The sequence below is a fragment of the Kitasatospora sp. NPDC043949 genome (assembly GCF_056435365.1).
On sequence record NZ_JBWKEQ010000056.1, the window covers coordinates 776 to 51,312 of the forward strand.

Genomic DNA, 50,537 nt, shown 5'->3' on the forward strand with positions numbered 1-50,537 from the left:
GGGGTGGGAGGCACAGCGGGAGTCGGCGAGGAGCCGTCCCCCCGCCCCCCCCCCCCCCACCCCGCCCCCCCCCCCCCCCCCCCCCCCCCCCCCCCCCCCCCCCCCCCCCACCCCAGTCAGGACGGATCGTCCTCCGTGGCCGTGGTGATGACGGTGGGCGGGATGCTGTCGGGCAGTGGTGTCCGTTCGCCTCCGTCCTCCTCGGTGAAGGCGCGCACGCCGGCCCCGCCGGGGAACTCGCCGGTCACGTAGTGGTCGGTGCGGAAGCCGAGCGAGGCCCGGGGGCCGAGTTCGGTGCCGTCCGCGCGGACCGGGACGAGTTGGTGGTGCTCCATCCACAGGCAACCGGAACTGCGCGGCGGCACGGCCAGCCCGTACGTCCTGGTCACCTCGTTCATCACGGTCACGCTCCGGCGCCTCTCGTAGCCCAGTTCGACGGTCGCCGACACCGAGTACGTGGTGGTTCCGGAGACGCCCATGCCGAAGGGCTTCGCGGACACCTCGATGCCGACCGCCACGCCAACGCTGATGCCGGTGGTGACGTTGAAGGCGGTGCTGTCCTCCCGGCTGACACCGGTGGTGACGGCCTCCGACTGCTCCTGCTGCACCGTCCCGTTGCGGTTGTCGCGGAACAGGGCGACGTCGAAGCGCCGGAGGCGGCGGATCCGGTAGAACGGCGAGTTGCGGATCTGCCAGTGCGCGTCGCGGACCGGGTCCTCGACCATGAAGTACGGCACGGTGACCGTGCGGTCGGTCACCGTCGTCTGCGCGGGCGGCCGGTCGAACGAGGTCAGGCGTGGCACACCCGGCCCGGGACGCCTCTCCACGACCGCCGGCAGGTCCAGCACCCAACCGGTCGGCGTCGACGACGGCCGGTCGGCCGTGAACACCGCCGTGAATCCCCCAGGCGGCACCAACAGCCGCTCCTCGGTGTCCTGGTTCGACTGCTGTGGCGCCACGACCGACCACAGCCGCATGTTCCCGCTCTCCAGCAACCTGTCGCCGAACTCGCCCCGTCGGACGTACAAGCGCCCGTTGTGCTCCCGTTTGACGCACACCACCGGGAAAGAACCAAAATCGGGATGTGGAGCGTTGGTGGCGACGATGTCGCCGAGGGCGATGTAGCCGTCCGGGGGGACGGGCCGCCAGATCCCGACGGAGACATCCTGGGGCAGGTCGCCGATCCGGTCGTAGCGCACGGGTGGCCGGAGCATGCTCCGGTCCGCCGAAAGGTCCCGCAGGAGCAGTGCGGCACCGTCCCGGGGGAGGCCGCCGGCGGTGAGGGGCGGCCCGAAGTGGTGCGCAGCGCGACCCCAGCCGTCGCGCATGGGCTCGTTCGCGGCGTAGATCGCGGAGTCGTGCCGGACGCCAGGCATGACGTTGGGCCAGACCCGGCGGATGTCCGGAGTGAAGCGCAGTTCTAGATCACCGTAGCGTTGGGTGGTCACACGGACCTCTCTCCTCGCTCAGAACCGTCACCTGACCCTAGGCCCTCCCTCCCGCCCTTCAGGAAGGGAAGAACAGGCCATGTGCGAGTCGGCCACCGGCCGTCTCCCGGCCCGCCGCCGCTGGGGGCGGCGTACCCAGGAACCCGACGCGGTACTTGCGCTGCAACGCGCGGCCGGACAGGCCCGCGCGAGCATCACGGCGGATCGCCGCGTACAGATCGACCTTGGACTTCGGCAGCACCAGGGACCCCTCGTCGTGCAGAGCACAACCATGGCCCCGAGGCAAGCACCCGAGTGCTCTCAAAACTCGGTACTCACGTACAAAGCCACAGAACACGTCTGCACAACCCGAATCAGCTTCCGAACCTCATCCGTATCCATCCGACGATGGTCGCGCAGCAGCAGATCTCTGGCAATCGGCTTCAGGCCGCCGCCACAGGCGCCCCAAGCAGCAGCCAGAGCACGCCATCAATGATCGGCCGGACAGCTCCTAGAGGGCGGGCTGTCACTCGCCAGTGTCGTACGGGTCGCGCAGAGGCCGTCGGGCGTTGAACAGCACAAGGGCGTGGAGGATCAGGCCCAGGGCCCCGATCTGGTCCTCCACGCCGTCTCAAGTCCACCGTGGTGGACTTGAGACGGAAGCCGACGAAGCGGGTGGAGGGCCTGGCCAGCTACCGGGGCAGCTTCGCGGTGCGCTCCGGGTAAGCGGTTCCGACGTAGCGCATGGCGGTGTCTTCGGTGATGCCGAAGAGCCGCATGAGCTTGAGCGGGTCGCCGGTGGCGAAGGCTTCGTCGAGGATCCGGTCCTGCCGGAGCCTGTCGAGGGTCTGCCCCTTGGGCAGGACCCCCTGCATGGTGATCCGGTGCACGGCCGGGTGGTCCGGATCGAGGGCGGTCTTCTGGGTGACCAGCAGGTGGGGATTGACGCTGGTGGGCCAGCGCTGGTGGCGGTAGGTCAGCCAGTCGGCGGCAAGGCGGTGGTGAGCCCCTCCAGGTAGAGGGTGTGCCGCCGCAGGCCGCGGCGCAGTTCGAGGGTGCTGCGGGCGAGGTTGAGGTCGGCGGTGAGTGCGGTGCGGATCTCTGAGGCGGGGACTGCGTGGATGGCGGCCAGGGCGATGGCGAGGCGTGCGAACGGGGTGGCGGCCTGGTCGAGCACGCCAGCCAGCAGGTCGGAGGGGACCGGACGTGGAAGGCCGGTCACGTCGCCCACGGGCAGGTGGCGGGCCAGGTCGCGGAAGACCAATCGCTCGCACTTGAGCGCCCGGAACAGGCTGCGCAGTGCGATGGCGAGCTGGCGTCGGGCGGTACCGCCGAGGCTGTCCAGCGCGTCCTGGAGGTGGTCCGCGGTGACTTCCCGAAGGGTCGTCATGCCGCCCGCCGTCCACGCGGTGAGGACCGGCCGCAGGTAGCCCAGGTAGCTGCGGATGCTCTCCCAGCTACGCGGTTCGTTCTCCCGGGGACCCCGGCCGCGCAGCACCTGCGCCCATGCGCCGACCTCCTCAGCGACGGGTCGCGGCAGTGTGGCCAGCACCCTCTCGATCCAGACCAGGTCGCGGTCGCGGTGCATCCCGGGATCGTCGACGAGCAGGCCGCGAGCGCGCAGGAACTGGCAGACGGGCTTGGCCGCGAGGTGCTCGTCCAGGCGGGCCAGGTCGTGGACGTCCCGCTCGTGGAAGGCGTTCTCGACTCCGAGCCAGTAGGCCAGGATCGTGAGGGTGCGGATGTTCTTGCGGAAGCCCGACTCCTTCTGGTCGCGGCGAAGCTCGGCGAAGTCCTCCACCAGCGCGGTGGCCGCACCGGTCAGCGGCAGTTCGCCCCAGGGCCGACTGCGCAGCCGGGCCAGCACCGGGGACCAGTCGCGGCGCATCGTGAACAGGGCCTCCTGCCCCCGGCAGAGCGTCGTCGCGGGCGTCGCGTCCACGGGCACCGGCCAGTGCTCGCCGGCCTTCGGCTGCGGGCCCGGTCCGCCCGGGCCGGTAGGCAGGTGGATCACCAACTGCGTGGCGGCAGGCACGCTCAGGTCGTCGCGGTGAGGGTGGCAGGCGCGGCAGTGGCCGGCGCCCAGCGCAAGCCCTTCTCGGCGGCAGCGCGCGCACTGTCCCGGCTGCCGGTGGCGGCGTCTGCTCCAGTTCCGGCACGGGTCGCAGCGAAATGCCGCGTGCTCGCCCCCGGGCATCCAGGTGTTGCAGTCGCGGCACGAGCGCGGTGCGAGCCGCGGGTCGGGAAGGGACTCGTCGGCCAGCAGGCCGGCGCCCAGGAGGACCAGGCAGACCACGTCGGCGAACTTCGGCAGCTCCCTCAGCAGCCGCCCTGAGGTGGGCTTGGCGCCTTCGGCCTCGCGCACCGCCAGGGCGAGCCGGACCATCTCGGCGACCTGGCAGCGCCAGGCGTTGCTCATGCGGCGCTCGGCCACCAACGCCAGCAGCGCCGGTTCGGCCCGGTCCCAGCCGGACAACTGCCGGACGGCGATGGCGCGGGCCGTATCGCGAGTGAGGGTGCGCGCCATGGTGAACAGGGGAATCTGGCCCCACGCCTGCGGCTCCAGCACGGCCGACTGGTCGGGCCCGACCGTGCGCTGCCTGTTCAGCTTGCGCTTCCACCCGGAGTTCACCCAGCGCCCGCCGCCCTCAAAGCGCACGATCTTGCGGGCCTGGGCCGCGTAGCGGTGTGTGCCGACGATGAGCTGGAGCGGGCGCGGCCGGGCACCCGGGACGCCCAGGGCCCAGGGATGAGAGCTGCCATGGCACCGTGCCGTAGTACTCGCAGACCTCGATCACCGGCTTGATCAGCCCGTCCAGGGTCTTCGGCTCCAGGCCGGCCGCGTCGCGTGCCCACTGGTACTCGGACAGGGTGTCGAGGAAGAAGCTCTCCTCGTCCTGCACCGAGATCCGGGCCTGGCGCCGCCGCTGGAGCGTGACAACGTCCGCCAGGCCGGACTCGACCGAGACCGCCGCCGGGTCGACCGGGACGGCCGAGTCCGGGGCGGGCCGCACGAGCGTCAGCACGCGAGTTTCGGAATCTGCCACGAGCCAGCAAATTACGGGACACACTGACAGATTCTGCGAGTTACCGCTGGAATCTCACACGATCGAGCGACGCCCCGGTAACCCCGCTCCTACCTGCTGAGATGCCGCGATGGTGCTCGCGAGCAGCCAGCGGGAACCCGCTCGTACTCCACTAGGCCTGCACCTCGGCGGTCGCTTCTCCCTAGACGGCGACGACTCCCCAATCCCGGACTACTACCGCGGCTCCAGCACGAGCGTCCTCAAGCAGCTCGCCACCCTCCTCGGCACCGGCGGGCCCGGCCTTTCCGACGAGGCCCTGCCGCGCGTGCAGGCGTGGTGGACCTGGCGTCTGGCCGCCGTGACGAGCGCGACCGAGCCGGACGGGCGCACCGAGCTGATCGACACCCTCCCGGCCCTAGCCGCCAGCGGCCGCTTCCCAGACGAGTGGATCCTCCAGCAGTTCCACGTCCTGCTGGACGCCAGCGGCTAAGAAGTCATCTCATTTGGGGATCCTCCGGAGGCAAATGAGGGCTGCGGCGATGCTGGCGAAGGCGGCGAAGTGGTCGGCCTTGCGTTCGTAGCGGCGGTGCAGTCGACGGAAGCCGCCGAGCCAGGCGACGGTGCGCTCGATGACCCAACGGTGGCGGCCGAGGCTTTGGGAGGACTCGACGCCTCGGCGGGCGATGCGGGCGGGGATCTGGCGTCGTCGCAGGTAGGAGCGGATGAAGCGGTGGTCATAGGCTTTGTCGCCGTGCGGCTTGCCGGGCCTGCGTCGCCTCGGTCCGCGCCGCGAGCGGATCGGCGGGATCGCATCGACGAGCGGGATCAGGGCCTGGCTGTCATGGACGTTGGCTCCGGAGATCGCCAGCGACAGAGGCAAACCGGTACGTTCCGTCAGCAAGTGGATCTTCGACCCGTACTTGCCCCGATCGACAGGATTCGGACCCGTCAACTCCCCTTTTTCAGAGCCCGCATGTTCACCGAGTCGATGGCGCACCGCGACCAGTCCAAGTCGCCCCGCGCGCCGAGCTCGTCCAGGGCGACCCGGTGGAGCTTGGCCCACACTCGAGCCCTGCTCCACTCGGTGAAGCGGCGATGGGCGGTGGGCCCGGACGGACCGAAGCAGGGCGGCAGTTGCGCCCAGGTGCATCCCGAGGTGGCCACGAACACGATCGCCGCCAGCACTTCGCGGTCCCCGTATCGGCGTCGGCCACCGCCCTGCGGCCGACTCGGCGCCGCCGGCACCACCAACTGGAACAGCTCCCACAGCTCATCCGGCACCAAGCGCTCCACGATCGTCACGCGAGCAGCCTACAAGGCCAAATGAGATCACTTCTAACTGCGCACCGACTCCACGACGTTCACCTACCTCACTCGCGCCGCCGACGCCCACACCGAGCAGGTCCTGCTCCTCCTCAAAGACTGGATCATGACCCTCGGCCCCTACGACCAGACGCCCCGCTACCGGGAAGCCGACATCCGCACTCTGCTGCGCACCGGTCTGGCCGATCCGAAGTGGGCCCAGTTGGCGGAAGAGATCATCAACCGCGCAGCGACCCGAGGGCACAGCCAGTTCCGCGGGCTCCTCCAGGCATCTGGAGACGCCAGCGAGTAGGCCGCTGAACCTGAGCGGGAGGACGGTTGAGACCGGCGGTCGGGCCAAGCCAGTACCCACGGCGGTGCGAGCGTGGTCTCGACGTCGACCTGGATGTCGCCTGGGAGCACACGCTCACCGTGATCCCGTAAGGACCGAGTTCCCGCCCCGGATCTGGCTGAACGGTCGGGGCTGCGAGCCCCGGGCGTACCGCGTCTGGGCGCGCAGGACGCCGGGCGGCCTACGCGGCATCGCCCTTTCTGAGGGAGGTCATGGGCTCACCCTGCCACGCCGCGTGCCGACGCGCTCCCGGGTTTCCCGGCCGGGAAACCCGGGAGCGTGGACTGCGGACTACTGGCTACGGGCTACGGGTTGGGGATGCTGCAGTTGCTGTCCTGTGGGCCCGCCAGGGAGGCGCCGTTGGAGTAGTCGTGCTGGGTGCTGTAGGCGGGGCAGATCTGGTCGAGCGACGCGATGGCCGTCCAGATGTCCGGGGAAGTGGCGTGGATGTTGACGTAGCCGTAGACGTCCTTGCTGCTCTGGTCCCCGATGGTCGCCTGACCGGTGTAGCCGTTGCTCGCCATCAGGTACACCTTGACCTGGGAGCCGTTTCCCTGGAAGCCGCCGGACCACTGAAAGTGGGCGATCGCCGTCCGGCTACAGCTGTCGTACTGCTGCTCGACCTGGCCGACGTAGACGCCATTGTTGTAGATGTTGCCCGGGAGGCCTTGGTCGCTCACCCCGCAGGCGAGACGCGGAGCCGGGGCGGCCGAGGCGTCGGTGCTCATCGTGAGCGCGACGGTCGTCGCGAGGGTGACCGTGGCGACGGCGTGGCGAATACGCATTGGGTGTTCCCCCTGGAGTCGGTCCCACGGCCGGAGCGGCCGGGGTTCGAGGGGAGCGTAGGCAGGCGCCGAGGAGGCGACGTAGGCACGTTCAGGCCAAAGCCCTTAATTGGGCCGCTAGTTGAGAGGGATTTACCACTCCGCTGGCGGACGGATGACGGGAGTTGGGATCCCGGCCACCCGCCCGTCGTGTAGCCCTACGCCCCGGCGGGGCGGGTGAAGCCGTAGGAGCGCTCGACCTTGGCAACGCGGAGGGAGCAGGCGGGCCCGGACGGCCTGGGCCTGGCGTGGGAGCGGCGCTGGCGATCGTTCCCGCAGCTGCTGGTGGTCCTGGCCGGCGTGGCGGCGGCCGGGGTTCGCGGCGCGGTGGCGGACCTGTGGCTGACCGCCGAGGAGAACCCGGCCACCGCCGAGCTGCTCACCGCCGAGCCGCCGCAGCGCGCGAGGTCGAGGTGGGAGCCGCAGCAGGGACTGCTGCGGTCCGGTCAAGGTCGTAGCGCACGGCGCGGGTGCGCAGAGCGGGCCTGGTGATGCCGCGCAGGGCGTCATGGTAGGCGTGCTCGATGAAATGCCAGCCGCGGAGGACGAGGCGGTGGTCAAGTTCGCGGTGGCGCTGGAGGAACTACTGGTAGAAGACACTGTTCCGGGAAGAGACGGTCATGGTGACCTGTTGTCCGTCGACGACACGCAGGCCGCCGTAGACCCGGGTCTTCTCCGGGCCGCGGCTGCAGTCCAGCTCAGCCTTACGGGACCTTCGTCACCGCGACGCCGTTGACGAACACCGTGACGTCCTGCGGCGCCCGGCGCAGGATCTGCAGGACGTCGGGGGGCATCGGCCCGGACCAGGTGACGGAGACGACTTGGTGCTCCTCGTCGACGGTGACAGACGGAGCCGGGCCGGTCTGGTGGTGCTCGTGGGCGAGTTGCCGGACGAAGTCGCCGAAAGGCACAACGGGGGGCGGGTCGGGCAGGGTGAGCGGCTGGTGGGTGTTGTGGACGACGATCTGGCCAGGGAAGGCCTCCTCGAAGGCATGCTGGGCCCTGGCCTGGTCGCCGATGACGCCCGCGCGCACCCGGTGGTCGGGCATCTGGTCGACCATGTAGACGGCGAAACCGTCGCCCCGGACGGTGCGGGCGTAGCGGTCGGCTCCGGGGTGCGCACGGTTGCCTTGTTCGATGCCGGGATCGAGGTGACAGGTGTGGAGGGTGACGTGGCGTCCGGTGGCTTTCTGGAGTTCGCGGCTGGCCTTCTGGTGGTCGCCGATGATGTCCGCGTCCAGGCCTTCGGCGGTGAGGCCGATGTTGCAGACGTGGTAAGTGTTGCCGCCCATGCGGGAGGCCAGGGTGAGGATTTCGTCGTCGCCGGGGTGGGTGGTGGCGGCGGCGAGCATGGTGATGGTGGCGCCGATGCCGACGGCGACCGCGGTGGCGGTGGCGGTGAACAGGGTTCTGGTGGTACGCCTCATGCGAGTGAGATCCCGAACTTGTTGGTGATGGCGCCGATCGGCGCGTAGGAGACCCCCGAGTAGCAGGTCGGCTTCCAGCCGGCGGCGGTGTCGGTGCCCCACTTGCAGGCGACGGGCTCTCCGGCGGATCCGACGATGATGCCCTTGGCGGCCGAACAGCGTCGCCCACCGGGTAGGGGGCAAGGACAATCGGTGTCGGCACTCCGGCCGACCGACTGACGGATCGCCACAAACACACTCTGTCAAACGGGTTCGGCACCCGACGCCGCCGCGGTGGACGTCTCCGGCCAGGAGGCGTCCACCGCGGGCGGCGGGGCAGGACCAGCGCGACGATCTCCTCCCTGGGGCCGGCTGCCACGGACGAGACGACGTCACCCAGGAGCGCGCTGCCTCCGCTGCCGCCACACTGCGGTGGACGCCGTCCGGCCGGAACACGATCACCGCTTCGGCCGGACGGCGCGCGGGAAGCCGGGCGTAGTACGCCAGTTGTAGATCGCGACCTTGCCCATTGGCGGCCCTCAAGGGCCAGTCGGGACACCAAGCTGCCCGTCCCGTTGGTGACAGGGCGAAGCCATTCTGCGGGGTGCCCCGTACCAGCAGGATGGTGATCACCGGCGCGGGGCGAGGACGACTCCCCCGGACGAACGCCGTGCCGACGGGGTTCGCGGTAGGTAGAGGCTCCGTATCCGGACCCGCCCGTACCGCGCCGATGCTCCGCCGCGCACAGCCGGGCGGACGACAACCGGCCTGCTCGCAGGATCGTCCGGAGTCCGGCCGGGCTCGGCGCGGACAACCTCGGATCCCGCTCTTCCCCCTCTGTTGTCCGCGGCCACCTCGGGTTGTCCGCCACTCACCTGGGCCTTCACGCCCTCCTGTAGACGGACAATCACTGCGGATCCCACGCTGGAGATTCCACCGGCTCTCAGAAGGGAGTTCCTTTGACACACAGCCTCGACCCGGCCGACATCGTCGTCGTGCGCGCTCCTGACGTGGAAACGGCCATCACGCCCGATGACATCAGCTTCGGGCCCGCGGACGACAACAACAACAACGACTCCGGTCATAAGGACTTTTTCATCGACGACACCGACTGACCTCGCCTGAGCAGAGCCCGCCCGAGAAGTCTCACGGGCCGGGGAGGGGCCGCGCTCCCGGCGCGCCCCCTCCCCGAAGGACAGCAAGAACGCCAAGGAAGACATGGCTGCCGGTTACCGCGTCAGCAGAGCCGGCCGACCTCTGTTAGGAGACACGAGATCTCGATGACTTCTCTGACGGACCGGGTGGGGGCCGAGCCCGAAGACGGGCCTTCCTTCGGCCTCTCCCGCCTTCTCCACCCGGTCTCCCTTCCGACGTTCCGCGACGAGTACTGGGAGCGGCGGCCACTGCACATCCCGAGGAACGACCCCGAGCACTTCGCGGATCTCCTGACGCTCGACGACGTGGACCGGGTGCTGGGCCAGTCCGGTCCGGACTTCGGGAACGTCCGGGTCATCCGCGAGGGCAAGGAGACCCCGGTGTCCGAGCTGGGCGCCCCCGGCCGCAACATGACCGCCAGCCGGCTGGAGGCGCTGTACGAGCGGTACCGGTCCGGCTCGACCGTCATCCTGAACGCCCTCGAACGCCGCTGGGAGCCGTTGGCGCGCTTCACCTCGATGCTGAGCGCCGAGGTCAACGCCAGGTTCCAGGTGAACGTGTACCTCACCCCCGGCGGGCAGGCCCGCGGATTCGACCCGCACTACGACAGCCACGACGTGATCGTGATGCAGGCGTACGGCAGCAAGCGCTGGCGGCTGTACGGGGCACCGTACGCGCTGCCGTTGGAGGGTCAGAGGTACGACCACTCCGGCGAGGTGCCGGAGGTCGAGGAGGAGTTCGACCTCCAGCCGGGCAGCCTCCTCTACCTGCCCCGTGGCACCATCCACGCCGCGACGTCCAACGACGCCGCGTCGATGCACCTCACCTTCGGTGTCCACCCGGTCCTTATACCCGCGCTGATCAGCGACGCGGTCCGGGAGGTCTTCGAGGGGGACGAGCGGTTCCGCAGGAGCATGCCCATCGGATTCGCCAACGACAAGCACCTCCAGGAGCAGGCCGAGGACGTCTTCGCCGAGCTGATCGATGCGCTCGCCGCCCGGCTCTCGCCCCAGGAGATGACGGCCAGGGCCGTGAAGCAGACGACCTCGCTCGCTCCGGTGACGCTCCGCGGTCACCTGGGCGACCTGGAGAGCCTGCCGCGGCTGAACCTCGACACCCGGGTGCGGCGTCGTCCGGGTCTGCGGTGGAGCGTGGCACTCGGCGAGGAGGTCGTCGAGCTCGAGTTCCACAGCAAGACCATCCAGCTGCCGGTCCACGTGGCCGATGAAGTCAGGTTCGTGACGGAGAGCGACGGTCAGGGGTTCACCGCCGGCTCGATCCCCGGCGGCCTGGACCAGCCGGGCTGCCTGCTGCTCGTGCGCACGCTGGTCCGCGAAGGATTCCTCACCCTGTCCTGACGGACGGACGGACGGGTGCCGGGCCGGGCCGGGCGGCGCCGGCCGGTCCGGCATGACGACTCACGCAGATCCTCCCGGTGCCCCGGCCCGCGGGCCGGGGCACCTGACGGACGCGTCCGACGGAGAGAAGGGAGGAGCCCCGTGGCCGGAGAACGGAAGAACAGGCGGCACGCTCCACTGGTCAGAGCCATGGGCCTGTTCGTGCCGCACCGGCTCCGGCTCGGCGCCGTGCTGCTGCTGGTCGCGGCCGGATCGCTGGCCGCGATCGCACCGCCGTTCATGCTGCGGCAGATCTTCGACGTCGCGCTGCCCCAGGGCCGGCTCGGACTGCTGACCGGGCTGGCCGCCGGGATGCTCGCCCTGGTGGTGGCCAGCACGTCCGCCGGAGTGCTCCAGGCCTACCTGTTGGTCACGCTAGGGCAGCGGGTGATGGACGACCTGCGCACCGCGGTCTACACGCATCTGCAGCGGATGTCCCTGTCCTTCTTCACGGCGACCCGCACGGGCGAGGTGCAGTCCCGGATCGCCAATGACATCGGAGCCATGCAGTCGACGGTGACCGGCGCGGCCGCCACGATCGTCGCCAGTGCCACCACGGTGGTGGCCACGTTGCTGGCGATGCTCTCCCTGAACTGGCAGTTGACGGCGGTGTCCCTGGGGGTGCTCCCGTTCTTCGTCGGGATCAGCCGCAGGGTCGGCGCGGAGCGGCGCGGGATCGTCGAGCAGCAACAGAGCCTGCTCGCCGTGATGTTCAGCCTGATCGAGGAGTCGCTGTCGGTCAGCGGCTTCCTGTTGGGCCGCACGATGGGGCGCACCGACACGCTCGTCAAGGAGTTCGCTGGGCGGTCGCGGGACCTCGCCGATCTGACCGTCCGGTCCTCGATGGCCGGACGATGGCGCCAGTCCATCATCTCGATCATCGTGGCCGCGATGCCGATAGCGTTCTACTGGACGGCCGGAATCGTCGGTGGGTACGGTGGCCCGACCATATCCGTGGGTACCGTCGTCGCGTTCACCGCTCTCCAACAGGGCCTCTTCGGGCCGGTCATGACCCTGTTGCAGACCGGCATCGGCATCCAGAGCTCCATGGTCCTGTTCGACCGGGTCTTCGAGTACCTGGACCTCGAGGTCGACGTCGCGGAGCCCAGGGATCCCGTTCCGCTCACCGGGCGCCACGGACACGTCCGCTTCGAGCAGGTGAGCTTCTCCTACCCGGCTTCGGGGCCCGTCCTCCGGGGGGTCGACTTCGATCTGCCGGCCGGTGAGAAGCTGGCGGTCATCGGCGCCACCGGCGCGGGCAAGACCACCCTCGGCCATCTGGTTCCGCGTCTCTACGACGTCACGGGCGGACGGATCACCATCGACGGCGTCGACATCCGTGACCTCAGCTTCGCCACCCTTGCCGAGACGGTCGGCATCGTCCTGCAGGACACCCACCTCTTCCACACGACCGTGGCCGACAACCTGCGGTTCGCCAAGCCCGGAGCGACCGCGAGTGAGCTGGCGGCCGCCGCCGAAGCCGCTCAGATCCATGAACTGATCGAGAGCCTGCCGAAGGGGTACGAGACGATCGTGGGCGAGCGCGGGTACCGGTTCTCCGGCGGCGAGAAACAGCGCCTGGCGATCGCCCGGACCATGCTGAGGAATCCGCCGGTCCTCGTCCTGGACGAGGCCACCAGCGCACTGGACACGATCACCGAGAAGGCGGTCCAGCGAGCACTGGAGGCGCTCTCCGCGGGCCGTACCACGATCACGATCGCCCACCGGTTGTCCACGGTCCGGCATGCCGACCGGATCATCGTTCTGGACGGCGGCCGGGTCGTCGAGTCGGGCACGCACGCGGACCTTCTCGCCCGCGCCGGACGGTACGCGGAGCTCTGCCGGGCGAGCGGCTCCCTCGGCCCGAAGCCCTGAAGGACGGAAGTCGCCTACGCCAGACGCCCGCTCAGAGCCGCAGGTCCATCCGCTGCTCGACCGTGTCCAGGCCGAACTTGCGGGCGGAACGGGAGACGGTGAGCTCGAAACCGGCCTTCGCGTACAGGTGGTGGGCGGCGTCGAGGCCCGCGATGGTCCAGAGCAGCACGCCCTCGTACGCACGGGCGCGGGCCTCGTCCAGGGCGGTCTCCAGCAGCCGGCCGCCCAGGCCCCGGCCCCGGGCGACCGGGTCGAGGAGCACCCACCGCAGCTGGCCCCAGCCCGGGCGTTCGTCCGCCCGGACGAGGCCGGTGGCGCCGACCACGCGGCCGTCGAGCTCGGCGACCCACAGACGACCGGGCGCCGCACCGCCCTCGCGGGCCCGGGCGAGGACCAACTCGGCCATCCCGGCGGCGACATAGGCCTCCATGGTCTCGTCCGTGCCGTACTCGCGGGCGTAGAGGACACCGTGCAGGGCGGCGACGGTGCCGAGGTCTCCGGGGCGGACGGCCTCGCGGACGGTCGCGAATCCGGGTGCGGTGGCGGCCATGGTGGCATCCCTTCCAGGAGGGCACTTCCACTGAAACAGTCGTTTCAGTGGAACGATAGACCACGTGTCCACCCCCACCCCCGCAGATGCGCGCTCCCGCCCGTCGCGGCGGCGCGAGGAGATCCTCGCCGCGACCGTCCGCTACGTCGCCGAGCACAACGTGTCCGACCTCTCGCTGCGCCCGCTGGCGGCCGAGATCGGCTCCAGCCCTCGGGTGCTGCTGTACCTGTTCGGGTCGAAGGAGCAGTTGGTCCGGGAGGTCCTGGCGGTCGGCCGGGCCGAGCAACTCGCGCTGCTGGAGCGCTCCGAGACCGAGGGCGGCGACGCCCGCGAGACCCTCGAACTGCTCTGGGAGTGGCTGACGAAGCCCGAGCACCGGGGCGCGCTACGCCTGTTCTTCGAGGGGTACGTCCGCGCCTTCGGCGGCTCCGGGCCCTGGCTGGACTTCGGCACCGTCTCGCTGGACGAGTGGCTGCCGCCCCTGGAACGCGCCCTGGACGGCACCGGCGCGAATCCCACCGTGGTGCTGGCCGTCCTCCGCGGCCTGCTGCTGGACCTCCTCGCCGACGGCGACGGCGGCGGCGGGAGCGGGGGCAGGAGCGAGGACGGGAGCGAGGACGGGAGCGAGGACGGGAGCGAGGACGGGAGCGAGGACGGGAGCGAGGACGGCAACGACGGTGGCGGGAACCACGCCGGCCGCGTCCACGCCGCCTGGCACGCCTTCCTCGACGCCACCCTCGGCTGACGCCCGGCAGTCAGCCCGCGCCGCACCCGAAGGCCGGGTGCTCGCCACCTGCCAGCGGCGCCTGAGGACCTGGCGCCTGGTCGCCACTCACGCGGACAGGCCGAAGAGGACACCGGCGGAGTCCAGGCAGGGGCCTGCGTCATGGACAAGGGCGACGCCTCGTGTTCGTGTGCCGGCGCCCGCGTCCTGGCGGTGCCCTGCCCATGTGCAGGCGGGGGTCTGGCGGTCGCGCTTTCCGCGGTGCCGTGGTTGCCGGGCACGACTACTGTGCCGTTCATGTCTGACGATCTGCGGGACTTCCACCCGCGTGCTGAATCCGCCGCGGCCGTTGGGCGGTTGGCCGATCCGGGGTTCCTGGTGAACGCGGACCCGGGATCGGTACTGGCGTTGCTGGATGCGGCGTCCGGTCCGGTGGCGCGATTGGCCGCGTCGGTGTACCGGGCCTCGACACACCTGCATCGTGACGTCACCGCGGGGGTACGCCGGCAACTGCTGGCGCTGGACGCGGCCCGTTACGGGGACCCGGAGCTGTCGGCGCGGATCACCGCGGTACCGGTGGAGGACGAACCCGCCGCACCGTGGGGCGTCGAGTGGGCCACCGGCTCCCAGCTCGACCGGTCCGTGCGTCGTATTCCGACCGCCCACACCGACGCGTTGCTGGCGGTGGCGACGGCGGTGGTCGACGGCCGCCCCGTCGCGGTCACCGGCGGTACTGACCGGAGCGTGCGGGTATGGGACCTGACCACCGGCCGACAGATCGGCCAACCTCTCGCCGGCCACACCGGCCAGGTGTGCTCGGTGGCGACGGCGGTGGTCGACGGCCGCGCCGTGGCGCTCATCGGCAGTGGTGACCGGACCGTGCGGGTATGGGACCTGACCACGCGCGAGCAGATCGGCCGACCCCTCACCGGCCACACAGCTGCGGTGTCGGCGGTGGCGACGACGGTGCTCGACGGCCGCCCCGTCGCGGTCACCGGCAGCGGCGACGTGCGGGTGTGGGACCTGACCACGCACGAGCAGATCGGCGAGCCGCTCACCGGCCACACCCATGCTGTGTGCGCGGTGGCGACGGCGGTGCTCGACGGCCGTCCCGTCGCGGTCACCGGCAGCCACGACGAGACCGTGCGGGTATGGGACCTGACCACGCGCGAGCAGATCGGCGAGCCGCTCACCGGCCACGAGGAGGCGGTGCGAGCGGTGGCGACGGGGGTGGTCGACGGCCGCCCCCTGGCGGTCACCGGCAGCGAGGACGAGACCGTGCGGGTATGGGACCTGACCACCGGCCGGCAGATCGGCCGACCTCTCACCGGTCACGACGGCTGGGTGCTGTCGGTGCTCACGACAACGATCGACGGCCGCCCCTGCATCGTCAGCGGAGGCGAGGACTGGACGCTCCAGGTGTGGGATCCGACCACCGGCAAGCAGATCGGCGAGCCGGTGAACGGCAACACCGACAAGGTCCGGGCGATGGCGACCGCGGTGCTGGACGGCCGTCCCCACGTGATCGCCGGCAGTCAGGACGGGATGGTGCGGGTGTGGGACCTGACCTCGGGCGGCCAGGTTGGTGAGCCGCCCACCGGCCACACCGGCGATGTGAACGCGGTGGCGACGACAGTGGTCGACGGCCGCCCCGTGGCGATCACCGGCGGCGACGGCACGGTGCGGGTCTGGGACCTGACCACCGGCCGGCAGCTCGGCCTGCACCTCACCGGCCAGGACGACTGGGTGGGGGCGGTGGCGACGGCGGTGGTCGACGGCCGTCCCGTCGCGGTCGCCGGCAGCCACGTGCAGGTATGGGACCTGACCACGTGTAAGCAGATCAGCGAGCCGCTCACCGGCCACGAGAAGGGGGTGAACGCGGTGGCGACGGCAGTGGTCGACGGCCGCCCCGTCGCGGTCACCGGCAGCTGGGATGACGTACGGGTCTGGGATCTGACTGCGGGTCAGCAGGTCGGCGAGCCCCTGACGGGCCACACCGGCGAAGTGAACGCGGTGGCGACGGCAGTGGTCGACGGCCGCCCCGTCGCGGTCACCGGCGGCGACGACGGCACGGTGCGGGTCTGGGACCTGACCACCGTCCAGCCGATCGGCCAACCCCTCACCGGCCACACCGACCGCGTGCTGGCGGTGGCGACGGCGGTGGTCGGCGACCGCCCCGTGGCGGTCACCGGCGGCGACGACGGCTCCGTGCGGACCTGGGACCTGACCACCGCCCAGCCGATCGGCCAACCCCTCACCGGCCACACCAGCGACGTGAACGCGGTGGCGACGGCGGTGCTAGACGGCCACTCCCTGGCGGTCACCGGCGGCGACGACGGCACGGTGCGGACCTGGGACCTGACCACCGGCGACCAGGTCGGGCCGGAGCTGGTGTTCCCGCTGCCGGTCCACACGGTGGCCGTGGTGCCGGATGGCCGGTTGGTGGTGGGCTTCGGCTGGGAGGTCGCGGTGTTGGCCCGCCGCTGACCGGGCCCCGCACGAACGTCTCGCCGCCGGACGGCGGTGGCGGCCCGCGGTCAGTCCGCGCCGGACGGGAGCCAACGCAGGGCGAACCAGAGCTCCATCCGGACCTCCGCGTCGCCGAGGTCGACGGCGAGCAACTCGCCGACCCGGGCGATGCGTTGGCGCACGGTGTTGCGGTGGAGCTGGAGCGCCGCCGCGGTGCGGTCCCAGCTGCCGTGCAGGGCGAGCCAGGTGCGCAGGGTCTCCCGGAGCACGGCCGGCCCGGGGGTGCCCGCGGCGGCCAGCGGGGCGAAGGTGCTGCGGGCGAGGGCGGCGGCGTCCTCGGGGGCGACCAGGGTGTGGACGCTCGGCCCGACGGCCTCGCGGTGGTGGACGGCGGCGGCACCGGTGGCCAGCGCGTGACGCAGGGCCCGGTCGGCCTGGGCGTCGGCGGTCCTCAGTTCCGCCGTGGGGGCGGGCGCGCTGACGCCGAGCGTCCAGCCGAGCCGGGCGGCGGATTCGGTGTCCACGACCCGGTCCGGAGCCGCCGAGCCGGGCAGCAGCGCCCGCAGCCGGGTCCCGTCCAGGTTCAGGTGCGGTGTGCCGAGGGCGGTGCCGAGGGCGGCGAGTTGGACGGCCTCCCCGCCGCCGCCCGCCCGGCCGGTCAGCCGGCCGTGCACGACCACCCAGGCCCCGTCGGGCGGCAGCAGGGCGGCCGCCGCCTCCTCCGGTGCGGCGCCGAGCAGCAGCCGCACCAGGGCTCCCGCGCTGCGGGCGTCCGTGCCGAGCGCGTGCCGCGGGCTGGTGAGCAGCGAGAGCAGCACCACGGCCACCCCGGCCACGGACCGGTGGACGGCGGTCGGCGGCTCCTCGGCGGCGGTGACGAGCGTGAGCGGGCCGCCGGAACCGTCCGAACCGGGCAGGGTCCGCACGGTCAGGTGCCGCCCGGCGTAGTGCTGGGCGGCGGCGGTCGGCGGCTGGGCGCGGCCCGCTGCGCGCGCGGTGGTCCGTTCCGCGAGGGCGCGCAGTTCAGCCGGGACCGGTACGGGCGGGCGCACTCCGGCGCTGAACAGTTCGACGCCGCGTCCGTCCAGCAGTGCCGTCCAACCGCCCAGGTGCACGGCGAGTTGCTGGACGACCGCGCGCAGCGCGTCGGGGCGGGCGGCCGCGGAGGCGAGTGCGGACTGGGCTTCGGAGATCTGCCGCAGGCCGCGGTGGGCGGCTTCGGCCATCGCCGAGTAGGCGGCCCGGCCGACGGCGACGAACGGGGTGCCGTCGGGCACCCGTAGCAGGGGCAGGTCGTGCCGGTCGCAGGCGGCGACCAGGTCGGCCGGCACCTCGTCGTAGACCGGTGCGACGCCGAAGCCGAGTGCGGCGGCGCCCGCTTCGACGACGCAGCGTACGTAGGCGTCGATGCCCTCGGCGTCCTTCGGGAGGCGGACTCCGGCGGTGAGCAGCAGTTCCCCGCCGAGCAGGTAGGGGCCGGGGTTCTCGACCTCGGTGGTGCCGACGGTGCCGATCAGCCGGTCGTCGAGCGGTCCGGCGATCTGGCGCAGTCCGAGCGCGGGGTCGGCGAGCAGGACGGTCAACGGGACGGCGGGGCTGCCGGAGGCGGGAGCGGGGGCTGGGTTGGGCACGCCGGCGGCCTTTCGTCGGAGGTTTTGCACATCTGACCCCACGATATTGGATGAAACCGATACTTCTGCAGGCCAGGTGGGGCGGTTTAGGTTCAGCGCACGGCGTTTTCCTTCGGGCGCCCCCGGCTCGCCCCCCCCCGCTCCCCGCCTTTCCTGTGAGCCCTGCCAGTCCCGCCCGTCGCCTGCCTGTTCCCCCACCCACAGCCCTGGCCCGGCCCGCTCCCCCCAGCGCGTCCGGCCGGATCGGAGGACCCCCCATGACCCTCGACTACGTCGTGATGATCGGCTATCTGTTGGGCATCGTCGGCGTCGGCTGGTGGGGCAAGCGGCGCGCCTCCTCGAAGGCGGACTTCCTCGTCGCGGGCCGCCGTCTGGGCCCGGTGCTGTACACGGGGACGATGGCCGCCGTCGTCCTCGGCGGCGCGTCCACCATCGGCGGCGTGCGGCTCGGCTACTCCTACGGCCTGTCGGGCGCCTGGATGGTGTTCGCGATCGGGCTCGGCCTGCTGGCGCTGAGCATCCTCTTCTCCGCCCGGATCGCCCGGCTGCGGGTGTACACCGTGGCCGAGATGCTGTCGCTGCGCTACGGCGGGGCGGCGAGCGTGATCTCCGGCGTGGTCATGTGGGTCTACACCCTGATGCTGGCGGTGACCTCGACGATCGCCTACGCCAGCGTCTTCGACGTGCTGTTCGACGTGCCCCGCTGGGCGGCCGTGGTGATCGGCGGCACCATCGTGGTCGGCTACTCGGCGCTCGGAGGCATGTGGTCGATCACCCTCACCGACATGGTGCAGTTCGTGGTGAAGAGCATCGGGGTCCTGTTCCTGCTGCTGCCGGTCGCCGTCGTGAAGGCCGGCGGCCTCGCCCGGCTGAAGGCCGAACTGCCGTCCGGCTACTTCTCGTTCGGCTCGATCGGCGGCGACACCATCTTCACCTACGTGCTGATCTACACCTTCGGCATGCTGATCGGCCAGGACATCTGGCAGCGGGTGTTCACCGCCCGCACCGACCGGGTGGCCACGTACGGCGGCACGGTGGCCGGAGCCTACTGCCTGGCGTACGCCGTCGCCGGCGCGGTGATCGGGATGGCCACCAAGGCGCTCTACCCCCAACTGGCCAGCCCCGACAGCGCGTTCGCGACCATCGTGAAGAGCACGCTGCCGGCCGGGGTGCGCGGCCTGGTCCTGGCGGCGGCGCTGTCGGCGATGATGTCGACCGCGAGCGGCGCGCTGATCGCCTCCGCCACCGTGGCCAACAACGACATCTGGGCCCGGGTACGCACGCTCGTCGGCCGGGGAGGGCCAGGCGCCGCGGCCACGGACCATGACGAGGTGCGGTCCAACCGGCTGGCGATCGTGGCCCTCGGCGTGCTGTCGATCGGCGTCGCCTGCGTACTGGACGACGTGATCTCGGCGCTCACCGTCGCGTACAACCTGTTGGTCGGCGGTCTGCTGGTGCCGATCCTGGGCGGGCTGGTCTGGCGGCGCGGCAACCTGCCGGGCGCGCTCGCCGCGATGATCGCGGGCGGCGGCACCGTGATCGCGTTGATGGCCGCCAAGGGTGTCCTCGCCAACGAGCCGATCTACTTCGGCCTCGCCGTGAGCCTGGTCGCCTACCTGGCCGTCAGCCTGGCCACCCGCCCGACCGATGCCACCGTGCTGGAGCACTGGCGCGGCCGGCTCGCCGGGCAGGCAGCGACCCCGGCCGCTCCCGCCGCCACCGCCCCGGCCGCCGCGCTCTGAGAGGAAGCCTCATGGGCCTGCCCACCGCACCGACCGTCCCGACCGCACCGACCGTCACGTCCGGACCACCCGCCCCGCTCGGACCGTCCGGACCGTCCGGACCGTCCGGACCGACGGTGCCGCCCGCACCGACCGAGGCCCGGTTGCGCCGCGAACTCGCCGCCGTGTACCGGCTGGTCGCCCACTTCCGGATGACCGACCTGATCTTCACCCACATCTCGGTCCGCGTCCCCGGCCCCGAGCAGCACTTCCTGATCAACCCGTACGGCCTGCTGTTCGAGGAGATCACCGCCTCCGACCTGGTCAAGATCGACCTGGCCGGGAACCCGGTGGAGCCGACCCCCCATCCGGTCAACCCGGCCGGCTTCGTGATCCACAGCGCCGTCCACGCGGCCCGCCAGGACGCCCACTGCGTGCTGCACACGCACACCCGGGCGGGCTGCGCGGTCGCCGCCCAGCGGGACGGGCTGCTGCCCCTCAACCAGATCTCGATGGAGTTCCACGACCGGGTCGGCTACCACGACTACGAGGGCGTCGCGCTCAACCTGGCCGAGCAGGAGCGACTGGTCGCCGACCTCGGCGGGCACCCGGCACTGATCCTGCGCAACCACGGCCTGCTGACCGTCGGCCGCACCCCGGGCGAGGCCTTCCTGCGGATGTACTACCTGGACAAGGCGTGCGAGATCCAGATCGCCGCCCAGGCCGGCGGCGGCCCGCTCGTCCTGCCGTCCCGCGAGACCGCCGAGCTCACCGCCCGCCAGCTGACCGGCCAGGAGCACGGATCCGACCTCCAGGACGACCGGGCCGCCGAACTGGCCTGGGCCGCCCTCCTGCGCCTCGCCGACCGGATCGCCCCCGACCACGCGAACTGACCCCGTCGACCCGGCGCAACCCCCGCCCGCCGACGCCCCGACGCCGACGCCCCGCCCGCGGCTCCCCGACGCCGACTCCCCGACAACGCCCCGACAGCGCCCCGCCCGACCGACTCCAGGAGCTGCCATGAGCACCGCCCCCGACCCCCACGCCCCCCACAGCCCCCTCGGCCCCACCGACTCCTCCCGCGTACCGCGCTACGCCGGGCCCGCCACCTTCGCCCGCCTGCCCCGGATCGACCAGGTCCCGCGCGCGGACATCGCGGTCGTCGGCGTGCCCTTCGACACCGGCGTCTCCTACCGGCCCGGCGCCCGCTTCGGCGGCAACGCGATCCGCGAGGCCAGCCGGCTGCTGCGCCCCTACAACCCGGCCCAGGGCGCCTCGCCGTTCGCACTCGCGCAGGTCGCCGACGCCGGGGACATCGCCGCCAATCCGTTCGACATCCACGAGGCGGTCGACACCGTCGAGGCAGCCGCCGGCGAACTGCTGGACACCGGCGCCCGGCTGATGACCCTCGGCGGCGACCACACCATCGCGCTCCCGCTGCTGCGCGCCGTGGCCCGTCGACACGGGCCGGTCGCGCTGCTGCACTTCGACGCCCACCTGGACACCTGGGACACCTACTTCGGCGCCGAGTACACCCACGGCACACCGTTCCGCCGGGCCGTCGAGGAGGGAATCCTGGACACCTCCGCCCTCTCCCACGTCGGCACCCGCGGGCCGCTCTACGGCAAGCAGGACCTCACCGACGACGAGAAGCTCGGCTTCGGCATCGTCACCTCCGCCGACGTCCTGCGGCGCGGCGTGGACGAGGTCGCCCAGCAACTGCGCGAGCGGGTCGGCGACCGCCCCCTGTACATCTCCATCGACATCGACGTGCTCGACCCGGCGCACGCCCCCGGCACCGGCACCCCCGAGGCCGGCGGACTCACCTCGCGCGAGCTGCTGGAGATCCTGCGCGGCCTGAGCGGCTGCCACCTGGTCTCCGCCGACGTGGTCGAGGTCGCACCCGCCTACGACCACGCCGAGATCACCGCCGTGGCCGCCTCGCACACCGCCTACGAGCTGACGACGTTGATGGCCCGCCAGATCGCGAGCGAACGGACGGAGCAGGATCCGCGAGCCGGTGCGGGCGGCCGCACCGACGGACGCCCGGCCAGCCGCGCCGACGCCCGTACCGACGCCCGTACGGAGTCCCACGACGCCACCGGCGAGGTGCGCGCATGACGCACCTCCGCAACGGCGGCGACCTGGTGGTCGAGTCACTCGCCACCCTCGGCGCCCGCTGCGTCTTCGGCCTGCCCGGCCAGCACGCCCTCGGCCTGTTCGACGCGCTGCGCCGCTCCGACCTGCGTTACGTGGGACTGCGGGTGGAGAACAACGCCGGCTTCGCCGCCGACGGCTACGCCCGCACCGCCGGGACGGTCGCCCCGCTGTTCCTGTCCACCGGGCCCGGCGCGCTCACCTCGCTGGCCGCGCTCCAGGAGGCCGCCGCCGCCTCGGTGCCGGTGCTCGCCGTCTCCAGCCAGATCCCCTCGGCCGGACTGGGTGGACGGCGGCGCGGCTACCTGCACGAACTCGTCGACCAGCAGGCCAGCTTCCGCGACGTGGTGAAGTCCGTGCACACCGCCCGCACCCCCTCGCAGATCCCCTCCGCGCTGGCCGCCGCCTGGGAGTCGGCGCTGAGCGCGCCGTACGGGCCGGTGTGGGTGGAGATCCCGCAGGACGTCCTGCTCGCGCCGGTGACCGTACCCCCGGTCACCGGGCTGCGCGCCGAACCCCGGCCGCCGGTCCCCCGCCCGGAGCTGGTCGCCGAGGCCGCGGTGCTGCTGGCCGAGGCCGAACGCCCGGTGATCCTGGCCGGAGGCGGCGTGGTCCGGGCCGGAGCCAGTGACGAACTGCTGCGGCTGGCCGAGCTGTTGCGGGCCCCGGTGGCCTGCACCTTCGGCGCCAAGGGGGCCTTCCCCTGGGAGCACCCGCTGTCGCTGCGGTCCTGGCTGGAGGACCGCCACACCACCGACCTGCTGGAGGACGCCGACGTCCTGCTCGTCGTCGGCTCCGGCCTGGGCGAACTGTCCAGCAACTACCACACCCTGGCGCCGCGCGGCCGGATCATCCAGATCGAGGCCGACGCGGGCAAGCTGGAGGCCAACCACCCGGCCTTCGGCATCCACGCCGACGCCCGCCTCGCCCTGGCCGCCCTCTCCGACTCGGTACCGGCCGCCACAGCGGACGGACGGGCCGAGGCGGTGACCGCCGAACTGCTCAAGCGCGTCCAGGAGCGGATCGACGGCCAGGGGCTGGAACTCGAACAGGACTTGCTGGCATCCGTTCGCCACGCGCTACCGGACGACTCCCCGGTCTTCTTCGACATGACGATCCTCGGCTACTGGGCCTGGTCCGCCTTCGACGCCCGCCGCCCCGGAGCGATGCACTCCGCCCAGGGCGCCGGCGGCCTCGGCTACGGCTACCCCGCCGCACTGGGCGCCGCCGTGGCCACGGGCGGCCGCCCGGTCCTCGCCGTCTCCGGCGACGGCGGCGCGATGTACTCGCTCGCCGAACTCGCCACCGCCCGCCAACTCGGCCTCAACGTCACCTGGCTGATCATCGACGACGGCGGCTACGGCATCCTGCGCGAGTACATGACGGGCGCCTTCGGCGAGGCCACCGCCACCGAACTGGCCCGCCCGGACTTCGTCCGCCTGGCCGAGTCCTTCGGCGTCCCGGCCGCCTTCACCACGCCCGACGACCTCGCACGGGACCTGGCCGCCGCACTCGCCGCCCCGGGCCCCAACGTGCTGGTCCTGCCCACCCTGCTGCGGATGTTCGCACCCACCCACCTGGACGCCTGAACCACGGGGGGAGCGCGACGGCCCGGCCTTGCCCGCGCCCGGCGCGCCCCCCCGTCGACCTGATCGCACACCACCACGCGCCCCGGCCGTCCGACGCCGTTGCGCCGCCCCTTGGATAGGCTGCCGCAATGGCCCTCGACTCCCCCCGACTGCTGCGCGCCGACGCCGCCCGCAACGCGGAAAAGATCATCCGGGCCGCCCGGGAGGTCTTCACCGAACAAGGCCCCGACGCCCACCTCGACGACGTGGCCCGCCGGGCCGGCGTCGGAGCCGCCACACTCTTCCGCCGCTTCCCCGACAAAGCCGCACTCCTGCGGGCCGTACTCGACCAGCGCTTCGCCGAGAACGTCCGCCCCGCCATCCAGACCGCCGCCCACCACCCCGACCCCGCCTCCGGAATGGCCCACGTCCTGGAAGCAGCACTGGAATCGGTGGCCGGCGACTACAACGTGCTGGCCGCCGCCCGCTCCGCCGGCGTCCTCACCCCGGCGACCGGGCAGGAGTTCTTCGCCGCCCTCGACGCCCTCCTGGCACGCGGTCAGCACACAGGCGCGATCCGCGCCGACCTCGTACCCGACGACCTCCACCGCATCGTCATCATGCTGGTCTCCGTACTGTGGACGATGGAACCCCACGAGAACGGCTGGCGCCGCTACCTGGCCCTCGTCCTCGACGGCCTCACCCCCACCGGGGCCCGCCCACTACCCTGCCCCGCCCCCACACTGCACACCCGCACACCCTGACACCGAGGCGGATGCCGGCCACCCTCGCGCGGTGGGGGCGGCCGACACCACCGACCGCTAGACCTGTCCGGTCGATCCTGCCGGAGAGGGCCTAGCGCGCCGGGTGCACCCGGATCGCCGAGGCCGGGCACATGGCGGCCGCCTCGCGGGCCAGTTCCGCCGCCCGTGCGCCGGGCTCGGCAACGAGCACGAAGACCTGCCCGTCCTCGTCCTGGTCGAACACCAGCGGCGCGGTCACCGCGCACTGCCCCGACGACACGCACCGCGAGGTGTCCGCCTCCACCCGCGCGACCGGCCGCTCGCGAGGCTGCTCCCCGTTCACCACAGGACCGGAACCTCGCTGAGGCCGCCCGCCAGCCGTTCGGCGTGGTCGCGCAGGCTCCGCGCGTCCACCGCCAGCCGCAGGCCGGGGAAGCGCCGGAACAGCGCGGTCAGCGCGACCTGCATCTCGGTGCGTGCCAGCACGTTGCCGATGCAGTAGTGACCGCCGTGCCCGAAGGCCAGGTGCGCGTTGGGGGAACGCGACGGGTCGAAGGTGTCCGGCTCCTCGAACACCCGCCCGTCCCGGTTCGCGGCGTTGATCGCCACCAGCACCGCCTCGCCCCGCGCGATCGCGGTCCCCGCGACGGTGACGTCCTCGCGGGCGTAGCGGGTCAGGCCCAGGCCACCGGGCGAGGCCATCCGCAGGACCTCCTCCACGGTGGCGCGGGCCAGCGTCTCGGGCTCGGCGGCGAAGCGGTCCCGCCGGCCGGTGTCGCTCAGCAGGAACAGGACTCCCAGGTCGATCCGGGCCGACGTCGTCTCGTGGCCCGCGAACAGCAGCCCCACCGCCAGCCGGGTCATCTCCCCCTCGGTGAACGAGGGGTCCTCCGCCTGCACGGCCAGGATGTCGCTGATCACGTCCTGTCCCGGCTGCTTCCGCTTCTCCTCGGCGATGCCGGCCACGTACGCCTCGAACTCGGCCATGGCCGCGGCGCCGTCGGCCCCGCCGTACAGCGCGGCGATCCGCTCCGACCAGCCGCGCAGCAGGCCCCGGTCCGCGACCGGCACACCCAGCAGCTCGCAGATCACCATCACCGGCAACGGGAACGACAGGTGGTCGTGCAGGTTGACGGCGCGTTCCGGCTCCCGTGAGCGCTCCTCCTCCATCGCGTCCAGGCAGGATGCGGCGAGCTCCCCGATCCGCTCGCCCAGCCGGCGCATCCGCGGCGCGCTGAACGCGGGCGCCAGCATCCGCCGCATCCGCGTGTGCTCGCGGTCCTCCTCCTCGGGCGTGGGGGCGGGGCGCGTGTGCAGCGCCGACTCCGAGATCCTCGGCGCGCCCTCGGAATCGGGGCGCAGCCGGGAGAACCGGGCGTCGCTCAGAACCTCCCGGGCCTCCTCGTAGCGGGTCACCAGCCAGGCCGGGTCGCCAGCGGGTGTCGTCACCCTCGTGATCGGACCTTCCTCGCGCAGACGCGCGAACAGCGGCGCCAGGTCCAGGGCGTCGGGGCGCTCGAAGGGTAACTGCGGTGCGGGGGCGGTCATGGTGGTCTCCTCACCGGCCAAAGGCCACAAGAGCAGCGAACGCTTGGCAGAACCGCCCTCTCCTGCACGTCCGGACCAGGGCGGATGAGCGGCGTCCCGGCCCAACAAGTGAGAGTCAGCTCTCTCTTCTCTCGGGAGCGTAACACCGTCGGCACGCACAGTCAGCCACCCGGCGAAATCGGCCCGTCCGGTGACCGGGCGGGGCCCCGGCTCGGTGAAGAACACCTGCGGCACGGCCCCCTCGGGGCATCAGCCGCGCCCGCACGCCGTCCGCTTCTGCCGGTCCTCGGCCGATCGCAGGACCGCCGGGCCACGCGGTCGCGTAGGCTCGCCCGGGTGCCGCCAAGGTGTGGGGCGGCGGCCGGGTCGCCGGGCGCGGCCGGGCCGGGCCGGGAGGCAGGGGTGGGAGGCAGGGGTGGGTGTTGTCGGATCGTGCGCGGGCCGAATCGGTCCTCAAGGACGCGGCTGCCACCTGTGAGGCGCACCTGCGGCGCTGGGTCGGACAGTTGGAGGGCGCGGTCGGGCAGGTGGCGGCCTACCAGTTCGGATGGACCCGCGACGGATCCCCTCACCGGCGGCACGGCGGCAAGAACGTTCGAGCGGCCCTGGCACTGGGCTGCGCCCGGGCGGTGGGAGGGGACCCGGAGCGGGCGGTGCCCGCCGCCGTGGTGGTGGAGATGGTGCACAACCTGTCGCTGCTGTACGACGACGTCCTGGACGGCGACGCGCTCCGTCGCCACCGGGCCTCCGCCTGGGAGGTGTTCGGGCCGGGCGCGGCGACCCGGTCGGCCGACGCACTGCTGATGCTGGCGTTCGAGGTGCTCGCAGGCCCCGACGGCGAAGCATTCGCCAGTGAAGCCGTCGCCGGTGAAGCGTCGACGGCCCTGCTGGACACGCTCATCCAGCTCGCGGTCGGTGAGAGCCTGGACGTGCTGTTCGAGGCCGCGCCCCGCGTCGAGCTGTCCGAGTGCCTGGAGATGGTGTCGGGCAAGACGGCGTCGCTGATCTCCTGCGCCTGTCGGCTGGGCGCCCTCTACGGCGGCGGCGGGCCGGCGCAGGTCGAGACCCTGGCCGCGTTCGGACACGACCTGGGCATGGCGTTCCAGCTGGTGGACGACCTGCTGGGGATCTGGGGCGACGAAGCGGTCACGGGCAAACCGGTCTTCGCGGACCTGCGGGCCCGCAAGCTCTCGGTGCCGGTGGTGGCCGCGATGGCCTCGAACACTGCGGCGGGCGACGAACTGGCCCGCCGCTACGCGCTGTCGGCCGGCCCTGGCCGGGCCGGGGAGGCGGAGCTGGCCCGGCTGGTGGAGGAGGCCGGCGGCCGGCGCTGGACGGTGGAGCGCGCCGCCGAGCACGCGGACGGGGCCCGACGCCGTCTGCGGAGCCTCGCCGACGGCCCCGGCGCGGTGGCCGGTGCCGTCGCCGACCTCGACGCGCTCTGCGAACTGATCATCAACCGGTCGCACTGAACCGGTCGCCCCCGGCGCGGGAGGACCAGGGCGCCGGGGTGTCGAGGATGTGCGCACGACCTTGCCGGTAGAGCGCGGCGTCCACCTCCTTCAGGCGGCGCAGTTCCTGCGGCTCGTACAGGGCATGGACCACGGCCGGCTCGGCCCCGTGCCCGGCGGCCTCCAGCAGCGCGTTCGCCGCCGCCCGGCCGCTCTGGTTCGCGCCCTCCATGGTGGCCAGGTTCACCGGGCAGCGGACGAAGTCCCCGGCCATGAACAGGTTCACCGCGGCCGTCCGCGCCCGCGGGCGCAGCGTCCACGAGCCGGTGGTGTTGATCAGCAGGGCCTCGTCGTTGGTGGCGGGACCGGGGCCGTCGAGGTTCTTGACGGCCGGGTCCAGGTGCCAGGAGTGGAGCAGGCCGTCGTGGAGGGTCCGGCGGCGGCCGTCGTTGAGGGCGTCGGCGAGCTGGGCCCAGACCTCGGCGACGACCTCGGCCCGGGTGCAGTCGCGGGCCGGCTTGCCGTAGAGGATTCCGGGGGTGTCCCAGGAGGAGATGTCGACCGACAGGCAGTCGGCCACCGTCCCGTCGCCGTAGGTGGCGCGGAAGTCGGTGTCCCAGAACTGCGCCTGGCTGATGGAGGTCAGGGCCCACGGGGAGTCCTGGTAGATGACGTGGCCGCGGGTGATCGGGGTGGGCTCGGTGAGGTAGAACTGCAGGCCGACCATCCAGTCGGTGCGCAGGTCCGCCGTCTTCTTCAGCTCCGGGTCCGCCTCGGCCAGGCCGCGCTCCAGCAGCGTCCCGATCCGGTCGACCGGGAGCGCGCACACGTACCAGTCGGCGGCCGCTTCCCGCCGCCGGCCGCCCGGGCCGCGCAGGACGGCGCCGGCGACAGCGCGGCCCCGCACCGTCAGGCGCTCCACCTGCCAACCGAGTTCGAGCCGCACCCCCAGCCGCTCCAGGTGCCGCACCCAGGGGTCGATCCAGGCGGTGCTGGTCGGGGCGTTCAGGACCCGGTCGGCGGCCTGGGCCTCGCCCCGGCCGAGGAAGCCGTAACCGAAGGCCTCCAGGAACCCCCCGACGGTGTGCGCGCTGCACACCTCCGCCCTGGCCGCCACGACCGTACGGGTCGCCCCGACGACGCACACCTTCCGGTACTCCTCGGAGGCGCCGTCGGCGGCGGTGAAGTCCCACCACGACATCTGCTCCCACTGCCCAAGCCGCCGCTGCGCGCTGCTGGTCATGTAGACGAGCAGCCGGTTGGCGAAGTACAGCAGTTCCTCGTTCAGCTCTCCCCCGGCACCCAGCTTCATGCCCCGGGCCCGCAGGATCTGCAGGGGCGTCCTCGGACCGGCGGCCAGGGACACGTCGGAGACCGTCTCCCCGATCCTCCCCGACCGGGCGGACAGCATCTGCGGTGCCTCCCGCAGGTTGCCTTCCACCCCCGAGGGCGATCCCGGGAGGGGGATCCGCCGCATCGTGTCCGGCAGGCTCCGGTAGAAGCCGGGGAAGAACCGGAACCCGTGCTCGCTGGGCAGGTCGAGCCGCCCGCCGGTACCCGTCCCCGGAACCGAGGCACTACGGGCCTTCCCCCCCCACCCGGAGGGCTCCACCACGGTCACCTCGAAGCCGCGCTCCGCCAGCTCCATGGCCGCCGTCAGCCCGGCCACCCCACCGCCCAACACCGTGACCGTCCGGCCCGAACGCCCCGACACCGCACACCCCCTCCCCGGCCCACGGCCGCTCACCCGTCCCACCTGTCCCACCCGATCCGTACGGGAACGATAGAGCAGGTCGTGGCCGTCACCCCGGCGAAGCCCTTCCCCGCGACCCCCGGCACCCCGCGGCCGCGTTGTCGGCCCGAGCCGCCGGGCCGGCATCGACCTCGACATGTGGATCGACACGCAGGGCCGCACCCGCTACGCCGAGAAGCGATGGGCCACAGACGGAACACCGGTCGCCTTCACGATGGCTTTCAGCGACTACGGTCCGCCCGAGACCGTCGATCCCCCGACCACGACCGGCATCGCAGCTTGACTCTGCCGGGTAACTCGGGGTGGCCACGCACTCGTTTTCGCCCTGTCGGACGTCGACGAGTGGCGGGACGCGGGCCGTCACCGGCACGTCCAGTTCGCGTGGTATCGGGCCGACTGGAGTGGGTGTGTCGGCGAGGCGGTCGAGCAGCCGGTCAAAGGGCTGCCTGGCCGCCCTCGACGGCTGCCTGCTCGTCGTCGTCCAACGGGATGGACACGATCATCTTCTGCAAGTTGCCTTCGGCTTGCAGGAGTTGAGATCGCGTGGATTCCTTTGGACTGTCCACGGGTCTCGAACCCGGACCTGCCGGCGAACGGAGGCCTGGCAGCCGCGGGTCCCCGCCTGTAGCGCCACCCCATGACCGACGAGACCACGGCCAGGGCAGGCAGAGAGTTCTACACGTTCGACGGCCGGATCCTGGAGGTCTTCGGCAGCTCTCCGAAGCGGTTCCACATCCGGAACACGAACCTGCGGGTCGCGGGCCCCGACCGGAAGGGGAGGCGGACCGTCGAGATCGTCGCCGGCCCGCCCGAAGCCCCGGCGACGCAGCACACATGGCACCACTCGGCCGAGGAATGGCAGCAGGCACAGGGCCTGGAAGCCCTACTGGAACAGGTACGGGCGGGTATCGCGGCAGTCCGGGAGCACGGAGCCTGAGGGTTTTCCGCAACCGTGGTCGAGGACGGCCGCCGCGGCCCTGTCAGGAGTTCCGGTTCCTCCAGAAGGTCCTGTGCCACCGGACCTTGACCGATGGATGTGCCCGTCAGCCAACGGCTGACGCCGACGGGGCGAGCGCTGACGAATCGGTCCGTGACGGGTAGCCCCCAGGACCGGTCCCGCCCCGCTGGACTCGTTCACCACCGCCGTCCTCGCCCGGGGAACGGAGGCCGTCGCCCGGGGGACGCCGGACGCGCCGTCACCGAGTAGGCCCTCGGGGCGCTGCAACGGTATCCCCACCGCGCCGCCCCGGTCAGCGTCCGGCCGGGGCTGCCTGCGCGATGGGCCAGCGGGGGCCGCCCGGGCCGCCCTGCCATGCCCACTGCTCCTCAGGGGTGACGGTGATCCCGTAGTCGTAGCGGCCCGGCCGGCCGTGTTCCTCCCACCGGGTCCAGGCGGCGACCACCTCGTCCCCGAGGCGGCGCGGTCCGCCCTGAAGAAGCAGCGGCGCCTCGCCGTCACCGCGCGCGGTCACCGTCGCCCACGACCGGGTGCCGTCGTGGATCCAGGCGTTGAGGCCGTCGTCGTCCCGGGCGGTGAGCACCACAGCGTCCGGCACGGCCACCCGCAGGGCGAACCGCAGGTCCCAGTCGTCCAGCAGTTGCGAGTCACGGTCCAGCGCCTGGCGGGTCTCGGGCTCGGTACCGCCGCGCACCTGCGCGAAGGCGGCGCTGCCGGTGCTCGGCTGTGCCGGGCCGTGCCGGTCGCCCATGAACTGGGCCAGGCCCTGGACCCATCCTGTGGCGGACCGTCCGTCGTCGGCCACGGTCAGGGCGACGTGGCCCAGCCGCCCCCAGGGATAGACGATCCGTCCGCCCGGCCGTACCGCCGCCACCCAGGACCAGGGGACGGTCTCCACGGCGTAAGTGGCGTGGAGCCGGTCGACCGGGACGCCGCCGGGCGGGCCGCTGCGGGTGCCGTTGCCCAGGGTGACCTCGGCGTCGAGTCCGGCGGCCGCGAGGCGGGCGCGCGCGGATTCGGCCAGGTACCCGTCCACCTCGGTGGTCACGACCAGGCCGGGCCCGGCCCGCCAGGCGGCCAGCGCCGCCGTCCAGCCCTGGCCGGTACCGACGTCCCACACCCGGTGCCCCGGCTCCACCCTGAGGCTGTCCAGCATGTCCGCCACCACCGAGGGCGCGGACAGCGACGAGGACGGCCGGCCGCCGTCGAGCTGGGTGACGGCCGCGGAGTAGACGCCGGAGTACAACTCGGCCGCCCAGCCGTCCGGATCCGCCGAGCGGTCGAGCGGCACGTAGGCCCGGTTGTCCCACCGCCACAGCCGGTCCGGCGCGAACGCGTCGCGCGGCAGCGCGGTGAAGGCGCCACGCAGCCACGGCGAAGCGGCCGGCCACGCCCCGCACCGCTCCATCTCCGCGTCCAGGCGCGCCCGGCGCCCGGCCAAGTCCTCGTCAGCCACGGTTCTACTTGCGGTGCTTGCCGTCGGACGGCGGAGCCGGAGGGACCTCGCCGTCGGCGTTGTTGGGAGGCGGCGTGCCCTTCTGAGGATCCGGCGGCGGCTTCTCGTGCTCACCCATTTTGCTGCCCCTTCGGTCGTGTGCCGGACACGGTCGGCCGCCCATCCTCGCGCACCTCCACGCCACGCGGTAGACGGCGTGCAGGAGCACCCACGGGGCGCGCACGAGAGCGTCCGCCGCGCCCACGGGTCTTGGGTTCCAGCGGTCGACGCTCAGTCCTCCGAATCGGCGCTGCTCCGGTCGGCGTCCCGACGGAGGTCGGGCATCCCGAGGTGGACGGTAGACGGTTGCGCTGCACGCTCGCACATGGCCTCCAGCTTCTGCGCGGCGGCGGCCAGGGTGTCTCGATGGCGGCGACCTCGCCGAACCATCCCTGCTCCTTTGCCCCCTGGAGGCGGTCGACGAGGTTGGCGTGGATCTCCTGAAGGCGTGGCATCTGGGCTGGGTCCACCAGAAGTAGGGGCATCCGATACAGGCGTTTTGGGCCTCACTGCTTTCCACCACGGCTCCAGCGCGGGGCAGTTGGGCCCGACCTTCCATCTCGGCCGGGCCGGCCTGCTCGTCCGCGCAGACGTTGGCGATCCAGTGCCGCAGCTTGTCGCCTTCGCGGTTGGTCGTGATGATCACGAAGGTGCGGACGCGACCGGCGGCGGCCGTGAGCCCGGGTGAACGGGCGAGCAGTGCTTTCAGCTGCTGCTGGTCATCCTCGCGCAGGTGGCCGGGGTGGCCCATGATCCAGCGGGTGGCTTCGCGGGGCGAGGGAGGCCGTGCCGTCGGGGGTGTGGTCGCCCCGGACCGGCGGCCGGGATGCGGTGGAAGGACGTAGTCGCGCAGGGTGCGGCGGCGTGCGCCGCGTTCGCCGAGCTCACCGAGCTCACCGTGGAGTCGGGAGAGGTCCGTGCAGCCCTCGACTGCGCGGGCGACCTCTGCCTCACTGGACTCGCCTCCTGATCAACGCCACTCAACGACGCACTGTAGAGCAGCACTTGGCCGGAACCCGGTGAAGGAGAACGAGCGGGCAGGCCGGAACGGGCCTGGCCGGTTCCGGCCTGCCCAAGGTCCTTTCGAGGCTCCTGACCGGTGGTGAGACTGGTGACCGCCGCCAGGGAGCACCTGCCCGGGGCAGCACACCGGACCAGGTGTCACCGACCGCTGCTCCTGCAGGGCAGCCGTCACCTCCCGGTGTGCGCTCAGCGCCACGCACGGCCCGATCCCACCCCTTCCTCCCTGCTGGAGCTGTCATGCCTGCTGGAGCTGTCATGCCTTCGAACGCCTCCAAGCTGCTGCGCGTCACGCTCGCCGCCGCCATCGCCGCCTCCGGTGCCGTGGTCGTCACGGCCGTCACCGCCGGGAGTTCGTACGCGGCGACGACCTCCTCGGTCGGCGGCCAGATCACCCGATCGGAGATCCTCGCCCGTGCCCAGTACTGGTACGGCAAGTCCATCGGCTACGACCAGGGCGGCTCGTACCCGGACTCCTCCGGCCGCTCCTACCGCACGGATTGCTCGGGCTATGTCTCGATGGCCTGGCACCTCGGCACCAGCGCCAACACGCAGGGCCTCGCGGACAGCTTCACCTACCAGATCAGCCGCAGCGATCTGATGCCGGGCGACATCCTGAACTCGTACTACGACCACGTCATCCTCTTCGAGAAGTGGGACGACGCCGCCCGCACCACCTTCTCGTACTACTCCTTCGGCAGCACACCGGTGAAGCACCGGACCGGGGTCTCGATCAACGCCGCGTCCCTCGACTCGCACCCGAACGGCGACTACAAGGCACTGCGCTACAAGAACGTCGTCAACGACCCGGCGCCGGGTTCGGCGTGGGTGCCGGCGGTTGGTGACGGTAGTTCGGTGAGTGGTGTCGACGGCACGGCCTACACCTTCACCCGCAGCGTCGACGGTCATCTTCAGGGGACTGCCAGGTATCCGACCGACAAGTGGGCGACCGTCGACCTCACCAATGTCGTGGGCACTCCGATTTCGGCGGGTGGCGCGCCGAGTGCGTTCGCGATGAAGAACGGTGTCACCGGCGTGGCCAGTGCCAACGCCGCCAACGGCCACCTGCAGATCACGTATCGCGACGCCGCCGACAAGTGGGCCACCAGCGACCTCACCAACCAGGTCGGTACGCCGGTCACCGGGGGTGCGGTCCGTGCCACGACGGATCCCGATGGCACTCTCGCGATCTATTCCCGTGGTTCGAACGATGGCGGGCATCTGAGTCTCACCGCTCTCCAGCCGAACGGGAGTTGGGCCACCGTCGACCTCACCAACGTCGTCGGCACCCCGATATCGGCGGGTGGGGCGCCCGCGACCTTCACCCAGAAGAACGGGACCGTCGGTGTGGCCAGCGCGAATGCCGCCAACGGCCACCTGCAGATCACCTACAAGGACGCCGCCGGCCAGTGGGCGACCACCGACCTCGCCAACCAGGCCGGCACACCGGCCACCGACGGCGCGCTCAGTGCCACGACCGACTCCGACGGCACCCTCATGATCTACTCCCGCAGTGTCGACGGTCATCTCCAGGGGACCGCCAGGTATGCGAACGGCCAGTGGGCAACGGTCGACCTCACGAACGTCGTCGGTACCCCGGTCTCGGCGGGTGGCGCGCCCAGTGCTTTCACCATGAAGAACGGTGTCACCGGCGTGGTCAGTGCCAACGCCGCCAACGGCCACCTGCAGATCACCTACAAGGACACCGCCAACCACTGGGCCACCACCGACCTCACCAACAAAGTCGGCACCCCGGTAACCGACGGCGCCCTCAGCGCCACCACCGACCCCGACGGCACCCTCGCCATCTACTCCCGCGGCTCGACCGACGGCGGACACCTCAGCCTCACCGCCCTCCAACCCAACGGCCAATGGGCCACCGTCGACCTCACCAACATCGTCGGCACCCCCGCCAGCTGACCCACCACCCGAACCGAGATCGCAACGGCCCGGCCCTCCTCATGAGGGCCGGGCCGTCCGGCGTGGACGGGCGGAACCCCGCCCGCAGAGCAAGGCATCGGCGGCGGAATCGAGCCAGAAGTTCCGGCTGCCCCCCAGCGAGAGGGCATTGTGCTGAGGCCGTTGCCGTTGGTACGGCTTCCCGGACCCGCTCGGGGGTTCGAGCCCGGGAAGCCTCCCTCCACGGTGCCGGTAGCGGCCGCCGACAGCGCGCGGGGCTACGCCATGACGTCGACGGCCGGTGGGGTGGTCTGTTCCGGCGGCGAGGGCTCGGCTGCGCCGGTGGGTCCGCGCAGCAGGGAGGGAGGGAGGGAAGGAAGGAGCGGGAGGCGGGCACCGCCCCGAAGTGGCCGGCGGGTCGCAGGTAGCGCCGACCGGACTCCCGTCCGCGTTATCGCCGCAGGGAAAAACACCCCAGCCGGTATTTTCGAAGACCCTCGCAGGTACGACGATTCGGCACGGCAGGTCGAAGGGCTCGGGCGGGTGGGCGATTTCTGACCGTCCGGGTCCCGCCCGAGCCGTTCGGGGTCAACGGCCGGCGGTCTCCGGCTCCAACACGAAGACAGGGACCACCCGGTCCGTCTTCGTCTGGTATTCGGCGTAGTCCGGCCAGACCTCGACCGCGCGGGACCACCACAGCTCCCGCTCCGCGCCCTCGACCTCGCGGGCCGTCATGTCCTGGCGCACGCCGCCGTCCTGGAGCTCGACCCGCGGATGCGCGACCAGGTTGTGGTACCAGGTCGGATTCTTGGGCGCGCCGACGCGACGGACGAGGTCGCGCCGCTCCAGCACCTGGACCTGGACCTGGACCTGTCGCGTGACGTGCGGGCCGACCACCGTGATCCAGCACTCTCCGTATCCACCCTGCGCGGCAGCAGCCGGGCGGCAGGATTCCTCGCGGCTTTCGACCGGCTGCCCGCGCGGCCATCGAGGCTGGTCAGGGGGCTTCTCGGGTGGTGGGGCAGCCCAGCGGCGAGTTCTGCCCGCCCGTGCTCTGGTCCTTCTCAAGGATCGCGCCCTTGACCAGTTGCCCACGGATCGACTCGTCGGCGTGCAGGACGGCGTCGGCATCGAGTCCTCGGTGGCGCAGTGACAGAGGTCAAGTAACAGAGGTCAACTGACCCGATGGGGCCGGTCGGATCGAAGCTGTGCCGGTCCGGCCGGCCTCATTGCTGTGCAGAACGTGTCCGGCCCCGACGGAGACGTCGGGGCCGGACACGTTCTGGGCAGGTCGGGTGGATCGGCTCCCAGGAGCACCCCACGCCGTGCCGCCCGCTAGCCGGCGTGGAGGGCGAGGGTCGGGGAGAGTCGGGAGGCCCGGACGGCCGGGTAGAGGCCTGCGACCGTACCGATGAGCAAGGTGGCGGCGAAGCCCCCGGTGACGGCCCACAAGGGGATCACCCAGGGCAGGCCGCCCGAGGCGGCGAAGGCGTAGGTGGCGGCCGCGCCCAGGGCCACGCCGGCCAGCCCACCCAGTCCGGAGAGCAGGAGGGACTCCGTCACGAACTGGAGACGGATCTGGCCCCTGGTGGCGCCCAGGGAGCGGCGCAGTCCGATCTCGTGGCGCCTCTCCAGCACTGAGATGATCATCGTGTTGGCGACCCCGACGCCGCCGACCAGGAGTGCCACCCCGCCCAGTCCGAGCAGGAGGTCGGTGAACGCCCCCTCGGTGGCGGCCTTGGCCTGGAGTGCCGAGGAGGGGTCGGTGACCTGCACGTTGTGCGGGTTCTGCGGGTCGACGGTGCGTGGGATCAGCGCGCGGACGGCGCCGACCGTCTGGTCCGTCGACCGTTCGTAGATCTGGGTCGGGTGGCCGTCGAAGCCCAGCAGCGCGCCGGCGCCGTCCCAGCCGACCAGGGCGGCCCGTTCGATCTCGGGAGCCAGCGGCAGCGGGTCGAGGATGCCGATGACGGTGAAGTACTGGCCGCCGATGTGGACCTGCTGGCCCGGGGCGGCGATGCCCAGGCGCCGGGCCGCGACGTGTCCGAGAACCGTCGACGGGTAGCGCCCGTTGGCCTCGTTGAGCCAGGTGCCCGAGCCGACCGCGCCGCGCACGACGTCCAGCAGTCCTTCGGTGGCGGCCTTCACGGTGATGCCGCCGGTTTCGTCGTTGGGGATCTTCTCACTGCGTCTGACGGACTGCGCCAGGTCCCCGGTCGCGCCGACCTGCTCGACCCCGGGGACGCGGCTCAGCATGCCGATCGACTCCTCGGGCAGCTTCACCTTCTCGCCGAACAGCCCCTGCCCAGGGGATGCCACCAGCAGGTTGGTTCCCAACTGATCGAGCTGCCTGAGGAGTTGGGCCTTACTGGAGGAGGAGATGCCGACCACCGCGATCATGGTGGCGATGCCGATGGCGATGCCCAGCGCGGACAGCACCACCCGCAGCGGCCGGGTGCGCAGGCCGGCCGAGCCGACGTGGAGGACGTCGCGGGGGCCGAGCCGGGCCGGGGAGAGCCGTGTGCGACTCATCGCTCCCCACCCCGATCGGCCGGGTCTGCGGCGCCGGTGCGCAGATCCGCCACGACGCGGCCGTCGCGGATGCGGACCCGGCGTGGCAGGCTGTCGGCGATCTCGCCGTCGTGGGTGATCACCGCGATGGTGGCACCCTCGGCGTTGAGGTCGTAGAGCAGCTCCATCACCGCTTCGCTCGAGGCGGAGTCCAGCGCGCCGGTCGGCTCGTCGGCCAGCAGCAGGTCCGGTTCGCCGACCACCGCCCGGGCGATGGCCACCCGCTGCCGCTGGCCGCCCGACAGCTCGTGCGGACGGTGGTGCATCCGGTCCGCGAGCCCGACCCGCTCCAGGGCCAGGGCCGCGCGCCTGCGGCGCTGGGCGCGCGGCAGGCCCGAGTAGAGCAGGCCCTCGGCGACGTTGTCCCGGGCGCTGACCCCGGCCACCAGGTGGAAGGACTGGAAGACGAAGCCGATGTGCCGGGCGCGCAGGGCGGACAGCCTGCGGTCGGAGAGGGCGGCGACGTCGTGGCCCGCCAGGGTGACGGATCCGGCGCTGGGCCGGTCCAGGGTGCCGACGATGTGCAGCAGGGTGGACTTGCCCGACCCCGAAGGGCCGACGATGGCGAGCAGTTCGCCGCGTCCGATGCGCAGGTCCACTCCGTGCAGCGCCGTGACCGCGCCCGGATACTCCTTGGTGACCTGGTTCAACTCGACCACCGCGCTCATGACTTGGGCACCCCGACCTTCATCCCCTCGGTCAGGTCGGTCCCGCTGACCTCGACCCGGCCCTGTCCGAACATGCCGAGCTGGACCGGGACTTCGCGCACCTTCCCGTTCTCCACGACCTGGACGCCGAAGCCCCCGCCGGACAGCGCGAGCAGTGCGTTGACCGGTACGGTCAGCACGTCCTTGTGGACCTCGCCTTCGAGCTCGACGGTGACGGGCGCCTGGTCGAAGCCCTCCGCCTGCCCCGGGTCGTCGAATACCACCCGGGCGGTGATCTTGGCGGGCTTGTCCGGGGAGCCCTGCTCCTTGCCGTCCTCACCGATGGTGCGGTCCACGGAGGCGACCTTGCCCTTGGCCCTGGCGCCGCCGGGCAGGTCGACCTCGACCCGGGTGCTGGGCTTGGCGAGGTCGGCCCGGGAGACCTCGATCTTGATCTGCACCTGCCGTTCGGCGCCGGTGGCGGTGAGGACCGGCTTGCCGGGAGCTGCCTGGTCGCCGACGGCCGCGTCGTTCTTCTTGATCCGCACCGGAGCGGGTGAGAAGACGATCTGCTCGGGGCCGATCTCGCCGGTCTGGGCCAGGCCGTGGGCCTTCTGCCAGCGCTTGACCGCTTCCGCCGTACCGGCGGTGAACTTCTCGTCCGCGGCCAGCCCCTTGCCGTAGCCCAGGTCGCGGAGGTTCTCCTTCAGCTGTCTGACGTCCGGCCCCTCGTCGCCGGCCTTCAGCGTCCGGTACATCGGGCGCTCGCCGACCATGAGCCGGACCTTCCGGCCGTCGACCTCATAGAGAACCCCGTCGCGTTTCACCACCGCGCCGGCCTCCGGGAGCCAGGTGAGGGTGCCCGGCACACCGGCGTTGATCCGGCGCTCCTCGGCGTAACCGAGGACCCCGTCCACCCTGGTCCGACTGCTCAGGTCCTGCCGCTCCACCGAGCCCGTGCTCGGCGGCAGCCCGTCCGTGCGGTCCACGCCGGCGTTGCCGCCGCCTCCGGTCTGCGAGAGGGCCGTGACCCCGCCCGCCAGCGTGACCGAGGTGGCCAGCACGGCGATCAGGTACGTCCGGCGGCTGCGCCCGCGCTCACTGCGCATTCTGACCACTGCACGCCTTGTTCGCCTGGTCGAACCTGTCCTTCTCGGCGCCCTCCGGGATCTTCATCGCCGATCCCGACATCGCCGAGTCGCCGTCGAACTTCGGGTCCGGCATGTCCACACCGTTACCGCGCATGCACCGGGCGAATTCGAGGGCCTTGTCCTTGTCGGCCTGGGACATCTTCGCGCCACCCGCGCCACCGACTCCCCCGCAGGCCTTGAGGGCTTCCGCCATCTTGTCCTGGCCGCCCTCCAGGACCATGGCCCGCGGGTCCTGGCCCGGCTCGGGCTCCTTCACCTGGGCGCCGTGTTCGCGCAGACACTTACGGTGCTCGTAGGCCTGGTCCGCCGCCGCGCCCGTGCCCGACGAGTCCGAGCCGCCGCCCCCGCCGGAGCCCGTGGCGCCTCCGCCGCAGGCCGTGGCGAACAGCGCGATCCCCGCCACCAGCGCGGCCGCCGCGCCGTACCTGTGGTTCCGCATGTGGTTCCGCATGGAATTCCTCCGTGTCCGATGACGAGTGGCCGATGACCAGTGGCCGATGACGAGTGGCCGATGACGAGTGGCCGACCGCTCCGGCCACGCAGAGGCTGGCACGCACCCGCATTTCGCCGCTGTCAGCCGAGACCTTTACGGCGACGAAAGGTGGGTCTCAGGTACACCTGGTGTCATGCGTGTACTGATCGTGGAGGACGAGGAATTCCTGGCGGACATGATCGCCGAGGGATTGCGGCGCGACGCCCTGGCCGTCGACGTCGTGTACAACGGCGCCGACGCGCTGGAGCGGCTGAGGCTCACCGACTACGCCGTGCTCGTACTCGACCGCGACCTGCCCGGGGCGCACGGCGACGAGGTGTGCCAGAGCGTCGTCGAGCAGCGGCTGCTGACCCGGGTGCTGATGCTCACCGCCTCCGGTACCGTCCGCGACCGCGTCGACGGCCTGGACCTGGGCGCGGACGACTACCTCACCAAGCCGTTCGCCTACGAGGAGCTGCTGGCCCGGGTCCTGGCGCTCGGCCGCCGCACCCACCCCGCCCTTCCGCCGGTCATCGAACGTGCGGGCATCACCCTCGACACCGCTCGCCGCCAGGCCTTCCGGGAGGGCCGCTACCTCGCCCTGTCCCGCAAGGAGTTCGGCGTACTGGAGGTGCTGATGCAGGCCGAGGGCGCCGTGGTCTGCGGTGATGACCTGATCGAGCAGGTGTGGGAGCGGAACATGGGATACCGCACCAACGCGGTTCGGGTCGTCCTCAGCAAACTCCGCGCCAAGCTCGGCGAGCCCTCGGTCATCGACACCGTGCCCGGCCACGGCTACCGCATCGGCGTCCCGGCATGAGGCGCTTCGCCTCGGTCGGCCTGAACCGGCCTCCGCTGCCCGGCCGACCACGCCCGCGGCTGCCGGGCGGGGAACGGGGCCGGCTGACCATGCTCTACGGCGGGCTGCTCGTCCTCGCCGGGGCCATGCTCATCTTCCTGGTCAACTTCCTGGTCCGGGAGGGCCTGTACACCTCGATCAGCACGGCCGTCGCCGTCGAACCGCGACTGGCCACACTGGCGACCCCGGACCCCGCCGCGGCGAAATCCCTCACGATGGGAACCGCTTCACCCGCGAACGCTCCACCCGGAACCGCCCCCGCCGACGGCGGACAGTCCCACTTCCAGGCCGTCAAGGTCGTCACCCAGGCCGCCGAGCAGGCAGCCCAGAACCAGCTGCTGACCGTCTCCCTGATCGCTCTGGCCGCCTTCGCCGTCATCTCGGTGGCGCTCGCCTGGTGGATGTCGGGGCGGGTGCTGCGCCCGGTGGCGGTGATCACCAACACGGCGCGGCGGCTCTCGGGTGAGAACCTGCACGAGCGGATCGCCCTCGACGCACCCCCGGGCGAGCTCAAACAGCTCGCCGACACCTTCGACGCCATGCTCGACCGCATGGAACAACTGGTGGGTGCGCAGCAGCGGTTCGCGGCCAACGCCGCGCACGAACTGCGGACTCCGCTCGCGGTGCAGCGGGCCGCGGCCGAAATCGGGCTGGCCACCGAGGATCCGGCCGCCGTCGCCCGGGTCCGCCGCAAACTGATCGAGGTCTCCGAGAGCAGCGAACGGCTCATCGAGGGCCTGCTGTTGCTGTCCGTCTCCGACCAGAGGCTGGACCGGCGCGAACCGGTCGCACTGGACGAGCTGGCCCGCGCGGTGGCCGCCGAGTGCGACGCCTCGCAGGAAGCCCGGGAGAACCGCGTCACCGTCCGGACCGACACCGCCCCCGTGTCCGTCGAGGGTGATCCGGTGCTGCTGGCACACCTGGTGCGCAACCTGGTCGGCAACGCCCTGCGCTACAACCACGACGGCGGCCGGGTCGAGGTCGGCGTGCACGACGGTGTCCTGGAGGTCGCCAACACCGGTCCCCAGGTGCCGCCGGAGACCGTCCCCTATCTCTTCGAGCCCTTCCGCCGCCTCCGGGAGCGTCGGCACAGCCCGGGTGAGGGCGCGGGCCTGGGCCTGTCCATCGTCGCCTCCATCGCGCGCGCCCATCACGCCGTCGTCACCGCCGTCCCCGCCGGCACGGGCGGACTGCGGGTCCGGGTCGAGTTCCCCACGACCTGATCCGCCGGCCCGGGGGCCCGGGCGCGGAGCAGCAGATCCGCAGGGCGGGGGCACTGCTCGGGGAAACTGAAGGTGTAGCCGTTGGACGTGGGGTTCCTCACGCGTTGGCGGGGGTGGCGACTGTTCGGCGGAGTCGCCACGGCGACGGAACCACCGTCCGTCGCGCGGTTTCCGGGCCTGTGAGCTGCGTATGAGCGTTTCGCAACAACCTCACCGATCCCTGCTCCACGGCCTCCTGCGCAGGTCGGAGGGCCGGATACTGGTGGATATGTCACGGGTACTGCTGATCGAGGACGACGCGTCGGTGCGCGAGGCGCTGGCCCTGGGCCTGCGCCGCCAGGGCCACGAGGTGCGGATGGCCGCCACCGGCGAGGACGGCCTGGAGCAGGTGTTCCGGGAGCCTCCGGAGATCGTGGTGCTGGATCTGATGCTGCCCGGGATCGACGGCTTCGAGGTGTGCCGGCGGCTGCGCACGCACGGGAGTGTCCCGGTGATCATGCTGACCGCGCGAGGGGACGACATCGACACCGTCCTCGGCCTGGAGTACGGGGCCGACGACTACGTGGTCAAGCCCGCGCAGTCCAGGGTCCTCGACGCCCGGATCAAGGCCGTCCTGCGCCGCACCACCAACGTGTCCCCCGCGCCCGGGGTGGCCGAGGCGGTGCGGGAGGTGCACGGCGACCTGGTGCTGGACCGGGCCGCGCTGACCGTCGCCAAACGCGGCACCCCGCTGCCCCTGGCACCCGGCGAGCTGCGCCTGCTGCTGGAGCTGTCCGCCGCGCCGGGCCGGGTCTTCAGCCGGGAGCAGCTGCTGGACTCCGTCTGGGGCCTGGGCCGCCAGGAGGACATCCGCCTGGTCGACGCCGGGGTGAACCGGCTGCGCGCGAAGCTGGAGGACGACCCCTCCGTGCCCCGCTACCTCCAGACCGTGCGCGGTTTCGGCTACCGATTCGGCCCCCTGTGACCACCCCGCCGCACACACCGGAGCACCCCTCGGCCGAAACCCGGACGCGCGGAGCCGCGAACGGCACCGCCCGTGCCGACGACCGGCCGGACCGCCCCGACGCCTCCCGCTTCCTCCGGTGGCGCCGGGCCGTCCTGGGGCTGCGTCCGCGGATGCTCGCCGCGTTCGTCGCCACCGCCGCCGTCAGCGCCCTGGCCACCTCCGCACTCACCTACCAGGCCGCCACCGGCTCCACCCTCGACCTGACCCAGGACACCGCCCTGGACGAGCTGCGCCGCCGCGTCGACGTCCTGGCCCCCGCCCTGCCCTTCCCCCCGACCCAGGCCGAACTCGACCGCCTGTCCCTCCGGCTCTCGGGCACCGGCGGCTTCCGCGACTGGCACGTCCTGGCCCGCTACGGCGCCGCCCACTCCGAGTGGACCGCCGCCGTCACCATCCCGGCCGCCCTCCAGGACACCGTCGGCTCGGGCCACGGCGCCTTCCAGCGATTCACCGCCGACGGGCACTCCTGGCTCGCGGTCGGCGTCCCCGTCACCCACACCACCCACACCACCGCCGGCCCCGCCACCCCGGCCGCAAGAGCCGGCGACCTGTCCGGGCTGACCGTCTACGCCCTCCTGCCCCTGGACCGCGAACAGGAGGCCACCAGCACCCTGCTGGCCGCCGCCACCGGCGCCGGCGTGTTCGCCGCCGTACTGGCCGCCGGACTCGCCCTGCTCGCCACCCGCCAGGTCCTGCGCCCCGTCCGCGCCCTGGGCGACGCCGCCCAGGCCCTCGCCCAGGGACGGCTCGACACCCGCCTCGCCGTCTCCGGTCACGACGAACTCGCCCAGCTGTCCAAGACGTTCAACCACACCGCCCGCACCCTCCAGGGCACCATCGAGGAGCTTCGGGCGGTCGAGAGCCAGGGCCGCCGGTTCGCCGCCGACGTCTCCCACGAACTGCGCACCCCGCTGGCCGCCATGGCCGCCGTCACCGACATCCTCGACGAGGACGCCGAACACCTGCCCGCCGACACCGCGACCGCCCTGCGCATGATCAGCAACGAGACCGGCCGCCTCACCCGCCTGGTCAACGACCTCATCGAGATCTCCCGCATGGACGCCGGCGCCGCCCCGCTGCGCACCGAGGACGTGGACGCCGCGGAAGCCGTACGCGCCACCCTCGACCTGCGCGGCTGGAGCGACCGGATCGAGCTGGACCTGCCCGCCGCCCTGCCCGTCCGCCTCGACGCACGCCGCTTCGACGTCATCGTCGCCAATCTGGCCGGCAACGCCCTGCGCCACGGCCGCCCGCCCGTACGCCTCACCCTCACCACCCGTGACCCGCGGCCGGGATCCGACCTGGTGCTGACCGTCACCGACCGCGGCCCGGGCATCCCGCCCGCCGAACTCCCGCACCTGTTCGACCGCTTCTACAAGGCCGACAGGGCCCGCACCCGCTCCGAGGGCAGCGGGCTCGGCCTGGCCATCGCCCAGGAGAACGCCCGCCTGCACGGCGGCTTCATCGAGGCCGCCAACGCCCCCGGCAGCGGCGCGGTGTTCACCCTCGTCCTGCCCCGCGGACCCCTGACGAAGGACGCCCCATGACCATCCGCCTCCGCTCGACCGCCGCAGCGGCGCTGCTCCTCACGGCCTGCGGCTGCGCGATCCCCGACACGGCGGGCGCGGTGAAGTCGGGCAAGCCCGCCACCGGGATCGAGTCCGGCACCCGGCTGTACTTCCTCAGCCCCCAGGGAATCCGCCTGACGATCAGGCCGGGCACCGAACGCGAAGGCCTCCAGCAGACCCTGGACGCCCTCATGGCAGGCCCCACCCAGACGGAGCAGCACACCGGTCTCGGCACCGCCCTGCCCGCCTCCGGCAAGGTCACCGCCGCCGGCGAGGACGGCACCGTCACCCTGCGCCTGTCCTGGCCGACCTCCGCGCTGAGCCCCTACGCCATCCAGCAGCTGGTCTGCACCGCCGAGGACGCCCCCGCGACCACCGCGACCGCCCCCCGGATCGCCGTGGTCAGCAGCGACGCCCCCGGACCGGTCTTCGCGCAGTGCGACCTCCACCACACCGGCTGAAGCCGACGGAACCCGACCTGGAAGGTCGCACGAGGCCTCGCCACACACCTCGGTGAGGACGCCCGCCCGGGCTCAGCGAGCCGGATCACCGGCACCGGCTGCCTACCTGTCTGCCTGCCTGCCCGCCCGCGACGGTCTGGGACAGGTCCCGAAGCCCGGCCCGAACGCACGCAGGCACAGCGCGGATCCGGCCACCGCGCCTCAGGGAAGGGACAGTTGGGTGACGTCCACGACGGCACCCGGCGCCGTCGGCGCGATCAGCGGCAGCACCAGCCACAGTGCGGCGAGCGCGCCCAGGGTGCTCACGGCCGCCAGGACCCCGGGGCGGCCGCGGGCCCAGCGGGCCCGGTAGCGGACGGGGTCCTCCAGCAGTGCCTTCAACCCGGCCGCGACCGCCACCGCCAGCCCGCCCAGCCACAACATCCGGGCCCAGCCCTCCAGGCGGGGACCAGCGTGGTCCAGGAGCAGGATCAGCGGCCAGTGCCACAGGTACAGGCCGTACGAGAGCCCGCCCAGTACCGTCAGCGGGCGCCAGCTCAGCACCCTGCCCAGCGGGGACGCCGGGACGTGCGCGAGCAGGGCGATCAGCGCGGCCGCCGCCGCCGAGTGCAACAGCAACCCGCCGCGGAACAGGACGAGCTGCCCCGTCCCCGAGGCCAGCGCCCACCCGGCGGCCAGCAGGCCCGCCGGGATCAGCGCCAGCCGGCCCGCGGCGGGCCCCGGCAACCGCGCCACCCGCAGCCGCACCGCCGGAGTGGCCGCGAGCGCGCCGAGCAGCAGGGCGAACACCCGGGTGTCGGTGCCCTCGTAGACCCGGGTGGTGTCCATCGGGTCGACGAGCAGCGCCATCAGCGCCGCGGACACCAGCGCACCGACCAGCGCCACGCCGGCCACCGCGACGGCACCCGCGGTCCGGCGCAGCCGCAACAGAAGCAGCACCAGCGGTGGCCACAGCAGGTAGAACTGCTCCTCCACCGCGATGCTCCACAGGTGGGTGAACACCCGGGTCGGGTTCGCCTGGAAGTAACCGACCTGCGCGTCGATGAAATGCCAGTTCGCGAGGTTGGCCACCACCCAGGGGGCGTCCTGGTGCGCGAAGCGGGCCATGGCCGCCGTGCCCAGCACGGAGGCCAGCACCATCGCCGAGCCCAGGGCCAGGGCGAGGGCGGGCATCAGCCGCCTGGCCCGGCGGCCCCAGAAGGCCGCCAGGTCGATCCGGCCGCCGTTCTCCCCGGCCTCCCGCAGCAACAGCCCCGTGATGAGGAAGCCGGAGAGCACGAAGAACAGGTCGACCCCCAGGAACCCGCCGGGGAAGTCCCCGAGGTGGAACAGGAGGACCCCGAGGACGGCCAGCCCGCGCAGGCCGTCCAGGGCCGGGACGTGGGAGCGGCGGGAGCCGGAGCGCGCGGCGGTCCCCGGGCCCGGCCGGCGGCGGGACACGCGCGCGTTCCCCCGCCGGGCCGTCGGCGAGGCGGTCTTCATCTCGGACACCGGCTCAGGCGCAGTTCAGCTGGGCGAACACATCCGACTTGGTCCAGTCGCCGTTGGCCCAGCTCTTGGGATCGGCGGGCGAGAACCCGGCCAGCTTGCCCACCTCGGTGGTGAACCACTGCGCGAACTTCGCCGTGCCCTGCTGGCAGGAGTGCGTCCTGTCGTTCGAACGCTGCGCCTGCGGGGCCTTGAAGTCGGTGCCCCACAAGGCGGAGGCGTCGAGGAAGAAGGCATCGCCGGGGTGCGCGGCGACGGCCGCCTTCGCCGCCCCCGGAGCGGACTCGATGTCGGCCCTGTGCGGGGCGTAGAAGTCATCGCCCGTGTCGAACGGCGGAGTGGTGACGATCACCAGACGGGCACCCGCGGCCTTGACCGTGTCGATCAGCTTCTCGTACGCCTGCTGCTGCGCCTGCGGGCCGCCCCAGTCGTAGGTGGTGATCTGGTAGGCCACCAGCTCGGGGCGGACCGACGTGAGCCGGGAGGCGACGTCGCCGCTGGACATCGCCACCGGTCCGACCGCTGCGCCGCCGCCGTCGGCGGCGACGGAGGTGAGCTCGATGCCGGTGGACTTGAGCGCGGCGGCCAGCGGCAGCGCCTCCCCGACGGCGATGGAGTCCCCCATCCACAGGATCCTTGAGGGCTTCTTCAACCCTCCGGCGCCGGGCACCGACGACGGCCGCTCCGCGCCGGCCCCGGCCTTCGCCGGCCCCGGGCCACCCCCGTCCTCGGCCGGGGAGCTTCCGCAGGAGGTCAGGGCGAGGGCGCCGGCGAGGACGGCAGCGCAGAGGATGCCACCCCGGCGCAGGCCGCGGCCAACGGCGTGGGTGTCGTGGTCATGGGACGTTCGGTGTTCGTAGGTCATGCGGAAGAAGCTAGGAGACCTCTTTTCGCGCCGTTTGACCGTTGTGTCACCGCGGTTCGACGGCCTCATGAGCATCCCGTAACCGACGTCCCCGAGGGGCGGGTCCAACGCGTCCACACGGCGTGGCCGGTGCCGATGACGAACACCTCCCGGCAGCCGTCACGGAAGTGGTACGTCGCCGTGCCGCCACGGCAGGCGCCGGCACAGGTGCGCTGCTGCCGATCGTGTGTTTCGAACGGCCCGGAGACGGCACGAGGGCCTGTTCCCGCGCAGATGCGCGGGAACAGGCCCTCGTGGGTCACTCCGGTTGCCCCTGTCCGGCCCCCGGGGTGAGGGGAAGCCGAGTGGTCGGCTTAGTACCAGTGGTTGGCCTGCCAGAAGTTCCAGGCCGCGTTCGGGCTGCCGTAGCGGGTGTTCATGTAGTCCAGCGACCACTTGATCTGGGTGGACGGGTTGGTCTTCCAGTCCGCGCCGGCCGAGGCCATCTTGGAGGCCGGCAGCGCCTGGCCCAGACCGTACGAGCCCGAGCTCGGGTTGGTCGCCGTGACGTTCCAGCCCGACTCGTGGGAGATGATCTGGCTGAACGAGGCCAGCTGGTCCGCCGGCACGATCTGCGCGGCGATGGCCTGCGGGGAGGCGTCCGCGGCCGAGGCGACGGCGGGGACCACGGCGGCACCCAGGGCGGTCACACCGGCGGCACCGGCAAGAATCACGGCAGTGGTACGCATACGGAACTTGAAAGCGGGCATATAGAGCAAGACCTCAATCAGTTGGGCCGGCGTCACTCCCCGCCTCGACCGTGGCCGGACAGGGGCCGAACGGTCGCGGGGTGTGACTCGGCGGTAAGCCGTTCACCGGTGGGACAGGAGCCGGTGTGGCTGGCGATGAATGCCAAGTTGCCAGACCGGATCGGCGCTCGCCAAGACCCCTCCGCTACGATCCGCCGTCGTAGCGAAGCGACCGGCACTGGTTCGAGGGGCGGGCCGCCCGGAGCGCGCCGACCCCGCTCCGCCTGCACAAACACCCCCCAATAACCCACCAAACAGTTGCAAAATAGTGCAAAACGGACACCACTATCCGTCGTCGTACACCGCATTCACATGTGAGCGCACTCACGGCCCCAACCCCGGCGCCATCACCGACCGGCCCGCCGCCACCACGCCGAGTCACCGCCGATCGGCCGCCATTGAGACCGCCACCACACCCGGCCGACGCGGGAACGGCACCACAGGGCGTCGCCACAGCTGACGGCCCCCTGGCCGGCAGGGCGGCGGTCGGGCAGGGCGCGAAGCCGTCACGGGATCCCGGCCGGGCCACCGAGACGCCCGTCCGTCCCGCCGGCATACCCCGCTCCGAAGACGCCCCGGCGTCGTTCGTGGCCGGGTGCGAGTCGCCAGGCATCTCGACGCGGCCCATGCGGCCCATGCGACCCATGCGGCCGGCGGAGCCCCGAGGGCTTCAGGCGTACAGCGCGATCCTGGGCTGGACCGTGCCCGGGCCGGCCTTGACGACGGTGAGCCGGTACCGCTGGGTGAGGGTGTGATGGCTGTGGAGGACCAGTTTCGCCCGGGTGAGGTCCGTGTACAGCGTTCCGGTCTGGCTGGCCAGCCGCACGGTCCTCCAGTGGCCGCCGGTCAGGACCTCGAGCTTGATGTCCGTCGGGGCGAGGAAGGGCCCGTCGTCCGGTGACTCGACGAGGATCTGCGGGGCGACGGTCCGGTCCGCCGACGAGTCGTTGCGGTAGGTGACAGTCATCGGGTGCGCCGCGTGGTCGGATGGCAGCGGCCGGTCCGGCAGGCCGACGAACGAGACCGGCGCGACAGCGGCCACCACCTGCGGGGCGAGGACCCCCGTGGCGAGCGCCGGCGACGGCATCGTGAACGGCGCGGCCAACACGGCGGCGAGGGCGGTCGGGGCCAGAGCCCGGCGGAGGACCTTCCAGGTGGGCATGGCGTCTCCTTCGGTCATCGACGGCGCTCCCGGGAAGTTCACCGGCGGCCGGGCGATCACCCGCCCACCGAGCGCTCCACGGCTGGACGGACTGCCGCCGCCGGGCAGCCCGGACCGTACCCATCCACCCTGCACACCAATGGCCCAACGCGCATCCGCACCGGACCGGCGGCCCCGCCCAGGGCCCTCCAGGAGCGAGCACTGCAAGCAGGCCAGGTCACACCTTCGGGCCCCTCACCGGACGGCAAGAAGCACCGGCCACCGCGCTGGTGGCCGATGCTTCGCCCCGTCGGACCCCGGGTTGCTCCACCAGTGCTCGCGGTGGTCGCAGCGCAGGTCGTACCCCGGCGGGAAGGGCGTCACTGCGGGTGCAGGTGACGTGCCCCGGTCACCGGTGACGACGGCACCGCCCGTGGCCCTGTTGAACACGGCCACGGGCCACTGACGGCTGACCCCGTACCACGGCAGATCGCCCTGTCCACGAGTACGGGCGCTCATCCGCAGGTTCACCTATCCTCACAACAAGGGGTAGCGCCGAGGTAAGCCCAGAAGCCGCCAGTACTTGATCTTGGTGGGTGTGGTGCTCGGTCCGTTCAACGCAGGCTGGCAACCGGGAGCGCGTTGACACGGTTCTCGTACTCGCGGCGGGCCTTGCGCTGGGCCGGGACCGCCGTGGTGCCGTCGAGGGACTGGCAGCGGTCGAGGAGTTGGCGGTGGACCGCGGGCACGGCAGTGACGCAAAGGGTGTAGCCCTGGCCGCACCGTACGGTCACGCCCTGGTCGAGCGTGACGCGCTCGACGGGCTCCAACTCGGCGGCGCGGAGGAAGTCGGCGACCTTGCCCGGCATGTCGAGGACGATCGGCAGTTCCGGGGCCGGGGCGCCTGGGTCGGCGGGTGTGTACTCGGGCAGGAGGTCCACGACGGCAGTGCGGATGGCGCCGCGGCTGACATCATGCTCGCGGGCGAGGGCCGCGATGGACCGGCGTTCCAGGTACGCGGTGCGTACGGCGTCGGTCTTCGCGGCCGGGACGGCGGGGCGGCGCCCGCCCTTGTTGCCCTTCGCCTCGGCGGCCCGCAGCCCGTCGTGGGTCAGTTCGCGCTGAAGGTCGCGCTGGAGTTCGCCGGCGGCGGCGAGGGTCTGCACCATGAATTTCACGGTGGACAGCAGCTCGCCGGTACGCGGGTGGCGGGCGGTGAGGTCCATCGCGGAGAACGCGCCATCGTGGATGCGCAGGGCGAGGCGGTCGCGGTGCAGGACGTCGAGCACGTCGAGGATGTGCCCGGTGCCGCGCACCAGGCGGAACATCTCGGAGATGTGCACAGCGTCGCCTGGCCGCGCGTACGCGAGCAGCTCGCCGAACTTCGGCCGCTCCAGCGGATGAAGGCGGCTGGAGGTCCCGGCCTGTTCCTCGAAGACAACCGGGGCCTCGATCCCGGCCTCGTCCAGCACCAGGTTCTGGCGGTCGGTCGACTGCTGGTCGGTCGACACCCGCTTGTAGACCAGGTTGGCCATGCTGCTCCCCATTGTGGTGGTCGCATTCGACCCTAGCTGTCAGCAAACCCTGTCATCATCCGTCATCGGATCTGATTGGATCTGCGCCGCCGCCGGGCCCCGGAAAGCCCGGGTTCATTGGACGTCCGCCGCGCCTGTCGCCATTCGATCCTTTGACGACACGGAGGACGGACAGGACGTCCCGGCCGGAGCCCATCACTCTTCGCGCACCTGGTAGTTACTGACATTTGCTCTTTGGGGTGATGGATCTGCCGTTTTACTGACGGACGGTCACCTGTCGGCGTAGACCGTCTCGCATGCGATATGCGGAT

General features: G+C 72.1%; 47 protein-coding genes and 1 pseudogene. 23 read left to right on the forward strand and 25 right to left on the reverse strand.

Annotated elements, in window-relative coordinates; genetic code table 11:
- Positions 1-116: 116 nt before the first annotated feature.
- The 5 genes from AC07AL_RS32265 to AC07AL_RS32285 form a co-directional block, all read right to left on the reverse strand.
- Positions 117-1,448 carry a hypothetical protein gene (locus AC07AL_RS32265; protein ID WP_363588966.1) on the reverse strand — a complete coding sequence of 444 codons (1,332 nt, stop codon included), beginning with the start codon at positions 1,446-1,448 and terminating at the stop codon, positions 117-119.
- A gap of 58 nt (positions 1,449-1,506) precedes the next feature.
- Positions 1,507-1,689 (reverse strand): hypothetical protein, encoded by a 183-nt coding sequence (locus AC07AL_RS32270; protein ID WP_363588965.1) that lies wholly within the window; start codon positions 1,687-1,689, stop codon positions 1,507-1,509.
- Between the two features lie 430 nt (positions 1,690-2,119).
- Positions 2,120-2,317, reverse strand: a complete 198-nt coding sequence (locus AC07AL_RS32275; RefSeq protein WP_363588963.1) for a hypothetical protein — start codon at positions 2,315-2,317, stop codon at positions 2,120-2,122.
- Positions 2,318-2,403: 86 nt separating this feature from the next.
- Positions 2,404-4,059 carry a hypothetical protein gene (locus tag AC07AL_RS32280; RefSeq protein WP_478319150.1) on the reverse strand — a complete coding sequence of 552 codons (1,656 nt, stop codon included), beginning with the start codon at positions 4,057-4,059 and terminating at the stop codon, positions 2,404-2,406.
- Between the two features lie 16 nt (positions 4,060-4,075).
- Positions 4,076-4,453, reverse strand: a complete 378-nt coding sequence (locus AC07AL_RS32285) for a hypothetical protein (protein ID WP_363588957.1) — start codon at positions 4,451-4,453, stop codon at positions 4,076-4,078.
- Positions 4,454-4,583: 130 nt separating this feature from the next.
- Here AC07AL_RS32285 and AC07AL_RS32290 point away from each other — a divergent pair, with 130 nt between their 5' ends.
- Positions 4,584-4,943, forward strand: coding sequence for a hypothetical protein (locus tag AC07AL_RS32290; RefSeq protein WP_363588955.1), 360 nt, complete (start codon positions 4,584-4,586; stop codon positions 4,941-4,943).
- A 9-nt stretch (positions 4,944-4,952) separates the two neighbouring features.
- Here AC07AL_RS32290 and AC07AL_RS32295 read toward each other — a convergent pair.
- Positions 4,953-5,749, reverse strand: a protein-coding gene (locus tag AC07AL_RS32295; RefSeq protein WP_400812503.1) for an IS5 family transposase whose coding sequence is annotated in 2 segments (ribosomal slippage) — positions 4,953-5,413 and positions 5,413-5,749 — 798 coding nt in all. Because the reading frame shifts where the segments join, the coding sequence is not laid out codon by codon here.
- 133 nt (positions 5,750-5,882) lie between these two features.
- Here AC07AL_RS32295 and AC07AL_RS32300 point away from each other — a divergent pair.
- Positions 5,883-6,068 (forward strand): hypothetical protein, encoded by a 186-nt coding sequence (locus AC07AL_RS32300; RefSeq protein WP_363588953.1) that lies wholly within the window; start codon positions 5,883-5,885, stop codon positions 6,066-6,068.
- Between the two features lie 344 nt (positions 6,069-6,412).
- Here AC07AL_RS32300 and AC07AL_RS32305 read toward each other — a convergent pair whose 3' ends face one another.
- The gene (locus tag AC07AL_RS32305) at positions 6,413-6,892 is read right to left on the reverse strand and encodes a hypothetical protein (RefSeq protein WP_400812496.1); all 480 of its coding nucleotides are present in this window, start codon (positions 6,890-6,892) and stop codon (positions 6,413-6,415) included.
- Positions 6,893-7,132: 240 nt separating this feature from the next.
- Between AC07AL_RS32305 and AC07AL_RS32310 the strand changes: the two genes are divergently transcribed.
- A complete protein-coding gene (locus AC07AL_RS32310; RefSeq protein WP_400812494.1) occupies positions 7,133-7,423 on the forward strand; it encodes a hypothetical protein in 291 nt (96 codons plus the stop codon).
- 212 nt (positions 7,424-7,635) lie between these two features.
- On the opposite strand, the gene AC07AL_RS32315 is transcribed toward AC07AL_RS32310, so the two are convergent.
- Both AC07AL_RS32315 and AC07AL_RS32320 read right to left on the reverse strand, forming a co-directional pair.
- Positions 7,636-8,358, reverse strand: coding sequence for a hypothetical protein (locus tag AC07AL_RS32315; RefSeq protein ID WP_363588947.1), 723 nt, complete (start codon positions 8,356-8,358; stop codon positions 7,636-7,638).
- Entirely contained in the window at positions 8,355-8,588 is a 234-nt protein-coding gene (locus tag AC07AL_RS32320; RefSeq protein WP_363588945.1) for a hypothetical protein, read from the reverse strand. Before AC07AL_RS32320 ends, AC07AL_RS32315 begins: the two co-directional genes overlap by 4 nt.
- 708 nt (positions 8,589-9,296) lie before the next feature.
- Here AC07AL_RS32320 and AC07AL_RS32325 point away from each other — a divergent pair.
- From AC07AL_RS32325 to AC07AL_RS32335, 3 genes are all read left to right on the forward strand, one after another.
- Complete coding sequence (locus AC07AL_RS32325) at positions 9,297-9,452, forward strand: hypothetical protein (RefSeq protein WP_331742852.1); 156 nt, start codon at positions 9,297-9,299, stop codon at positions 9,450-9,452.
- Positions 9,453-9,617: 165 nt separating this feature from the next.
- Positions 9,618-10,850 (forward strand): cupin domain-containing protein, encoded by a 1,233-nt coding sequence (locus tag AC07AL_RS32330; RefSeq protein ID WP_363588943.1) that lies wholly within the window; start codon positions 9,618-9,620, stop codon positions 10,848-10,850.
- A 189-nt stretch (positions 10,851-11,039) separates the two neighbouring features.
- The gene (locus tag AC07AL_RS32335) at positions 11,040-12,764 is read left to right on the forward strand and encodes an ABC transporter ATP-binding protein (RefSeq protein ID WP_363588968.1); all 1,725 of its coding nucleotides are present in this window, start codon (positions 11,040-11,042) and stop codon (positions 12,762-12,764) included.
- Between the two features lie 31 nt (positions 12,765-12,795).
- On the opposite strand, the gene AC07AL_RS32340 is transcribed toward AC07AL_RS32335, so the two are convergent.
- Entirely contained in the window at positions 12,796-13,314 is a 519-nt protein-coding gene (locus AC07AL_RS32340; RefSeq protein WP_363588941.1) for a GNAT family N-acetyltransferase, read from the reverse strand.
- A gap of 64 nt (positions 13,315-13,378) precedes the next feature.
- On the opposite strand from AC07AL_RS32340, the gene AC07AL_RS32345 reads away from it, so the two are divergent.
- Complete coding sequence (locus AC07AL_RS32345; RefSeq protein ID WP_478319153.1) at positions 13,379-14,059, forward strand: TetR/AcrR family transcriptional regulator; 681 nt, start codon at positions 13,379-13,381, stop codon at positions 14,057-14,059.
- Positions 14,060-14,335: 276 nt separating this feature from the next.
- Positions 14,336-16,525: a WD40 repeat domain-containing protein gene (locus AC07AL_RS32350; protein WP_478319154.1), complete on the forward strand. Its 2,190-nt coding sequence runs from the start codon at positions 14,336-14,338 to the stop codon at positions 16,523-16,525.
- A 50-nt stretch (positions 16,526-16,575) separates the two neighbouring features.
- Here the strand turns inward: AC07AL_RS32350 and AC07AL_RS32355 are convergent, their stop codons facing one another.
- Positions 16,576-18,138, reverse strand: coding sequence for a PucR family transcriptional regulator (locus tag AC07AL_RS32355; RefSeq protein WP_478319156.1), 1,563 nt, complete (start codon positions 18,136-18,138; stop codon positions 16,576-16,578).
- A gap of 257 nt (positions 18,139-18,395) precedes the next feature.
- On the opposite strand from AC07AL_RS32355, the gene AC07AL_RS32360 reads away from it, so the two are divergent.
- The 5 genes and pseudogenes from AC07AL_RS32360 (at position 18,396) to AC07AL_RS32380 (ending at position 24,348) form a co-directional block, all read left to right on the forward strand.
- Entirely contained in the window at positions 18,396-19,880 is a 1,485-nt protein-coding gene (locus AC07AL_RS32360) for a sodium:solute symporter family protein (protein ID WP_363620564.1), read from the forward strand.
- A gap of 11 nt (positions 19,881-19,891) precedes the next feature.
- Complete coding sequence (locus AC07AL_RS32365) at positions 19,892-20,752, forward strand: class II aldolase/adducin family protein (protein ID WP_478319158.1); 861 nt, start codon at positions 19,892-19,894, stop codon at positions 20,750-20,752.
- A gap of 127 nt (positions 20,753-20,879) precedes the next feature.
- Positions 20,880-21,869 (forward strand): annotated as a pseudogene (speB, locus tag AC07AL_RS32370) (agmatinase); the annotation flags it as partial.
- Between the two features lie 107 nt (positions 21,870-21,976).
- On the forward strand, positions 21,977-23,605 hold the full coding sequence (locus AC07AL_RS32375; protein WP_478319160.1) for a thiamine pyrophosphate-binding protein: 1,629 nt from the start codon (positions 21,977-21,979) through the stop codon (positions 23,603-23,605).
- A gap of 128 nt (positions 23,606-23,733) precedes the next feature.
- Entirely contained in the window at positions 23,734-24,348 is a 615-nt protein-coding gene (locus tag AC07AL_RS32380; protein ID WP_478319162.1) for a TetR/AcrR family transcriptional regulator, read from the forward strand.
- 91 nt (positions 24,349-24,439) lie between these two features.
- Here AC07AL_RS32380 and AC07AL_RS32385 read toward each other — a convergent pair whose 3' ends face one another.
- Both AC07AL_RS32385 and AC07AL_RS32390 read right to left on the reverse strand, forming a co-directional pair.
- Entirely contained in the window at positions 24,440-24,670 is a 231-nt protein-coding gene (locus tag AC07AL_RS32385) for a ferredoxin (RefSeq protein ID WP_363587255.1), read from the reverse strand.
- The gene (locus AC07AL_RS32390) at positions 24,667-25,875 is read right to left on the reverse strand and encodes a cytochrome P450 (RefSeq protein ID WP_478319164.1); all 1,209 of its coding nucleotides are present in this window, start codon (positions 25,873-25,875) and stop codon (positions 24,667-24,669) included. Before AC07AL_RS32390 ends, AC07AL_RS32385 begins: the two co-directional genes overlap by 4 nt.
- Positions 25,876-26,297: 422 nt before the next feature.
- On the opposite strand from AC07AL_RS32390, the gene AC07AL_RS32395 reads away from it, so the two are divergent.
- Entirely contained in the window at positions 26,298-27,347 is a 1,050-nt protein-coding gene (locus AC07AL_RS32395) for a polyprenyl synthetase family protein (protein ID WP_478319166.1), read from the forward strand.
- On the opposite strand, the gene AC07AL_RS32400 is transcribed toward AC07AL_RS32395, so the two are convergent.
- Positions 27,331-29,040 carry a hydroxysqualene dehydroxylase gene (locus tag AC07AL_RS32400; protein ID WP_478319168.1) on the reverse strand — a complete coding sequence of 570 codons (1,710 nt, stop codon included), beginning with the start codon at positions 29,038-29,040 and terminating at the stop codon, positions 27,331-27,333. The genes AC07AL_RS32395 and AC07AL_RS32400 overlap by 17 nt on opposite strands.
- Before the next feature lie 175 nt (positions 29,041-29,215).
- Between AC07AL_RS32400 and AC07AL_RS32405 the strand changes: the two genes are divergently transcribed.
- A complete protein-coding gene (locus AC07AL_RS32405; RefSeq protein WP_363587251.1) occupies positions 29,216-29,362 on the forward strand; it encodes a hypothetical protein in 147 nt (48 codons plus the stop codon).
- A 354-nt stretch (positions 29,363-29,716) separates the two neighbouring features.
- Entirely contained in the window at positions 29,717-30,016 is a 300-nt protein-coding gene (locus tag AC07AL_RS32410) for a hypothetical protein (RefSeq protein ID WP_363587250.1), read from the forward strand.
- 313 nt (positions 30,017-30,329) lie between these two features.
- Here the strand turns inward: AC07AL_RS32410 and AC07AL_RS32415 are convergent, their stop codons facing one another.
- The gene (locus AC07AL_RS32415; protein WP_478319170.1) at positions 30,330-31,493 is read right to left on the reverse strand and encodes a methyltransferase domain-containing protein; all 1,164 of its coding nucleotides are present in this window, start codon (positions 31,491-31,493) and stop codon (positions 30,330-30,332) included.
- 865 nt (positions 31,494-32,358) lie between these two features.
- Here AC07AL_RS32415 and AC07AL_RS32420 point away from each other — a divergent pair.
- Both AC07AL_RS32420 and AC07AL_RS32425 read left to right on the forward strand, forming a co-directional pair.
- Positions 32,359-32,502 (forward strand): hypothetical protein, encoded by a 144-nt coding sequence (locus AC07AL_RS32420; RefSeq protein ID WP_400987696.1) that lies wholly within the window; start codon positions 32,359-32,361, stop codon positions 32,500-32,502.
- Positions 32,503-32,810: 308 nt separating this feature from the next.
- Complete coding sequence (locus tag AC07AL_RS32425) at positions 32,811-34,472, forward strand: hypothetical protein (protein ID WP_363632599.1); 1,662 nt, start codon at positions 32,811-32,813, stop codon at positions 34,470-34,472.
- A 567-nt stretch (positions 34,473-35,039) separates the two neighbouring features.
- Here AC07AL_RS32425 and AC07AL_RS32430 read toward each other — a convergent pair.
- From AC07AL_RS32430 to AC07AL_RS32450, 5 genes are all read right to left on the reverse strand, one after another.
- Entirely contained in the window at positions 35,040-35,582 is a 543-nt protein-coding gene (locus AC07AL_RS32430; protein WP_363632601.1) for a nitroreductase/quinone reductase family protein, read from the reverse strand.
- Positions 35,583-35,786: 204 nt separating this feature from the next.
- Positions 35,787-36,983 (reverse strand): ABC transporter permease, encoded by a 1,197-nt coding sequence (locus AC07AL_RS32435; RefSeq protein WP_363632602.1) that lies wholly within the window; start codon positions 36,981-36,983, stop codon positions 35,787-35,789.
- Positions 36,980-37,690 carry an ABC transporter ATP-binding protein gene (locus AC07AL_RS32440; RefSeq protein ID WP_363632604.1) on the reverse strand — a complete coding sequence of 237 codons (711 nt, stop codon included), beginning with the start codon at positions 37,688-37,690 and terminating at the stop codon, positions 36,980-36,982. Before AC07AL_RS32440 ends, AC07AL_RS32435 begins: the two co-directional genes overlap by 4 nt.
- Positions 37,687-38,778, reverse strand: coding sequence for an efflux RND transporter periplasmic adaptor subunit (locus AC07AL_RS32445; protein ID WP_363632605.1), 1,092 nt, complete (start codon positions 38,776-38,778; stop codon positions 37,687-37,689). The genes AC07AL_RS32440 and AC07AL_RS32445 overlap by 4 nt, the downstream gene beginning before the upstream one ends.
- Complete coding sequence (locus AC07AL_RS32450) at positions 38,768-39,259, reverse strand: hypothetical protein (protein WP_400844834.1); 492 nt, start codon at positions 39,257-39,259, stop codon at positions 38,768-38,770. The genes AC07AL_RS32445 and AC07AL_RS32450 overlap by 11 nt, the downstream gene beginning before the upstream one ends.
- A gap of 187 nt (positions 39,260-39,446) precedes the next feature.
- Between AC07AL_RS32450 and AC07AL_RS32455 the strand changes: the two genes are divergently transcribed.
- The 5 genes from AC07AL_RS32455 to AC07AL_RS32475 all read left to right on the forward strand — a co-directional run bounded on the left by AC07AL_RS32455 (position 39,447) and on the right by AC07AL_RS32475 (position 44,409).
- Positions 39,447-40,112 (forward strand): response regulator transcription factor, encoded by a 666-nt coding sequence (locus AC07AL_RS32455; protein ID WP_363587242.1) that lies wholly within the window; start codon positions 39,447-39,449, stop codon positions 40,110-40,112.
- 89 nt (positions 40,113-40,201) lie between these two features.
- Positions 40,202-41,374 carry a sensor histidine kinase gene (locus AC07AL_RS32460; RefSeq protein ID WP_363587256.1) on the forward strand — a complete coding sequence of 391 codons (1,173 nt, stop codon included), beginning with the start codon at positions 40,202-40,204 and terminating at the stop codon, positions 41,372-41,374.
- A 268-nt stretch (positions 41,375-41,642) separates the two neighbouring features.
- Positions 41,643-42,338 (forward strand): response regulator transcription factor, encoded by a 696-nt coding sequence (locus AC07AL_RS32465; protein WP_363587241.1) that lies wholly within the window; start codon positions 41,643-41,645, stop codon positions 42,336-42,338.
- Positions 42,335-43,927: a sensor histidine kinase gene (locus AC07AL_RS32470; protein WP_363587240.1), complete on the forward strand. Its 1,593-nt coding sequence runs from the start codon at positions 42,335-42,337 to the stop codon at positions 43,925-43,927. The genes AC07AL_RS32465 and AC07AL_RS32470 overlap by 4 nt, the downstream gene beginning before the upstream one ends.
- Entirely contained in the window at positions 43,924-44,409 is a 486-nt protein-coding gene (locus tag AC07AL_RS32475) for a GerMN domain-containing protein (RefSeq protein WP_363587239.1), read from the forward strand. Before AC07AL_RS32470 ends, AC07AL_RS32475 begins: the two co-directional genes overlap by 4 nt.
- A gap of 201 nt (positions 44,410-44,610) precedes the next feature.
- Here AC07AL_RS32475 and AC07AL_RS32480 read toward each other — a convergent pair whose 3' ends face one another.
- The 5 genes from AC07AL_RS32480 to AC07AL_RS32500 form a co-directional block, all read right to left on the reverse strand.
- Positions 44,611-45,849, reverse strand: coding sequence for an acyltransferase family protein (locus AC07AL_RS32480; RefSeq protein WP_363587238.1), 1,239 nt, complete (start codon positions 45,847-45,849; stop codon positions 44,611-44,613).
- Between the two features lie 55 nt (positions 45,850-45,904).
- Positions 45,905-46,762 carry an SGNH/GDSL hydrolase family protein gene (locus tag AC07AL_RS32485; RefSeq protein WP_363587237.1) on the reverse strand — a complete coding sequence of 286 codons (858 nt, stop codon included), beginning with the start codon at positions 46,760-46,762 and terminating at the stop codon, positions 45,905-45,907.
- Positions 46,763-47,115: 353 nt separating this feature from the next.
- The gene (locus tag AC07AL_RS32490; protein WP_363587236.1) at positions 47,116-47,490 is read right to left on the reverse strand and encodes an aggregation-promoting factor C-terminal-like domain-containing protein; all 375 of its coding nucleotides are present in this window, start codon (positions 47,488-47,490) and stop codon (positions 47,116-47,118) included.
- Between the two features lie 730 nt (positions 47,491-48,220).
- Positions 48,221-48,712 carry a signal peptide protein gene (locus tag AC07AL_RS32495; RefSeq protein ID WP_363587235.1) on the reverse strand — a complete coding sequence of 164 codons (492 nt, stop codon included), beginning with the start codon at positions 48,710-48,712 and terminating at the stop codon, positions 48,221-48,223.
- 593 nt (positions 48,713-49,305) lie between these two features.
- Entirely contained in the window at positions 49,306-50,226 is a 921-nt protein-coding gene (locus tag AC07AL_RS32500) for a recombinase family protein (protein ID WP_363587234.1), read from the reverse strand.
- Positions 50,227-50,537: the final 311 nt, after the last annotated feature.

What these genes read in the sequence shown, in the direction of transcription:
- AC07AL_RS32450 (WP_400844834.1), bottom strand. Translation starts at nt 39,259, where the DNA reads ATGCGGAACCACAGGTACGGCGCGGCGGCCGCGCTGGTGGCGGGGATC.
- AC07AL_RS32410 (WP_363587250.1), top strand. Translation starts at nt 29,717, where the DNA reads ATGACCGACGAGACCACGGCCAGGGCAGGCAGAGAGTTCTACACGTTC.
- AC07AL_RS32360 (WP_363620564.1), top strand. Translation starts at nt 18,396, where the DNA reads ATGACCCTCGACTACGTCGTGATGATCGGCTATCTGTTGGGCATCGTC.
- AC07AL_RS32300 (WP_363588953.1), top strand. Translation starts at nt 5,883, where the DNA reads ATGACCCTCGGCCCCTACGACCAGACGCCCCGCTACCGGGAAGCCGAC.
- AC07AL_RS32335 (WP_363588968.1), top strand. Translation starts at nt 11,040, where the DNA reads ATGGGCCTGTTCGTGCCGCACCGGCTCCGGCTCGGCGCCGTGCTGCTG.
- AC07AL_RS32445 (WP_363632605.1), bottom strand. Translation starts at nt 38,778, where the DNA reads ATGCGCAGTGAGCGCGGGCGCAGCCGCCGGACGTACCTGATCGCCGTG.
- AC07AL_RS32390 (WP_478319164.1), bottom strand. Translation starts at nt 25,875, where the DNA reads ATGACCGCCCCCGCACCGCAGTTACCCTTCGAGCGCCCCGACGCCCTG.
- AC07AL_RS32375 (WP_478319160.1), top strand. Translation starts at nt 21,977, where the DNA reads ATGACGCACCTCCGCAACGGCGGCGACCTGGTGGTCGAGTCACTCGCC.
- AC07AL_RS32420 (WP_400987696.1), top strand. Translation starts at nt 32,359, where the DNA reads ATGCGGTGGAAGGACGTAGTCGCGCAGGGTGCGGCGGCGTGCGCCGCG.
- AC07AL_RS32490 (WP_363587236.1), bottom strand. Translation starts at nt 47,490, where the DNA reads ATGCGTACCACTGCCGTGATTCTTGCCGGTGCCGCCGGTGTGACCGCC.
- AC07AL_RS32465 (WP_363587241.1), top strand. Translation starts at nt 41,643, where the DNA reads ATGTCACGGGTACTGCTGATCGAGGACGACGCGTCGGTGCGCGAGGCG.
- AC07AL_RS32435 (WP_363632602.1), bottom strand. Translation starts at nt 36,983, where the DNA reads ATGAGTCGCACACGGCTCTCCCCGGCCCGGCTCGGCCCCCGCGACGTC.
- AC07AL_RS32500 (WP_363587234.1), bottom strand. Translation starts at nt 50,226, where the DNA reads ATGGCCAACCTGGTCTACAAGCGGGTGTCGACCGACCAGCAGTCGACC.
- AC07AL_RS32340 (WP_363588941.1), bottom strand. Translation starts at nt 13,314, where the DNA reads ATGGCCGCCACCGCACCCGGATTCGCGACCGTCCGCGAGGCCGTCCGC.
- AC07AL_RS32380 (WP_478319162.1), top strand. Translation starts at nt 23,734, where the DNA reads ATGGCCCTCGACTCCCCCCGACTGCTGCGCGCCGACGCCGCCCGCAAC.
- AC07AL_RS32315 (WP_363588947.1), bottom strand. Translation starts at nt 8,358, where the DNA reads ATGAGGCGTACCACCAGAACCCTGTTCACCGCCACCGCCACCGCGGTC.
- AC07AL_RS32330 (WP_363588943.1), top strand. Translation starts at nt 9,618, where the DNA reads ATGACTTCTCTGACGGACCGGGTGGGGGCCGAGCCCGAAGACGGGCCT.
- AC07AL_RS32405 (WP_363587251.1), top strand. Translation starts at nt 29,216, where the DNA reads ATGTGGATCGACACGCAGGGCCGCACCCGCTACGCCGAGAAGCGATGG.
- AC07AL_RS32455 (WP_363587242.1), top strand. Translation starts at nt 39,447, where the DNA reads ATGCGTGTACTGATCGTGGAGGACGAGGAATTCCTGGCGGACATGATC.
- AC07AL_RS32350 (WP_478319154.1), top strand. Translation starts at nt 14,336, where the DNA reads ATGTCTGACGATCTGCGGGACTTCCACCCGCGTGCTGAATCCGCCGCG.
- AC07AL_RS32440 (WP_363632604.1), bottom strand. Translation starts at nt 37,690, where the DNA reads ATGAGCGCGGTGGTCGAGTTGAACCAGGTCACCAAGGAGTATCCGGGC.
- AC07AL_RS32485 (WP_363587237.1), bottom strand. Translation starts at nt 46,762, where the DNA reads ATGACCTACGAACACCGAACGTCCCATGACCACGACACCCACGCCGTT.
- AC07AL_RS32365 (WP_478319158.1), top strand. Translation starts at nt 19,892, where the DNA reads ATGGGCCTGCCCACCGCACCGACCGTCCCGACCGCACCGACCGTCACG.
- AC07AL_RS32460 (WP_363587256.1), top strand. Translation starts at nt 40,202, where the DNA reads ATGCTCTACGGCGGGCTGCTCGTCCTCGCCGGGGCCATGCTCATCTTC.
- AC07AL_RS32425 (WP_363632599.1), top strand. Translation starts at nt 32,811, where the DNA reads ATGCCTTCGAACGCCTCCAAGCTGCTGCGCGTCACGCTCGCCGCCGCC.
- AC07AL_RS32430 (WP_363632601.1), bottom strand. Translation starts at nt 35,582, where the DNA reads ATGCCGACGCCGTCCTGCACGCCGACGAGTCGATCCGTGGGCAACTGG.
- AC07AL_RS32305 (WP_400812496.1), bottom strand. Translation starts at nt 6,892, where the DNA reads ATGCGTATTCGCCACGCCGTCGCCACGGTCACCCTCGCGACGACCGTC.
- AC07AL_RS32475 (WP_363587239.1), top strand. Translation starts at nt 43,924, where the DNA reads ATGACCATCCGCCTCCGCTCGACCGCCGCAGCGGCGCTGCTCCTCACG.
- AC07AL_RS32495 (WP_363587235.1), bottom strand. Translation starts at nt 48,712, where the DNA reads ATGCCCACCTGGAAGGTCCTCCGCCGGGCTCTGGCCCCGACCGCCCTC.
- AC07AL_RS32290 (WP_363588955.1), top strand. Translation starts at nt 4,584, where the DNA reads ATGGTGCTCGCGAGCAGCCAGCGGGAACCCGCTCGTACTCCACTAGGC.